General features: G+C 51.8%; 55 protein-coding genes, 2 rRNA genes and 1 riboswitch (2 of these 58 only partly in view). Of the genes, 3 read left to right on the top strand and 54 right to left on the bottom strand.

What is annotated here, in order from left to right:
* The 28 genes from pabA to pth form a co-directional block, all read right to left on the bottom strand.
* Window positions 1-248 carry the start of an aminodeoxychorismate/anthranilate synthase component II gene (gene pabA, locus GYMC10_RS00340; protein ID WP_009591892.1) on the bottom strand. 334 nt of this gene lie to the left of the window's left edge, so only the first 248 of its 582 coding nucleotides appear in the window; its start codon is at window positions 246-248; the stop codon falls past the left edge of the window.
* A gap of 1 nt (window position 249) precedes the next feature.
* A complete protein-coding gene (locus GYMC10_RS00335) occupies window positions 250-1914 on the bottom strand; it encodes an anthranilate synthase component I family protein (RefSeq protein WP_012818330.1) in 1665 nt (554 codons plus the stop codon).
* Between the two features lie 261 nt (window positions 1915-2175).
* Window positions 2176-3111 carry a cysteine synthase A gene (cysK, locus tag GYMC10_RS00330; protein ID WP_012818329.1) on the bottom strand — a complete coding sequence of 312 codons (936 nt, stop codon included), beginning with the start codon at window positions 3109-3111 and terminating at the stop codon, window positions 2176-2178.
* Window positions 3112-3535: 424 nt separating this feature from the next.
* On the bottom strand, window positions 3536-4471 hold the full coding sequence (locus GYMC10_RS00325) for a peptidyl-prolyl cis-trans isomerase (RefSeq protein ID WP_012818328.1): 936 nt from the start codon (window positions 4469-4471) through the stop codon (window positions 3536-3538).
* Between the two features lie 20 nt (window positions 4472-4491).
* Window positions 4492-5376 carry an Hsp33 family molecular chaperone HslO gene (gene hslO / locus GYMC10_RS00320; RefSeq protein WP_012818327.1) on the bottom strand — a complete coding sequence of 295 codons (885 nt, stop codon included), beginning with the start codon at window positions 5374-5376 and terminating at the stop codon, window positions 4492-4494.
* A gap of 57 nt (window positions 5377-5433) precedes the next feature.
* Complete coding sequence (locus GYMC10_RS00315; RefSeq protein WP_009591942.1) at window positions 5434-6198, bottom strand: type III pantothenate kinase; 765 nt, start codon at window positions 6196-6198, stop codon at window positions 5434-5436.
* Window positions 6195-7070 (bottom strand): carboxylating nicotinate-nucleotide diphosphorylase, encoded by an 876-nt coding sequence (nadC, locus tag GYMC10_RS00310; protein WP_012818326.1) that lies wholly within the window; start codon window positions 7068-7070, stop codon window positions 6195-6197. The genes GYMC10_RS00315 and nadC overlap by 4 nt, the downstream gene beginning before the upstream one ends.
* The gene (gene nadB, locus GYMC10_RS00305; protein ID WP_012818325.1) at window positions 7060-8676 is read right to left on the bottom strand and encodes an L-aspartate oxidase; all 1617 of its coding nucleotides are present in this window, start codon (window positions 8674-8676) and stop codon (window positions 7060-7062) included. The genes nadC and nadB overlap by 11 nt, the downstream gene beginning before the upstream one ends.
* Before the next feature lie 38 nt (window positions 8677-8714).
* The gene (gene nadA / locus GYMC10_RS00300) at window positions 8715-9653 is read right to left on the bottom strand and encodes a quinolinate synthase NadA (protein ID WP_012818324.1); all 939 of its coding nucleotides are present in this window, start codon (window positions 9651-9653) and stop codon (window positions 8715-8717) included.
* Between the two features lie 229 nt (window positions 9654-9882).
* Window positions 9883-11952 (bottom strand): ATP-dependent zinc metalloprotease FtsH, encoded by a 2070-nt coding sequence (ftsH, locus tag GYMC10_RS00295; protein WP_009591914.1) that lies wholly within the window; start codon window positions 11950-11952, stop codon window positions 9883-9885.
* Between the two features lie 99 nt (window positions 11953-12051).
* On the bottom strand, window positions 12052-12591 hold the full coding sequence (gene hpt, locus GYMC10_RS00290; protein ID WP_012818323.1) for a hypoxanthine phosphoribosyltransferase: 540 nt from the start codon (window positions 12589-12591) through the stop codon (window positions 12052-12054).
* A 68-nt stretch (window positions 12592-12659) separates the two neighbouring features.
* Window positions 12660-14090 (bottom strand): tRNA lysidine(34) synthetase TilS, encoded by a 1431-nt coding sequence (gene tilS / locus GYMC10_RS00285; RefSeq protein ID WP_012818322.1) that lies wholly within the window; start codon window positions 14088-14090, stop codon window positions 12660-12662.
* A gap of 419 nt (window positions 14091-14509) precedes the next feature.
* Window positions 14510-15430 carry a serine/threonine protein kinase gene (locus GYMC10_RS00280; RefSeq protein ID WP_012818321.1) on the bottom strand — a complete coding sequence of 307 codons (921 nt, stop codon included), beginning with the start codon at window positions 15428-15430 and terminating at the stop codon, window positions 14510-14512.
* Window positions 15414-16154, bottom strand: a complete 741-nt coding sequence (locus GYMC10_RS00275) for a VWA domain-containing protein (protein WP_009591933.1) — start codon at window positions 16152-16154, stop codon at window positions 15414-15416. The genes GYMC10_RS00280 and GYMC10_RS00275 overlap by 17 nt, the downstream gene beginning before the upstream one ends.
* A gap of 164 nt (window positions 16155-16318) precedes the next feature.
* Window positions 16319-18829 (bottom strand): stage II sporulation protein E, encoded by a 2511-nt coding sequence (spoIIE, locus tag GYMC10_RS00270; protein ID WP_012818320.1) that lies wholly within the window; start codon window positions 18827-18829, stop codon window positions 16319-16321.
* A 345-nt stretch (window positions 18830-19174) separates the two neighbouring features.
* On the bottom strand, window positions 19175-19663 hold the full coding sequence (locus tag GYMC10_RS00265; protein WP_009591896.1) for a S1 domain-containing RNA-binding protein: 489 nt from the start codon (window positions 19661-19663) through the stop codon (window positions 19175-19177).
* Window positions 19664-19777: 114 nt separating this feature from the next.
* Window positions 19778-20128 carry an FtsB family cell division protein gene (locus GYMC10_RS00260; RefSeq protein WP_009591911.1) on the bottom strand — a complete coding sequence of 117 codons (351 nt, stop codon included), beginning with the start codon at window positions 20126-20128 and terminating at the stop codon, window positions 19778-19780.
* A gap of 11 nt (window positions 20129-20139) precedes the next feature.
* On the bottom strand, window positions 20140-20709 hold the full coding sequence (gene yabQ, locus GYMC10_RS00255) for a spore cortex biosynthesis protein YabQ (protein WP_012818319.1): 570 nt from the start codon (window positions 20707-20709) through the stop codon (window positions 20140-20142).
* Window positions 20706-20987 (bottom strand): sporulation protein YabP, encoded by a 282-nt coding sequence (gene yabP / locus GYMC10_RS00250; protein ID WP_009591926.1) that lies wholly within the window; start codon window positions 20985-20987, stop codon window positions 20706-20708. The genes yabQ and yabP overlap by 4 nt, the downstream gene beginning before the upstream one ends.
* Window positions 20988-21206: 219 nt before the next feature.
* Window positions 21207-21485, bottom strand: a complete 279-nt coding sequence (locus tag GYMC10_RS00245; protein ID WP_009591909.1) for an RNA-binding S4 domain-containing protein — start codon at window positions 21483-21485, stop codon at window positions 21207-21209.
* The gene (locus GYMC10_RS00240; RefSeq protein ID WP_009591918.1) at window positions 21485-21757 is read right to left on the bottom strand and encodes an HU family DNA-binding protein; all 273 of its coding nucleotides are present in this window, start codon (window positions 21755-21757) and stop codon (window positions 21485-21487) included. The genes GYMC10_RS00245 and GYMC10_RS00240 overlap by 1 nt, the downstream gene beginning before the upstream one ends.
* 166 nt (window positions 21758-21923) lie before the next feature.
* Window positions 21924-23441, bottom strand: a complete 1518-nt coding sequence (gene mazG, locus GYMC10_RS00235) for a nucleoside triphosphate pyrophosphohydrolase (RefSeq protein ID WP_012818318.1) — start codon at window positions 23439-23441, stop codon at window positions 21924-21926.
* Window positions 23442-23534: 93 nt separating this feature from the next.
* Window positions 23535-25214 (bottom strand): polysaccharide biosynthesis protein, encoded by a 1680-nt coding sequence (locus tag GYMC10_RS00230; RefSeq protein ID WP_012818317.1) that lies wholly within the window; start codon window positions 25212-25214, stop codon window positions 23535-23537.
* Window positions 25215-25413: 199 nt separating this feature from the next.
* Entirely contained in the window at window positions 25414-25956 is a 543-nt protein-coding gene (spoVT, locus tag GYMC10_RS00225) for a stage V sporulation protein T (RefSeq protein WP_009591908.1), read from the bottom strand.
* Window positions 25957-26289: 333 nt separating this feature from the next.
* Window positions 26290-27375, bottom strand: a complete 1086-nt coding sequence (locus GYMC10_RS00220) for a peptidylprolyl isomerase (protein ID WP_012818316.1) — start codon at window positions 27373-27375, stop codon at window positions 26290-26292.
* Window positions 27359-30886, bottom strand: a complete 3528-nt coding sequence (mfd, locus tag GYMC10_RS00215) for a transcription-repair coupling factor (protein ID WP_012818315.1) — start codon at window positions 30884-30886, stop codon at window positions 27359-27361. The genes GYMC10_RS00220 and mfd overlap by 17 nt, the downstream gene beginning before the upstream one ends.
* A gap of 185 nt (window positions 30887-31071) precedes the next feature.
* Window positions 31072-31302 carry an anti-sigma-F factor Fin family protein gene (locus tag GYMC10_RS00210; RefSeq protein WP_009591947.1) on the bottom strand — a complete coding sequence of 77 codons (231 nt, stop codon included), beginning with the start codon at window positions 31300-31302 and terminating at the stop codon, window positions 31072-31074.
* 148 nt (window positions 31303-31450) lie between these two features.
* Complete coding sequence (pth, locus tag GYMC10_RS00205) at window positions 31451-32014, bottom strand: aminoacyl-tRNA hydrolase (protein WP_012818314.1); 564 nt, start codon at window positions 32012-32014, stop codon at window positions 31451-31453.
* 107 nt (window positions 32015-32121) lie between these two features.
* Here pth and GYMC10_RS00200 point away from each other — a divergent pair, with 107 nt between their 5' ends.
* On the top strand, window positions 32122-32322 hold the full coding sequence (locus GYMC10_RS00200) for a hypothetical protein (protein ID WP_006207422.1): 201 nt from the start codon (window positions 32122-32124) through the stop codon (window positions 32320-32322).
* A gap of 162 nt (window positions 32323-32484) precedes the next feature.
* Here the strand turns inward: GYMC10_RS00200 and GYMC10_RS00195 are convergent, their stop codons facing one another.
* The 13 genes from GYMC10_RS00195 to GYMC10_RS00135 form a co-directional block, all read right to left on the bottom strand.
* Complete coding sequence (locus GYMC10_RS00195; protein WP_006207421.1) at window positions 32485-33438, bottom strand: ribose-phosphate diphosphokinase; 954 nt, start codon at window positions 33436-33438, stop codon at window positions 32485-32487.
* An 83-nt stretch (window positions 33439-33521) separates the two neighbouring features.
* The gene (gene glmU, locus GYMC10_RS00190; protein ID WP_009591944.1) at window positions 33522-34916 is read right to left on the bottom strand and encodes a bifunctional UDP-N-acetylglucosamine diphosphorylase/glucosamine-1-phosphate N-acetyltransferase GlmU; all 1395 of its coding nucleotides are present in this window, start codon (window positions 34914-34916) and stop codon (window positions 33522-33524) included.
* Between the two features lie 110 nt (window positions 34917-35026).
* On the bottom strand, window positions 35027-35311 hold the full coding sequence (gene spoVG / locus GYMC10_RS00185) for a septation regulator SpoVG (RefSeq protein ID WP_006207419.1): 285 nt from the start codon (window positions 35309-35311) through the stop codon (window positions 35027-35029).
* A 183-nt stretch (window positions 35312-35494) separates the two neighbouring features.
* Window positions 35495-36322 carry a pur operon repressor gene (purR, locus tag GYMC10_RS00180; protein WP_012818313.1) on the bottom strand — a complete coding sequence of 276 codons (828 nt, stop codon included), beginning with the start codon at window positions 36320-36322 and terminating at the stop codon, window positions 35495-35497.
* A gap of 109 nt (window positions 36323-36431) precedes the next feature.
* Window positions 36432-37286: a 4-(cytidine 5'-diphospho)-2-C-methyl-D-erythritol kinase gene (gene ispE, locus GYMC10_RS00175; RefSeq protein WP_012818312.1), complete on the bottom strand. Its 855-nt coding sequence runs from the start codon at window positions 37284-37286 to the stop codon at window positions 36432-36434.
* A gap of 258 nt (window positions 37287-37544) precedes the next feature.
* Window positions 37545-37727, bottom strand: coding sequence for a small, acid-soluble spore protein, alpha/beta type (locus GYMC10_RS00170; RefSeq protein WP_009591920.1), 183 nt, complete (start codon window positions 37725-37727; stop codon window positions 37545-37547).
* Window positions 37728-37960: 233 nt separating this feature from the next.
* The gene (gene veg, locus GYMC10_RS00165) at window positions 37961-38236 is read right to left on the bottom strand and encodes a biofilm formation stimulator Veg (protein ID WP_006207415.1); all 276 of its coding nucleotides are present in this window, start codon (window positions 38234-38236) and stop codon (window positions 37961-37963) included.
* A 290-nt stretch (window positions 38237-38526) separates the two neighbouring features.
* Window positions 38527-39429, bottom strand: coding sequence for a sporulation peptidase YabG (gene yabG, locus GYMC10_RS00160; RefSeq protein ID WP_012818311.1), 903 nt, complete (start codon window positions 39427-39429; stop codon window positions 38527-38529).
* A 115-nt stretch (window positions 39430-39544) separates the two neighbouring features.
* On the bottom strand, window positions 39545-40429 hold the full coding sequence (gene rsmA / locus GYMC10_RS00155; protein ID WP_012818310.1) for a 16S rRNA (adenine(1518)-N(6)/adenine(1519)-N(6))-dimethyltransferase RsmA: 885 nt from the start codon (window positions 40427-40429) through the stop codon (window positions 39545-39547).
* A 3-nt stretch (window positions 40430-40432) separates the two neighbouring features.
* The gene (gene rnmV, locus GYMC10_RS00150) at window positions 40433-40978 is read right to left on the bottom strand and encodes a ribonuclease M5 (protein WP_036661712.1); all 546 of its coding nucleotides are present in this window, start codon (window positions 40976-40978) and stop codon (window positions 40433-40435) included.
* A 186-nt stretch (window positions 40979-41164) separates the two neighbouring features.
* Window positions 41165-42352: a 3D domain-containing protein gene (locus tag GYMC10_RS00145; protein WP_012818308.1), complete on the bottom strand. Its 1188-nt coding sequence runs from the start codon at window positions 42350-42352 to the stop codon at window positions 41165-41167.
* Between the two features lie 269 nt (window positions 42353-42621).
* Window positions 42622-42836, bottom strand: a riboswitch (cyclic di-AMP (ydaO/yuaA leader).
* A gap of 205 nt (window positions 42837-43041) precedes the next feature.
* Window positions 43042-43806, bottom strand: a complete 765-nt coding sequence (locus GYMC10_RS00140; protein WP_012818307.1) for a TatD family hydrolase — start codon at window positions 43804-43806, stop codon at window positions 43042-43044.
* A 96-nt stretch (window positions 43807-43902) separates the two neighbouring features.
* The gene (locus GYMC10_RS00135) at window positions 43903-45192 is read right to left on the bottom strand and encodes an HD domain-containing protein (RefSeq protein WP_012818306.1); all 1290 of its coding nucleotides are present in this window, start codon (window positions 45190-45192) and stop codon (window positions 43903-43905) included.
* 323 nt (window positions 45193-45515) lie between these two features.
* Here GYMC10_RS00135 and GYMC10_RS00130 point away from each other — a divergent pair, with 323 nt between their 5' ends.
* Entirely contained in the window at window positions 45516-45770 is a 255-nt protein-coding gene (locus GYMC10_RS00130; protein ID WP_006207408.1) for an AbrB/MazE/SpoVT family DNA-binding domain-containing protein, read from the top strand.
* A gap of 265 nt (window positions 45771-46035) precedes the next feature.
* Here GYMC10_RS00130 and rsmI read toward each other — a convergent pair whose 3' ends face one another.
* From rsmI to GYMC10_RS00080, 10 genes are all read right to left on the bottom strand, one after another.
* Complete coding sequence (rsmI, locus tag GYMC10_RS00125; protein ID WP_012818305.1) at window positions 46036-46929, bottom strand: 16S rRNA (cytidine(1402)-2'-O)-methyltransferase; 894 nt, start codon at window positions 46927-46929, stop codon at window positions 46036-46038.
* The gene (locus GYMC10_RS00120; RefSeq protein WP_012818304.1) at window positions 46926-47693 is read right to left on the bottom strand and encodes a tRNA1(Val) (adenine(37)-N6)-methyltransferase; all 768 of its coding nucleotides are present in this window, start codon (window positions 47691-47693) and stop codon (window positions 46926-46928) included. The genes rsmI and GYMC10_RS00120 overlap by 4 nt, the downstream gene beginning before the upstream one ends.
* A gap of 203 nt (window positions 47694-47896) precedes the next feature.
* Window positions 47897-48265: a DNA replication initiation control protein YabA gene (gene yabA / locus GYMC10_RS00115; RefSeq protein WP_012818303.1), complete on the bottom strand. Its 369-nt coding sequence runs from the start codon at window positions 48263-48265 to the stop codon at window positions 47897-47899.
* A 32-nt stretch (window positions 48266-48297) separates the two neighbouring features.
* Window positions 48298-49098 carry a stage 0 sporulation family protein gene (locus GYMC10_RS00110; protein WP_009591910.1) on the bottom strand — a complete coding sequence of 267 codons (801 nt, stop codon included), beginning with the start codon at window positions 49096-49098 and terminating at the stop codon, window positions 48298-48300.
* Between the two features lie 56 nt (window positions 49099-49154).
* Entirely contained in the window at window positions 49155-50141 is a 987-nt protein-coding gene (gene holB / locus GYMC10_RS00105; protein WP_012818302.1) for a DNA polymerase III subunit delta', read from the bottom strand.
* 83 nt (window positions 50142-50224) lie between these two features.
* A complete protein-coding gene (locus GYMC10_RS00100) occupies window positions 50225-50668 on the bottom strand; it encodes a YaaR family protein (RefSeq protein ID WP_009591907.1) in 444 nt (147 codons plus the stop codon).
* A 338-nt stretch (window positions 50669-51006) separates the two neighbouring features.
* Window positions 51007-51336: a cyclic-di-AMP receptor gene (locus GYMC10_RS00095; protein ID WP_006207400.1), complete on the bottom strand. Its 330-nt coding sequence runs from the start codon at window positions 51334-51336 to the stop codon at window positions 51007-51009.
* Between the two features lie 65 nt (window positions 51337-51401).
* Window positions 51402-52046, bottom strand: coding sequence for a dTMP kinase (gene tmk / locus GYMC10_RS00090; RefSeq protein ID WP_012818301.1), 645 nt, complete (start codon window positions 52044-52046; stop codon window positions 51402-51404).
* 78 nt (window positions 52047-52124) lie between these two features.
* Window positions 52125-53792 carry an aminotransferase class I/II-fold pyridoxal phosphate-dependent enzyme gene (locus tag GYMC10_RS00085; protein WP_012818300.1) on the bottom strand — a complete coding sequence of 556 codons (1668 nt, stop codon included), beginning with the start codon at window positions 53790-53792 and terminating at the stop codon, window positions 52125-52127.
* Window positions 53793-53931: 139 nt separating this feature from the next.
* Complete coding sequence (locus GYMC10_RS00080; protein ID WP_006207397.1) at window positions 53932-54117, bottom strand: sigma factor G inhibitor Gin; 186 nt, start codon at window positions 54115-54117, stop codon at window positions 53932-53934.
* A gap of 232 nt (window positions 54118-54349) precedes the next feature.
* Between GYMC10_RS00080 and GYMC10_RS00075 the strand changes: the two genes are divergently transcribed.
* On the top strand, window positions 54350-54871 hold the full coding sequence (locus tag GYMC10_RS00075; protein WP_012818299.1) for a hypothetical protein: 522 nt from the start codon (window positions 54350-54352) through the stop codon (window positions 54869-54871).
* A gap of 98 nt (window positions 54872-54969) precedes the next feature.
* Here GYMC10_RS00075 and GYMC10_RS00070 read toward each other — a convergent pair whose 3' ends face one another.
* From GYMC10_RS00070 to GYMC10_RS00060, 3 genes are all read right to left on the bottom strand, one after another.
* Window positions 54970-55407 (bottom strand): hypothetical protein, encoded by a 438-nt coding sequence (locus GYMC10_RS00070; RefSeq protein WP_012818298.1) that lies wholly within the window; start codon window positions 55405-55407, stop codon window positions 54970-54972.
* 343 nt (window positions 55408-55750) lie between these two features.
* Window positions 55751-55867, bottom strand: a 5S ribosomal RNA gene (rrf, locus tag GYMC10_RS00065).
* Between the two features lie 66 nt (window positions 55868-55933).
* Window positions 55934-57671, bottom strand: a 23S ribosomal RNA gene (locus GYMC10_RS00060); it runs 1191 nt beyond the window's last position.

Genomic DNA, 57671 nt, shown 5'->3' with positions numbered 1-57671 from the left:
TGATGGCCGAGGCAGACGCCGAAGATGGGAATGATCCCTTTGAAATGCGAAATCACGTCCAGACTAATGCCCGCTTCATTCGGCGTGCACGGTCCCGGCGATATCAGGATATGGTCCGGCGCCAACGCTTCGATGCCGGCGATGTCGATCTCATCATTCCGATAAACCTTGACTTCCTCGCCGAGCTCCCCCAAATATTGAACCAGGTTATACGTAAACGAATCATAATTGTCGATGACAAGTATCATGTTATTTCCCCCCTATATAGGCAGCCGCCTCTGCGGCTTCTTCTTCACTGCACATCAGCGCCGCTATCAAAGCTTTGGCCTTGTTATGGCACTCCCGGTATTCCCGATATGGATCGGAATCAATGACGATCCCAGCACCTGTCTGAATGTAACCGACCCCATCCTTCACGGCGAGGGTCCGGATAATAATGTTAAGCTCCATATCGCCGTTATAATCGATCCAGCCCATCGAGCCGGTATAAGGCCCCCGCGTCACGGGCTCCAGCTCTTCGATGATTTCCATGGTCCTGATTTTGGGTGCGCCGGTAATGGTGCCGCCAGGGAACGCTGCCGCAATGACATCATATGCATTGTTGCCCTCAGCAATCCGCCCTTCCACTTGGGACACCAAATGCATGACGTGCGAGTACCTCTCCACGGTCATCAGCTCCGGAACATGCACCGTCCCGTATGCAGCAATGCGGCCAATGTCATTCCGCTCCAGGTCGACCAGCATAATATGCTCGGCCCGTTCCTTCTCGCTGCCAAGCAGCTCCGCTTCCATAGCCGCGTCCTCTTCCGGATTTCTCCCCCGGCGGCGGGTACCCGCGATCGGCCGGGCAGACACGATATCGCCATCCAGCTTCACCAGCAATTCCGGCGAGCCGCTGGCCAAACTGAAGCCTGGCGAGGATAAATATCCCATATAAGGTGAAGGGTTCAGAATGCGCAGCCACTCGTAAATATCGGAAGGTTCCGCATGGAGCTGCAGATGCCGGCGAAGAGACAAGTTGACCTGAAAAACATCGCCCTGCCGAATATATTCTTGGATCGAGAGAACCGCCTGCTCGAACGCTTCCTGCGAAAAATCAATCTCCAGCCGATCCCAGACCTCCACATTCGGCCCTGACAGCTCCTGCGCTTTCTTCCATCGTTCCTGCCGCACCCGTTCATCTTCGGATTTCGAATCGTTCTCTGACCCCGTTCCGTACATTTGATTCCATTGGGAGAGCATCGATTCGGCTCTTAAGCCGGCCTTCTCATATAATTCCTCCAAAATCTCTTCCTGCCCCAGTGAGAGCTCCGAACCTTCAGAAACATCCGCTGAATCCTCAAGCGCCGTCGCTTCCTTCGAATCTTCCCCGCTCCCGAAAGCCCAAGGCAGAGGAACATGCACCGAGCAGTATAGGCTCTCATCCGTATGATCGTAAATCCAGACTTCTTCCATGCGCATCCACAAATAATCCGGAAAGCCAGGCTCATCCTTAGCCATCACGGGCAGCTGCTCGATCGAGCGGATGACATCGTAGCTCAGAAAGCCTGCACAGCCTCCCCGAAAGTCCGGCCATCCCGGCACTCGGGGTGATTTCCACGCTTTCATCCACTGCTCCAACAGACGCAGCGGCTCTCCCGTTACCTGCGTTCGCAATCCGCCTGACATTTCGACAACTTCGCCCTGGCTTCCTTTTCCCTGCAAAATGGACACCGGTCGTAACCCAAGATACGTGTAGCGTCCACCTTTACCGCTCTCCAGCACAAAGGCATAAGGCGATGCTTCTTTCCAAGCATGTCTCCATGACAAGGGTAATCCTTGTGTTGCTCCTTTATATTGAACCAGATAGGGAACGACGGACCAGCCCTCTTTAGCCCATGACTGCCACTGGGCCAGCTCCACTCTTCTCTCCATGCCGATCCTCCCTTAGTCTGCAAAAGCCTTACTGTTGCCTGTCAGTATACTGTATCCCGCTTCTCTTGAAAACCCTAAATAGAGGCTTGTCCAACAATAATTTTTGAAGCGGTCAGCCCTTGAATCCATTAAAGCGTTATCTTAGGGAGTAGTATACGCAAAAAGCCCCCAATGCTATAAAAAACACATTGAGGGCTCCCTTCTCGCAGCACATTACCTCACTTGGGTGAGATGAAAATGCACAGCCTATTCCAGATCATTTTATTCGAAGTTATAGAGCGGCGTGCTCAGGTAACGCTCTCCGTTACTTGGAATGACAGCGACAACCCGCTTGCCTTTACCAAGCTCTTTGGCGACCTTCAAGGCAGCATATACAGCCGCACCGGAGGAAATACCGCCAAGAACCCCTTCTTCCTTCGCCACGCGGCGGGAAGTTTCAAAGGCATCGTCATTCTCTACATGAACGATTTCATCGTAGACTTCTTGGTTCAAAATTTCCGGGATGAAGTTTGCGCCAATGCCCTGGATTTTGTGAGGGCCTGGCTTGCCACCGGCAAGGATTGGCGATGCAGCAGGCTCCACCGCAATAATCTTGATGTCAGGGTATTGCTCTTTCAGCACTTCCCCAGCGCCTGTAATCGTACCGCCTGTTCCGATGCCAGCCACGAACGCATCCAGGGAACCGCCGATCGATTGGATCGCTTCAACGATTTCCGGACCAGTCGTTTCACGGTGGATCTTCACGTTCGCTTGGTTCTTGAACTGCTCGGCCATGAAGAATCCGGCATTTTCCTTCAGGATTTCTTCGGCCTTCTTAACGGCACCGTTCATTCCTTCCGATCCCGGTGTCAGGACCAGTTCCGCCCCGTAAGCACGCAGCAGGTTTCGGCGCTCCAAGCTCATGGTTTCAGGCATGACGATAACCGCTTTATAGCCTTTAGCCGCTGCCACCATAGCTAAGCCGATGCCGGTATTACCGCTGGTCGCTTCAATGATCGTATCGCCCGGCTTCAAACGTCCATCCTTCTCTGCCTCTTCCACGATGCTGATCGCGATCCGGTCTTTAACGCTGGCGCCCGGGTTCTGGTATTCCAGCTTCAGATAGATCTCTGCGCTATCCTCAGGTACGATCCGGTTCAAACGGACGAGCGGAGTTTCACCGATTAATTCTGTCACATTATTTACGACTTTTGCCATGAAAGAAGACCTCCTCTAAATATGGATCTGGATAAAAATAGTGAATACATAATGGTGTTATTCATTCGAATGTCGAATCATGAATTTGTAGGTTCTCGATGTTAAAAAAATGGGAGCCTGCAGATTAATAAAATTCCAGTTGTTCAATGGCTCTCCAATATCCGAGTAAAAAGGTAGGTTTTTGTACCTTCATCTTATCAACGTTACAGGCCATTGTCAATATCCCGCTGCTCGAAAATCAACATTTCTAGGTGAATTTTCCTGCGACTCACGAACGAGCCGAACGCGAAATCCTCCGGAGGACTTCATGCCGGATAACCGCCGATTTTCCGCAGTCATCCTTAGGCATTAACTACAGCGAAAAAAGCTCCTGCGGCCAGATCTTTCTCCGCCACAGCGAGCTTTCCTCATGTTGTTGCTCTATTTACAGCGTAACCGTACCCGCACTGATCCGTGCCTCGTATTTCTCGCGAAGCTGTCGCTCCAATTCCGTTAAGGACACCGACTGCTCCAGGGCCAGCTGCTTGCGAACCGCCTTCCGGATACTTTCCTCGCTAGGAGCTTGAGGCTCAATAATATCCCTCACATATACTATGGCATATGTGTCCGTGAGCGATATAGGTCCCGCAATATCTCCGGGCTCGAGCGATAAAGCTGCTTCAAGCAGCTCTGGCGGCAAAAAGGGGTCATCCTCTTCTACCAAGCCGATCTGTCCGCCGTCTTCCCGAGTGTACTCGTCAAGGGATACCTGAGCTGCGAGATCTGCAAAATCCTCCCCATTTTCCAGCCGATCCATGACGCGTTCCGCCTCATCTTCCGAAGCGACTTCAATCATGGATAAATTCAGCTGTTTCTTGGGCCGAAATTGATCAGGGTACTGTTCCAGATACGAATCGATTTGCTGCTCCTCGATGTGAACATCGGAAGTCGCAATTTTCTCAAGCAGGAGCCGATAAGTCGTCTCCGTCTTTAACTCACTCTCCGTAATGCCAAGCTGATCTTCCATTTCCGATAAGAACCGTTCCTTAGAGCCATAGCTTCGGCTCATGACTTCGATTTCCGTTTCGACTTCCGCGGTCGTCACATCAATGCCCTTCGCTTTCGCTTCCAGCGCCACGGCGTGCCGATTCAGCATGGTCATCAGCATTTCGCGCCCATATCGCTTCTTCAGCTCGTCAACCCACTCGTCTTCGGTAATCGCCCTGTCCTGGATGGATGCAACGGGCTGGGAGCCTGTTTTCCACGGCGGTGAAGCCTCCTGCGAAAAGCCTCCGGAAAACAGCATCCAGCCCCCCATACCCAATACGCATGCTGTCAAGACAATGACGGTCGCCCACAATCCCTTCTCTTGTCTCGTCATCACGGTCGCTCATCCCAACATTAAGAATTAGCCCGCTCTAGCACGGATTTAAGCTGTTCTCGGTCAAACGTATATCGTTCATTGCAAAAATGGCAGGAAACCTCTGCTTTGCCGTCCTCTTCGATCATCTGCTCAAGCTCTTCCCGTCCCAAGCTGATCAGTGCGCGCTCCACCCGCTCATGCGAGCAGTCGCAGCTGAAGTAGACTTCCGTTTCCTCCAGAATCGTCACATCCGGAAGGACGCGTTTCAGGATATCCTCGAGATCCAGCCCTTCCTCCAGCATCTCGGTGATCGGAGGAATCTTGCTTAACGCAAGCTCGATCTCCGTAATCTCTTCATCGCTAACGCCGGGGAGAAGCTGAATGATGAAGCCGCCGGCATTGGCCACGGAATAATCCGGCGAAACCAGCACGCCCAAGCTTACCGCCGAGTTGGTCTGTTCGGATACGGCAAAATAATACGTGAAATCTTCGGCCAGCTCGCCCGAGATAATCGGCACGCTGCCACGGTAAGGCTCCTTCAATCCGAAATCCTTGACCACATCAATCTGACCGGTGGTCCCTACCGCAGCGGCTACGTCCATCTTGCCCGGACGTATATTCGTCAGCTCCACATGCGGATTTTTGACATAACCGCGTACCTCGCCCTTGGCATTGCTCTCCGCCGCAATCAGACCGATCGGTCCATCGCCGCGAACCTGAATGCTTAGACGCTCATCTCCCTTCAGCATAGCTCCCATCATCGCTGCTGCTGACACGGTGCGGCCCAAAGCGGCTGTGACGACAGGGAACGTATCGTGTCTTCGGCGAAGCTCTTCCACCAGATCGGTTGTCCGAACGGCAAATGCCCGCACTTTCCCGTTTAACGCCGTTCCCCGCAGCATACGGTCTTTTTGATTACCCATCTTGAGGCCTCCTTGTCTTTCTGGTTGTTTGTAATATCTAACGGTTTTATATCGGTTCTAGTTACGCTCGTAAATAATACGCAAGCCTTCCAGCGTCAAGAGGGGAGAAATCTCTTCGATGGATTCCGTTTCGCCGGCAATCAGCTCAGCCATTCCCCCCGTGGCGATAACCTTAACATTGTCCGTTCCCATCTCGGCTTTTATGCGTTTAACCAGGCCATCGACCTGTCCTGCATAACCGAATACGATGCCGGCCTGCATGGCATGAACGGTGTTGCGCCCAATCACCTTTTTCGGCTTTTCGAGCTCTACGCGAGGAAGCTTGGAAGCACGCTGTACAAGGGCTTCCGTGGCAATGCCAATGCCCGGCACAATTACGCCACCCAGATAGTTGCCTGCTTCATCAATGCAATCAAACGTCGTCGCCGTACCGAAATCCACTACGATCAGCGGCCCCCCGTACTGCTCGACGGCTGCTACTGCATTCACGATCCGGTCAGCCCCCACCTCGCGCGGATTCTCATACCGCAGATTGAGTCCGGTTTTGATTCCCGGCCCAACGATAAGGGGCGCCTTGCCAATATATTTATTGCACATTTCCTCGACCACGCGCACAAGCGGAGGAACTACGGAAGAGACAATAACGCCTTCTATTTGGCTTACCAATATATTGGACATTTGAAACAAATTGTGGATCAATACACCGTATTCGTCCACGGTAGACTGACGCGATGTACTGATCCGAAAATCATGCAGCAGTTTCTTTCCCTGGTACACACCCAGCACAATATTGGTATTCCCTACGTCCACAACGAGAATCAACCCTCTGCTCCTCCTTTCTTTGCATTCAGATCCAAACTAATATCGAGACTATGGAATGAATACGTCAGCCGTCCAACCGAAATGACATCGACCCCGGTCTCCGCAATCCCGCGCACGGTCTCCAGCGTCACGTTCCCCGACGCTTCGACGCGAACGTGGGGCGACTTGGCCTTGATTCTCCGCACGGCCTCCGTCATCATGTCATGACTCATGTTGTCCAGCATGATAATATCCGCGCCTGCAGCCAAGGCTTCTTCCACTTGTGCCAGGCTCTCGGTTTCAACTTCGATCGTCATGGTGTGCGGAATATGGGCTCTGGCCCGGCTGACCGCCTGGGCGATGCCGCCCGCACCCTTGATGTGATTATCCTTGATCATGACGGCATCGTACAGGCCGAAGCGATGATTCGCGCCGCCGCCGACCCGCACGGCATATTTCTCAAGCATCCGGTGGCCTGGCGTCGTTTTGCGGGTATCCACCAGCCTTGTCGGCAATCCCTCAAGCACATCAACAAAAGAACGTGTTTTGGTTGCAATGCCCGATAGACGCTGAAGCAAATTTAACGCGAGCCGCTCGCCTGTCAAAATACGATGGGTGCTTCCTTCCACCTCAGCGAGAACCGTCCCTTTTTCCACCACGTCTCCGTCACGGACCAATGCCGTAAACATAAGCGTTGGATCTACCGTTTCGAATACCAGCTCTGCCACTGGCATGCCTGCCACGATGCCTGCCTCTTTGGCATGGATAACCCCTTTGGATTCGTGACCCGGCTCGATCGTGGTGAGGGTCGTAATATCCCCCGACCCAATATCCTCCTGAAGCCAAGTCCGTATGCTCTGGAGAAGGCCATCGTTATATCCGTTAAACATCATCGCTCAATTCCTCCGTCATTTCTTGGTCCCGTATAAACACAATATGCTTGCGCCATTCGCTGTCATTTCGCTCCGGATAATCCTCACGGTAGTGAGCTCCCCGGCTTTCTTCCCGACCCAACGCGCCTTGAACCACCAGCAGGGATGCAGTCAGCATATTCGCAAATTCGTATTCTTCACGCTTGGAGAGCATCGATTGGAACAAGGGCAGCTGACGGCCAAGCTCTTCCGCTGCTCTTATTAGAGTATCCCGATTTCTCCGAAGTCCTGCATAACGCACCATGACCTTCTGAAGCTTCAAGCGTTTTTCCACCATCGCTTGCGACGGAGCGTCCTTGCGGCCCAGATGGAATGATACCCCAAGAGGATCCCCAGAGGGTTCCGGGAGGCTCTTAATGCGCTCGACAATCCGACTGCCGTACACGACCGCCTCCGAAAGCGAATTGCTGGCTAACCGGTTCGCTCCGTGAACACCGGTAGACGAGACTTCTCCGCAAGCAAATAATCGCTTCACGCTGCTCTCGCCGTGCAGGTTGGTCTTGATGCCCCCCATCATATAATGCGCAGCCGGGGAGACCGGAATCCAATCGGACGATAAATCCAGCCCGTACTGCATGCATGTTTCATAAATCGTTGGGAATCGATGTTTGACCATTTCCGGCGACTCATGGGTAATATCCAGGTATACGAAGGTCGATCCCGTCGCTTCCATTTCACTGACAATGGCCCGTGCCACGATATCCCGGGGTGCCAGCTCCTGTAACTCATGGTATTTCGGCATGAACCGTTCCCCTCTTATATTACGAAGCACGGCGCCTTCTCCGCGAACCGCCTCTGATATCAGGAAACGGGGAGCACCCGGATAGCTTAGCGCCGTCGGATGAAACTGGATAAACTCCATATCCCGAATTTCCGCGCCTGCCCGATAAGCCATGGCGATGCCATCCGCGGTCGCAACCTCCGGATTGGTCGTGTACCGGTACAACTGACCGGCCCCGCCGGAACACATAATCGTCGCACGGCCGCGCACGAATACCCGCTTGCCATCCGGCATCTGTACCAATGCGCCGTGACACTCTCCCTGCTCGGTAATCAGGTCAATGACAAAATGATCGTCCCATACCTCTATATTGTGAAGCATTTCGACCTGAATGGAAAGAGCGCGCACAATTTCATAACCGGTAGCATCCCCGTTGGCATGAAGGATCCGTCGGTGGCTGTGCGCACCTTCTTTGGTCAAAGCAAGCTCGCCGTTCTCCACATCAAACGTCGTGCCGAGGCGAATCAGCTCTTGAACCCCGACGGGACCCTCGTTTACAAGCACATCCACCGCGGCAGATGAACATAAACCGGCCCCTGCAAGGAGGGTATCCTGACGGTGATATGCTGGCGAGTCATCCTCCGCCGTTACGGCCGCGATCCCGCCTTGAGCATAACGGGTGTTGCTCTCGAGGAGCGATTTTTTCGTAATCAAAAGCACATTCTGAGTCGCACTTGCCATGATCGCCGTATATAAACCCGCAATGCCTGAACCGATCACGATGACATCCGTCTCTACAACCGGGAGATCGTTCAGCTCAAAATCAACCAAATACTGCGGTATCACGTTGCTTCACCTGTCTTTTCACGAAAGAGTAGCGCATGCTACTTAACCTGTAACATGCGCTCTAATGAAGTTCTGGCTTTCTCTGCAACGACCGGCGGCACATAGATCTGCGGCTTCATCGTTTCCAGTGCTTTCACCAGCTTTTTGAGATTATTCACTTTCATATTCGGACATACCAGGAATTTCGTCGCGAAGTGGAACGATTTATCCGGGCTATCCAGTCGAAGCTGATAACCGGTACCGTCCTCAGTGCCCACGATAAACTCCTTGGCCGATGACTGTTTGCAATATTCCAGGATGGCGGTTGTGCTTCCCACAAAGTCCCCCATGGCAACAACCTCCGGACGGCATTCCGGATGCACCACAAATTCAGCTTGAGGATATTTGGCCTTCATCTCGACGACATCCTTAACGGTCAGCATGTCATGCGTGTTGCAGTATCCTTCCCAAATAATGAGTTTCTTGTCGGTGTGCTGCTGAACATAGTGCCCCAGGTTCTTATCGGGAACCCATATAATTTCGTCCGAATCCACCGACTGAATCACTTTCACCGCGTTGGAGGAAGTGCAGCAGATATCCGTTTCGGCCTTGATTTCAGCGGATGAATTGATGTACGTAACCACCTTCGCATTCGGATGCTGCGCTTTCAATTTCCGCAGTCCGTCCACGTTCACCATGTCGGCCATAGGACAGCCAGCCCGTTCATCCGGAATCAGAACCGTTTTGTTTGGTGCCAGGATTTTGGCGCTCTCGCCCATAAAATGCACGCCGCAGAATACGATGACCTCGGCGTCGGTTTGTGCCGCCTTCTGCGCGAGCAAGAAGGAATCCCCACGGAAATCAGCAACCTCCTGAATTTCGTCCCGTTGATAATAATGAGCCAAAATAATTGCATTACGTTCCTTCTTCAACTGCATTAACCGCTCACGCAGTTCACGGTTCTGTTCTGCCTTGCGCTCCAGTGCCAAAGCTTCCATGATCGACCCTCTCCCTTTATGTTGTCCGGCTGTTCGCCGCTGATGACCATGTGACTTTCAGGATGGTTCCCACCTTTGTGAAAGGAAGCGCATCCTTATTTAACAACTAATGTACACGTTCGTTCTGTCCCCTGTCAATGTGATAGAAAGCACAAAAAGAACCGGAAAACGAATTATCGTTCTCCGGTTCTTCTTTTTTATTCGGTATTCGATGTTTTATCAGCGAATATTACGTTAAACTGCTGTTACCGTTGTCCGATCCGCCTGGAGGATCCTTGCGTTCGGAATCTTTGGTTTCCGGTGCTGGATCATTCGAATCCATCGGGTTGTTCGGAATCTCTTCCGTGGAAGTCGGCTGCCCGCCGTCTTCTTTCCCTTGAATGCGAACTTTCACGTCGCCAATGTTATCGATAATCGGCTCGCCGTTCTCGGAAGAACCTTCACCTTCGCCACTGCCATCGCCTTCAGCCGATCCGGTCTCAATGAGGTTCTTGATTTGCTCAAGCTCCAGTGTTTCCTTCTCCAGAAGCGTGTTGGCAATCAGATGAACCTCTTTGGAATGCTTGGTCAGAAGCTCTCTACACTTCTCATAACATTCGTTAATGAACCGCTGCATTTCCTGATCGATTTCATAAGCGATTGCATCACTATAGTTCTGCTCGTGTCCGATGTCACGTCCCAGGAACACTTGTCCTTGGGATGTACCGAACTGCATCGGTCCGAGCTTCTCACTCATACCGTATTCCACAATCATGCTGCGGATGATGCCCGTTGCTTGCTGGAAGTCGCTGTAGGCTCCGGTTCCGATTTCGCCGATGAACAGCTCCTCGGCGACACGGCCGCCAAGCAAACCGGTTACGCGGTCCAGCAATTCCTGCTTCGTTACGAGCATCCGATCTTCCTTCGGCATCATGATGACATATCCGCCGGCACGGCCGCGAGGAATAATCGTTACCTTGTGCACCGTATCCGCATGCTCAAGGAAGTAACCCACAATGGTATGACCGGCTTCATGGTAAGCTACGATGCGTTTCTCGCGGTCACTGATCACGCGGCTGCGCTTCTCGGTACCCACGATAACGCGGTCAATCGCTTCATCCACTTCTCGCATGGAGATATCTTTACGGTTGCGGCGAGCCGCAAGCAAGGCAGCCTCGTTCAGGAGATTCTCCAGATCGGCGCCCGTAAAACCGGTTGTACGTTTGGCGATGATGTCAAGCTTGACATCCTTCGTCAACGGTTTGTTGCGTGCATGAACCTTCAGTACGGCTTCACGGCCCTTCACATCCGGGCGATCGACGGTAATCTGACGGTCAAAACGTCCCGGGCGAAGAAGCGCCGGGTCCAAAATATCCGGTCGGTTGGTCGCAGCGACGATGATAATGCCTTCGTTCGCTCCGAAACCGTCCATCTCAACCAGCAATTGGTTGAGCGTCTGCTCGCGCTCGTCATGACCGCCGCCGAGACCGGCGCCGCGCTGACGACCTACAGCATCAATCTCATCAATGAAGATGATACATGGTGCATTCTTCTTTGCGTTTTCGAACAAGTCGCGTACGCGAGAAGCACCGACGCCGACAAACATCTCTACGAAGTCGGAACCGGAAATACTGAAGAACGGCACTCCCGCTTCGCCGGCAACGGCGCGTGCAAGGAGCGTCTTACCGGTTCCCGGAGGACCGACAAGCAGGACGCCCTTCGGAATGCGAGCGCCAACCGTGTTAAATTTGCGCGGATCCTTCAAGAAGTCAACAACCTCGACAAGCTCCTGCTTCTCTTCATCTGCTCCGGCTACATCTTCAAATGTAATCCGTTTCTTCTCTTCATTATATAAGCGGGCTTTGCTCTTACCAAAGTTCATCACTTTGCCGCCGCCGCCCTGAGCCTGATTGAACAGGAAGAAGAACAGAACAAACATAATGATGAGCGGAATAAAGGATGAAAGCAATGTCAGCCAAATGCTTTGGCCTTCCATTGGCACCACGGACAGTTTGACATTGTTGCTATCACTGGCTGCAGTCAGCTCTTGCATCGCTGCATCCGTGGCAGGAATATAGGTCGAGAAATTCTCCGATTTTTTCTCTTCGGATATCTCCCTATACTTACCGGTCACCAGATAAGCGTAACCGTCAAATTGTACCGTCATTTCCTCTATGTTGTTAGCTTTGACTTCCTGCCGCAGTTGATTATAACTAGGGGCATCGGCTTGCTCGCCGCCATTGGTGACGAATTGTACTATGCCCACCACGACTAAAAATAGAATCAAATAAAAACCAGAATTCCGGATGAACCGACTCATCCCCTACCTCCTCTCAAGACACATAAGATATTTTACCACAGCCTGTCTGGCCATCTCAACAAAGGCCCCCGATCTGTGGCAGCAGCCCATTGGCGCGGTTTAACTGCTGTAGATTTCCGGTTTCAGAATCCCGATGTAGGGGAGGTTCCGGTAATGCTCGGCGTAATCGAGCCCGTATCCGACAACAAAAGCATCCGGCAGCACGAATCCGGTATAATCAGCCTGCAAATCCACCGTACGGCGTGCCGGCTTGTCGAACAGGGTGACAACACGCACCGAGTTTGCCTTGCGGCTTTTAAGAAGCTCAATCAAATGGCTGAGCGTAAGACCGCTGTCGATAATATCCTCCACAATCAGAACATCCCTTCCTTCAACGGAAGCGTCCAGATCTTTAATGATCTTGACCACGCCAGAGGATTTGGTTGATGCTCCATAGCTGGATACAGCCATGAAATCCAACTCTAGAGGTACTGATATGGATTTAACCAAGTCGGCCATAAAAATAAACGCACCTTTAAGAACGCAAATAACGAGCGGATTGCGTCCCTCATATTCGGCGCTGAGCTTGGAACCGAGTTCCTTAATTTTTGCGCGAATCTCTTCTTCACTGATGAGTATTTCCTGAATGTCATTCTGCAACTTAAGTGGACCTCCTACGTTTATACTATGAAAGCGTGAAACGGGCCATTCTTCGTTTTACACTTGCCTTAAACATCCGACAGCTCCATTCGGAGAACTCGTGATGTGTGCCGCCCGCAAGCGGCGTGAACGGAACGTCGTACACCTGGAATCCATACGATGCTGCCGGAACCGTCACAAAGAATAGGAATCCGGGCACGGACAGACGGCGGGATTTTCTCATCAATGAGAATATCTTTCACCTTTTTGCTTCCGTTTAATCCCATGATCTTCATCTTGTCTCCCGGCTGTCTGTTGCGCACGGTTAAAGGAAACTGCAGCTCATCCGCATCAAAATCCGCCACAAAGGCCGATGGTCTGGAGCCGCTCCGGCTTTCGCTTCCTGTCTTTAACGACAATGTCAGCATTTTTCCGATTTCCTTAACATAAAGCTCTGACGCATCAGGAGAATCAAGAATGTATATGTACTGTCCCTGTTCTTCCGGAGGTTTTGGCCAAAACTGGATCACTCCGTACTCACGAACACAGGTAATGCCGTCACCCAGATCCAGACGCCAGTTGCTTCGCTGATCGTTAAGAATGCCGTGGCGCACCGTTTCAATCTTGACAAAATCGGTGTTTTCCTGATCTGAGGGCAGGTAATTTAATATTAGTTTAATCAAACGCCGTTGTAAAGCGACATGTAAGCCCAAAAAGGAAGGCGCGTCGAAAGCGAGCCTCCCATCGTTCTCCTGTACCAAACTCCGAAATTGCTTCGCAGCTTCAAGCTCCACAAAATCATCCTCCTGCTGGACAATTTCGGCCAGCTGATTGAGTGAGGAGGAGAACTGCCCGTTGTATCGCTCCAAAAAGGGAAATACTTCCAGGCGAATCGCATTACGGCGGTACTTCGTCTGCAGATTGCTGTGATCCACCGCATACTGGAATCCGCATACGCGGCACAGCTCCACGATATCCGCCTTGTACATACGAAGGAACGGGCGGATAAGTTCCACTTTTTTTTCCGTGCGCTTAAATTTGATGCCGCCCAGGCCCGACAAACCGCTTCCGCGCAGTAGCCTCATGAATACCGTCTCGGCTTGATCGTCGGCATGATGAGCCAGAGCCACGGAGCGCGCATTGTGTTTCCGGGCCGTTTGCAGCAGAAATTCGTAACGCTTCTCTCTTGCCGCCTCCTGTCCACCCTTGCCGCTCTCTTCCATATAAGCGGGAATATCGATGAACGCCGTTTCCAATGGAAGTCCGAGCGACTCCGCCAGCTCGCGCACCATCTCCGCCTCCTGATCCGACTCTTTTCGAAAACCATGATGCACATGAGCGCAGATCAATCGGAGCGGCGTACGGTGCTGTGAGATTTCATGCAGAACGTGAAGAAGCGCAACGGAATCCGGTCCGCCGGAAACGGCAACCACGATACCGTCGCCTTCCGACCACAAATCAAACTCTGCGGCGGTACGCTCGATATGTTGGACGAATGTTCGTAAATAATCCTGTTTCACTTCCAGATCCCCTTTAGAGGTTGTTCAAAAAGTCCGCTTTTGATAAGAAACCCCCTATCGAGGCCACTTCAAAGGATGAACGACCGCGATGCATAGGTAGGTTTTCTGGCGATATAGAATTTCACCAGTTCCACTGATAACTCATAAATTCTATATCTAACACGAAGAGAATCCGGAAGCCACTCGGCATCGAATCTTGAATTCAGCCGGGCCTAAGCAGATGCTTTCGAAGTATGTTTCCTGCGGAAACATTTCAGGTGCTCACGTACCAAAGCGTACGCTCCATTCCTGGCGTCCCTAGTTTCATCCAATCTGAAGCGTCTTGAAAAAACGCACATCGGGAGCATAACCTTCTCGGTGCTGAAAACCGACCTTTTTGAACTCGCACCTTTATGAACTTCCAGTAACAAGGCAACAACTCATGAGCGGAAGAAGAAATAAACGGCGCAGGCCATAATGACCAAGGACAACCCAAACGCGTTCCTTAGCCAGCGCGGCGTACGTCCCGGAACGGGGCGACCGCCTCGGCTCGAGCCTTCATATATCCGTTTTCTCCACTCGTTCAGCGCTTCCCGTGAATCCGCGAATTCTCCCGACAATGCCTTGTTCAGCCAGACGGCGTACGGCTTGAATACGGGGTTTCTTCGCAGCACCAGCTGCAGGTCGGCAACGCTCCGGGTTTGGGGAAGCTGACAAGACGCCTCCTTAAGCGATTTCTCATCCAGCAGGCCGATGCACATCACGGCAAACGAGAACAAATCATAGGATACGTCGCCGGTCCGGCTCCCGGCATTCCAGTATCCCCGGTCGTACCATTCCGTAAACTGCTTTACGCTGCGCCCGAAGGAGCTGACGCCGCCGTAATCGATCAGTTCCACCCTTCCGTAGGCCGAAACCATCACATTATTCGGCTTCAAATCTCCGAACGCATAACCGGATGCATGCAGAACGGACAGCTTCTCAAGCAGCTTCAGCCCGATCAGGCCGACCCACTCGGTGCCGCGTTTGCGAATAAAATGATGCAGCGGGCTCCCCTCGATGTAACGCATGACATAGAAGGACACTTCGCCGCTGCCGTCATGATGATCGTCCGCCTCCACGAGGTAAGGGTCCGTCATTTGTTCTTTGAGTGCATTCAGCACATTAATTTCGGATTGTAGATCCAGAGCGTCATAGCCTACTTTTAAAGCATAACGCTCGCGCACTCCTGCCCGGTGGACCAGATACACCTTGCCGTTAGCCCCTTTACCGAGCATACGTTCCACGATGTACCGGCTGTTCCGCCATTTGCCCTTAATTACGGTTCCTGGCGGATAACCCGGGTTAGACAACGTAGTCACCGAGCATCCCTTCCTCTTGGCTGGAACGACCCTGCCATGATTGATTACCTTCTAGTGTACCATATCGGTAAAATTCAATCACCTTTAACAAGGCAGGTCCTGTCGGCGTCGCCCCCTTCATCTGCAGCCTGCTGAACATGCCGCGGGCACCGTCAAGATCCGAGGTCCAATCCACGTCCATGACGATATCCTCGCCGCTATGTTTTCCGGGAAAATGGAATACCGACAATTCGCTTGAGCCTGCGCGCGCTTTCAAGCTCAGCATCAGGTCGCGTATCGCTTCCTCAACGGCTGCCAGCTTAGGCTTCATGCTTGCACTTGCATCGATTAACAGCGCAACCTGAAGGGATGACGTCTCGGCGAGCTCATCCACCACTTCGACGACTTGCGAACGCTTGTCCGGCGGAAGTTCCTCCAGCGTCCCGCCTCCCAAAATATGCTGTATCTCCTTATTTACCGCTTGTTGGATCGTCTGAACCACCGTTTTCCGAGTCATCATCTGCATCGTCTGCGCAAGCTGCGGCGTACCTACGATCCGGTGTATGCCTCCTCCCGCTTTGGCTATCTCCTGTATTTCCAATCCCCCAAGTTCACCGATCGTCCCGTAATCAAGGACCCCCACCACGTTGACGACAATACCATCCTGCAGCGCATGCGCCGCGGCCAGAACCGGGCTGGCACCGACATTCGAACACCCATCTGTAATCAGCAAGATTTGTTTCATAATAAATTGCCTCCCGTCTGATCCATCCTATCGATTGGATTTCTATCTCTATCATTTCCACATTCAAGAGAGTTCAAACGACAATCAGGAAGAATAGACGGAAAAGAATTGATCGGCTCCGGGCCTCCATTCCCCGGGTAATCGCTTTGTTATATTGTAAATCCTCAGCTAACCGTTCGAGGCCGCTCCATGCGGGCGAATCCCGGAACATGCACATTCGACCATTCCGGATGGAAGTGATCCACGCGCCCGACCACCACCGTCATATCATCATGGATTTGATTCTGTTGATAGCGTATCACCTTCTCAAGCAGGCAATCGGCTATTTCCTGCGGGTCTTCACTGTTCACTTCCTGGATCATTCGTTTCATCCATAACTCCTTGTTCACCGCGTAACCCGGCGCATCATAAATGCCGTCCGTCATCATAATGAGAACATCGCCCGCCTGCAGCTGCAGGGATACCAAATCCACCTCGATATCCTGGATAATGCCGATGGGAAGATTGCTGGCCGAGACCGGTATGACATCATTGCCCCTTTTGATAAAGCTTGGCGTCGAACCGATCTTCATAAAAGTGGTCTGAGCCGTGTATTGATCGATGAGAGCCATATCGACGGTAGCATAGATTTCATCCGGCGAGCGCAGCATCAGGATCGAGTTGACCGATTTAATTGCCAGCTTCTCATCCATGCCGGATTGCAGCAGCTGCTCTAATATATTCAGGGCCGAGCTGCTCTCGAGCCTTGCCCTTTCCCCGTTCCCCATTCCATCGCTGAGCGCTACCGCAAACGTGCCGTTGCCCAGCTCAACCGTACTGAAACTATCCCCTGATAAAATATCTCCTCCTTTGGCCGCTGCCGCTACGCCCGTCATAATTTCAAATGTTTTGGCCGAACCGAAACGCACCGTCGCCAATCCGTCCCTTGGATGGGTCAGGGTTTCTTCCATCACGGCGATATGCTCCCCGAGAATGTCGGACAGCAGCGGTCCGATAATCTTCCTGCATTCGTCATATCCGCGGGTATACGCATGAACGATCTCAATCTCGACCTGACCCGAATCCAGGCTAATAATATCGATGCCTTGAATCGATAACCCCAACTGCTGCAGCGCTTCCCTGATCTGCTCCTCCTGAATGTGCATCGTCTGGCTTTCCCGTTTAATCTCCCGAGCCAAATCCTCCATGACCTGCGACACGCCGGATAATTGTTCCGCTACCAGGTGGCGGCTATCGTATATTTGGCGTTTCCACTGCATATCATGTTGGTAAAGATGATACTGCTGCTTCAGGATGCCGAGCACCTCCTCCTTCTTGGCGCAGATCCGGCTCCACTCCGGCGGCAGATCGTCTGCTTCCATCTCGGGATTCTCCTCGATCGAGGTCATCATATCGGTCATATATTTATAAGTCTGGTAGAATTTCATGTCCCAGCACTGATTCCGTTTATAGCAGGTGGCGCAGCTTCCTTCCGCCACGGCATTCATGAAATGATTCATCTCCTCCGCCTGTTTGCCTGGAGGCTGTATGACCCCTGACGTTTGTCCGAAACTTTGCGAGAGCTGGCGGAACACCTTGGAGAATTGGGTCACGCGATCGGCTGTGAGGTCCCGGACCCGCTTGGCATACTCATGCTGAGAACGAGTATGATCCTGCGTCCCCGGCACATATCTGCCGATGGCCTGCATCACGCTTTTCGGTGTAATGAGGAACAGCACGATGGCCGCGCAGGTTTCCCATGTGGAGATCATGACTTCTCCGGGATTGCTGAAATAGATAGAAAGAATGGTTGCCCCGAGCAGCATGCCCAGCGAAACGCCGCCCTTCTTCCCTTCCTTCAGCATACCGGCGAGCATCCCGGAAAAGGCGAGCAGGCTCATCTGCGAGAAGGCCGATATATTGGCCAAACTGAGGATTAGGCCCGTCACTACGCCAACCGAAGCGCCCAGCGGCGCACCCCCTACCAACGCAAACAGCAGAATCAGATACCGGGATAAGACATGCTCCACCGACAGGGATTGAACGGTCCAGCCGACGGCACCTGTCATGACCGACGCCAGCAGAATGATGATGCATAGAATTTCTTCATTACGAAGAACATGCGTTTTTTTACGAAGCGTCAGCACCGGAATCGCCTGGATAAAGACCAGCGTCAACACGAAACTGAGTACGGCATTTAAGGTGAGCATCATCATGGAGTACCAGGTAATGCTTGGTCCGATGAGGACGCTGAACAGGTTCACAAAAAAGGTGGAGACAAATACCATCAAAGGTGCATAAGACAATTCCGCCCGATCATATGTCTCCAATCCCCGCATCATAAAATAAAAGATCAAAATCTCTGCCGGCACCATCCATGCCACCGGAAAGGAAGCAAATAAACTTCCTGCAACGATCGCTGCGCCTACCCGCAGCAAAACATCGCGTCGCATAAAGGCGATGACTGCGAAATAGGCGACTGCAAATGGAGAAAGTTCCCCCAGAATCATAGCTCGTCCGAGCAGAAAACCCATGAAGGTTAGCAGGATCATCCACTTCTTTGCGGCCAGGAAGTGGATGGGACGCTGCAGGAAAGGCAGCTGCCCTAACCGTTCCGCCACGCGGGCACGAATAGAACCCGCTCCCCCTTTAACTGCCTCAGTACCCGGAAACATCACCAGATTTCTTTTATCCATTACGCTGGCACCCCATTCTTCACGAATTTGTTGGTCCCATTATAAAACCCCCGTTTCGGAAAGTTTGTCAGAACACCGGACAAGCCCCAAAGAAATTTCCGACAAAATCAACGTGCCCTGCGAACGTTCGGGAAACGACCGCTCATCCCCCGCGCCCAGCCGGGTTTCCGCAGGTCTAGCCTGGGGCGTTCGGGCGGATCATTTCCCGAATTGAGGCGGCCATCCCGCGTTCATTCCGCAGATTGGCGCCGTAAAATGCGTAGGAACCTGTCGTACCCTTGGATGCAACGACAAAAAAACCGCAGAAGGCAATTTCCCTCTGCGGTCAGTTTATATTTTATCGAATTACATACGTTTGGCTCCGCGTCCGCCGCGTTTGCCTTCCGTATTCTTCTTGAGCGAAGAGATTCGTTCTTCACTGTCTTTCAGGAAGCGTGACATTTTATCCTCAAATGAAGGCTTGTTGGCCGCAGGCTTAAACGGGCGTCCACCGCGTTCGCGGTTGAATCCTCCTCCACCGCCACCTCCGAATCGTTCTCCGCCGCCTCCACTGCGTTCCGGTCTCGGTGCGCGGGGTGGACGACTTTCGGAAGCCGGCTTGTCGACAGCCTGCTTGATCGAAAGACCGATCTTGCCGTCCTTGTCGACATTAATCACCTTCACGGTAACGACATCGTTGATCTTCAAATGATCGTTGACATCCTTAACGTAGTTGTCGGCGATTTCCGAGATGTGAACGAGACCCGTGACACCTCCTGACAGATCCACAAATGCTCCAAAATGCGTTATGCCTGTCACCTTGCCCTCTAACTTGGTGCCCACTTCAATTGCCATAGAATAAAATGATCCTCCCTTAAAAATATACAGTCCGATTTAGAAATCGCGCTGCGGTGATTTGATTATACGATAATGACCTAAACAAGGTCAACAGACGTCTGTCATGCCTAATTACGGCGATTCGCCCGAATTTTGGGGCTGAATGATCGGCGTTTCATTCGGCAGATACAATCCGAACTTCTTGCGGGCAATCTGCCCGATATATTCTGGGTCCTTCAATCGCTCCACTTCGTGAGTAATCTGGATGAGCGACTGTTCAACGGACTTATAATCCTCTTGCTTCTGAGCTAGCGCTTCGTTCTGATTACGGATGCGGTCATTCTGGGACCAGAGCGTTGATCCTGCCCAGATCAAAAACAGCGCCATCATCGCCACAAACATTCTCTTACGCCGGCGGGCGCCTTTGTTCTTTGTCTTGGTTTGTTGGGGAGCCTGCTTCGATGGATCAGCAAATCTTCCCATGACCATACCTCCTAAAACCAGCGCTTCCACGCCTTGATAACCTTGTCCGCTAATTGCCTGCTCCATGCCGGCAGCCTGACCCTGGATGTGATCGGTCTCAGCATCCATTTCAGGAGTCGCCAAAAAGGCATGAGGCATTTAAGGATTAAACGCAACAGCGACAGGAGAAACTTCCATAGAAACCTTAACAGCCCTAAGCCCAGCATCAGGATTCCTTTGATCGGATTCCATAATAGCATACGGAACAGCTTGTACAAAAAGGACAGCAAGCCTTTTGTCACTTGAATTAACATTACCACAAAACGCTGGGTTATGACACTCCATAATAAAAAATAGCTCCAAACCCCTATAAATAGCCCAACAAACACATAAAAGCGTAGCTGCCCGTCATTGGTCATGTATAACATGCGAAAAATGAAGAAGGCTGCCGCAATCCAGTAAAGGAAGTCCAGGGCATGCTTGGACCATTGCGGGAAACGGAGCTGCCCTGCCAGCACCCGGTAGCTGTCGAAGGCGACTCCCATCGCTGCTCCGGAGAAGAGCATCCAGAGCAGCGTGATCCATTGTACGCTGGGATTCATTTAAACAGCTTGCCCAGCAGACTCTTGTTCTTGGTCTGCGAACCGGGATTCAAATATATCAGGGAGTGCACCTGACCTTCAATCGACAAAAGCCCCTCTTCCAGGCTGAGATTTTTAATATGTAAATTTTGCCCCCGAATGGTCAGATGCCCAAGCTCGGTCTGAAGCAGGAATTCTTCGCTGTCAAAGCTCTCCACGTTTTGGACACCCGTAATGTCCAGCAGCTTCCGGTTCTGCATCCGCAGATCATGAAACTTGCCCTTCCCTTGGTCGATCATGGCATGTACCCCTCCTTTTAACAATAGCTTATGGGGAGGTGCCTGTCTTTAGAACCGGAAGCGGCGCACACCTTCATGAAAGATCGGAAAGCAGCCGGGATGCTTCATAAACGAACGGGAGCCCGGATCTCCCGTACATATATACACGCCAGGATGAAAACAGAAACGTCCCCCCCACCTTATGGTGAGAGGGACGTTTCATGGAACGGCTCGGGCTGTTTACCAGTCCAATCCGCGATCTTTAACGATCGGTTCTTCCTTGACCAAGGTATAGAGGCTGGTCGCCTCATCTTTACGGGTTGTCTCGGTAAGACGCTCGACCCGGACGGTCACCAGCTTCTGGCCAAACTGGACGGTGATCTCATCGCCCACTTTAACCGTGCTGCTCGGCTTGGCCTCGCGGCCGTTGATCAGCACCCGGCCTTGATCCGATACATCTTTCGCTACGGTACGCCGCTTGATTAACCTCGATACTTTCAGGAATTTATCGACGCGCATTATTTTACAGCTTCTTTAAGCTTGTTCCCTGCCTTGAACGCAGGAACGTTGGATTCTGGAATTTCGATCGTGTTGCCTGTTTGCGGGTTGCGGCCTGTGCGTCCAGCGCGCTTGCGAGTTTCGAATGTACCGAAGCCGATCAATTGAACTTTATCGCCATTAGCCAAAGCTTCCGTGATTTCGCCAAGGAAGCCGTTCAGGACGTTCTCTACGTCTTTTTTAGTCAATCCACTTTTACCGGAAATGTTGTTGATCAGATCTGTTTTGTTCATGAATTAAATCCTCCCAATTATCAGAAAAATATAAGATTTACGGTTATTCGGTTATACCGCCTTGCACTCTGCAAGATTTCACCATTAATGATTATTCTGGATGCCTTGCGGAATTCCTGCCGCATATCCCTATTTTTTTATTTTTTACGTGAAAAGATGCGTTTTTTCACTCTTCGATACCGCCGTGATGCGCCGATCCCGTTTTGGCGGACTGCCACAGGGCTTCCATCTCGTCCAAGGTGCTTTCCTGCAGGGTTTTGCCCTGGGCGGCAAGCTGCTCCTCTATGTAGCTGAAGCGATGGATAAACTTCCGGTTCGTTCTCGAAAGCGCCTCTTCCGGATCCGCGCCGATGAATCTTGCCGCATTGGAAACCGCGAACAACAGATCGCCGAGCTCGAGCGCCGTATCCTCGTCGGATTGACCCTCCGTCACCGCTTGCCGCAGCTCACCGAGCTCCTCCTCAATCTTCTGGAATACGCCGTCGATGTTATCCCAATCGAAGCCCACCTTGGACGCCTTCTTCTGGAGCTTGTACGCCTTCATCAAGGCGGGAAGGTCCCGCGGGATGCCGTCCAGCGCCGAGGCCTTCTCCGGGGAGAGCCCCTTGCGCCGTTTCTCTTCCGCCTTCATCTGCTCCCAGTTCTGCAGGGCCGATTCCGCGTCTTTGGCGCTGCTCTCGCCAAAAACATGCGGGTGGCGGAAGATCAGCTTGTCATTCAGGGCTTGAATGACGTCGTACACCGTGAAGGTGCCCAGCTCTTCTTCCATCTGGGAATGCAGCATAATTTGCAGGAGCAGGTCGCCGAGTTCCTCCTGCATATGCTCGGGATCATCCTCGTCAATCGTCTCCAATACCTCGTAGGTTTCTTCGATCAGATTTTTGCGGATGGATTCGTGGGTCTGCTCACGGTCCCACGGACAGCCTTCGGGACTGCGGAGAATGCCAACGATCTCATGAAGCCTCGCAAACGTCCGCTGCCTCAGATTGCTGTCATCGCTTCGGGGTACATAGATCAGCGACAAATTGCCGTATCCGTCGATGCGATCGAGCTCGAAGAGCGGCACTTGCCGGATCGCTTCCTCGCCCTCAACGCCCAGCGCATGGCCGACAATGACGGGATAATCGTCCGGATACAGCTCCATCAGCGCCAGTTTCACTTCCGAAGCTGTAAACATGTCATACACCTGGCCGATCAGGGTATGCAGCTGCGGCTGGATGACGCTTGCTCGAAGCTCAGCGGCATCGAGCAGCTGGAAGCCCTCAATGGGATCGAAACCAAGGCGGACGAAGGCCTCGTCCAGAAAGCTCTCGCCGCCGAGCACCGTAAGCGTCACATTCTCTCCGGGGCAGCGCTCGCGCAATAGCCGGACCGTTGCCTCCGCTACCATCGGATGCCCGGGTACCGCGTAGACGATCTCGCGCTCGTCGTCCTTCGCGGCCTTGGCCAAGTTGATTAGAGCGGCTGCAATGGATTCGTACACCTCGGGAAAGGTGTCGTGCGCTTCATACACATGGTCAAACGATTCCGGCTGAACCTGGAACTCTTTCAACGCAGCCATGACGGGATGGGATAATGTGCGCACATACACCTTCGATGCCCGCTGCATGGTTTTGATGATGCCTATCGTCAATCGATCCGGATTGCCAGAACCCAAGCCGACCACCGTAATGGATGCACTCATAAGCTACTTCCTTTCGTCTTCGTCCGCCTTGTCGACGTCGTTATCGTACACTACTATATCACAGAAGATCAAATATCTGCACGTCTGCCCGGTTCAGCGCAGCACGCGCAGGGCCCGCAAGAAGGCTGCCAGCGGTCTTCCGACCTTCGGCAGCATCCGAAGCTCCTCCTCGGTGAGGAGCTTCGTGAGCGCGGCGCCGATGAGGAAGGCGCCGCAGCCGGCCGCGACGCCGCTCAGGCTCGCGAACACGTGGGTCAGGCGGCCTGGTGCGAAGCCGGCCGCCCCCAGAAGGCCGCCGGACGCGGCACTTGCGCCCCAGGCGGCCAGCGCCACCGCAGCGAGGACCGGCAGCGTCCTCGCGAGCATCCCGCCGGCGTCAAGACGGGCGCCGGCCCTTCGCGAGAGCAGCGCGAGGTTGAGCGCGGCTGCGGTCAGATGCGCAGCCACGCCAGCGATGGCCGCGCCGGTAATGCCGAACTGCGGCACCAACAGCAGGTTGAGCAGCAGTTTCAAACCGGCCGCAGCCAGCAGGTGAATCGCCGGCCCCTTGACCATGCCGATGCCCTGGAGCAATGCTGCCGTAATCGTGCTCAGCGTCCCCCCGGCAGCTGTAAAGGCAATCACCTGCATCGTGCCCGTACCTGCGGCATCTTCATACAGCATGATATTGATCGGCTCAGCCAGCACAGCCAGGCCTACGGAGGCCGTCATGCCGATCAGCCAGAACCAGCGAAGGGCCATGCGGCTTTGGCTTGCGACCCGGTCCGATTCTCCCTTGAACTTGGCTTCCGCCAACGCAGGGATGAACAGCACCGACAAGGAAGCGGCCAGCATCGTAACCAGCTGGACCAGCGGCAGGCCGCGGTTATAGACCCCAAACTCCGCCATGGCCAGCGATTCGCCAAGTCCGCCGGACGCCAATAACCGGGGCACGGTGAAAGTGTCCACCAGTCCGATTAGCGGAACCGCCAGCAAACTGAGGCAGACCGGGATGCCATAAGCGAGCAGGCGGCCAAGCAGAACACCTGCTCCCTCTTTAGTTACATCGGCACGCATCTCCGTTTTGTTCATACCGGACTCTCCGGATTCGTGCCTTGCTGCTCCCCACGAGGTGCTCCGAGATGCCCGGATATGCTTGCGCCAGTAGATCCCCATCACCAAAAGCCCGGCGGCACCGCCGGCAGCAGATCCAAGCAGCGCCCCCGCCGCAATCACGTCGGCATCGGCGCCGACACGGATCAGGTAGAGCAGCAGCACGATCATGACCCCGACGCGGACCATCTGCTCCGTAATCTGGGAAATGGCCGTCGGCACCATATTATGCAGTCCCTGAAAATAACCGCGCAGAACCGACATCCAGGGCACGAAGGCCAGCGCCAAAGCTCCTGCGCGGAGAGCCGGTATTACCTGGCTGCTGCCGATCCACTTCCCGATCCACGGAGCGCAGGCGTACATCAGGAAACCGAGAATCAGACCGAACAGCACCAGCGCGGCGGAGGACAAGCGCAGCAGCCGATGACCGTCCCGAGTGCGCCCTTCCGCCTCATACTCTGCCACATACTTGGATACGGCCGCGGGGAAGCCGATCGCCGCGATCGTAATGATCATCATATAGAACGGATAAACCGTGTTGTAGATACCAAAGACGGCATCGCCGCCCATGTTTTGCAGCGGTATTTTTTGCAGCGTGCCAATCAGCTTGGACAGAATGGCGGCTGCGCTGAGGATAAACGCTCCCTGCAGCAGCCTTGCCCCGGTTTGATCTGGTTTCATATCCTCTTCCAATCCCCTAGTCTCTTCTTTCGCATCACCAGCCGATCCTCATGCAGACGCTGCCATGCGTACCTCCATTATAACCAAGGGTGGGAGAGTGTCACAAAATTCGACCGGACAAAACAAAAACTCCCTGCTGCCGATTGACCTAGTGATCAACGTTCAGCGGGAGTCTCCATCCAAGGAACGATGTCCTCGTCTACTGTTCCATTTGCTTGCCGAGGAAACCTGCGGCAGTTTCAGCCATTTTCACTTCCATCTCGCCCATGTTCACGGATTCGTCCTTGTTCAGCAGCACGACGCTGCCAATCGGGTCTCCTCCTGCAATGATAGGCGCGGCGACAAAAGCGGACAACGCTTCCGGATTGTCTTTGCTGATCTCATACGTACCGTTGTTGCTTTCCAGTACCGTCTTGCGATTTTCCATGCAGTTTTCCAGAAGGTTGCCGATCGGCTTGTCCAAATACTCCTTCTTGGAGCCGCCTGCAACGGCGATAAACGTATCACGGTCCGATATGATCGTGATGTGGCCTGTACTCTCATAAAGGGACTCTGCATATTCCTTCGCAAAATCGCCCAATTCACCGATCGGTGAATATTTCTTCAGAATGACTTCGCCATCCCGGTCCACGAAGATTTCGAGCGGGTCGCCTTCGCGAATCCGCAGTGTGCGTCTAATTTCTTTTGGAATGACCACGCGCCCGAGGTCATCAATACGGCGGACGATACCAGTAGCTTTCATGTCACTTGTTGCCCCACTTTCATAAGAAGATTTTTCAACTACTGTTCCATTCGGGAAGAGGATGTCCCCAGGTATATAAGAGTTAATGTCTGACCATAGTATTCATCCATTCCCAATTCCTTATACATCATCTACCCTCTGTTGGTTGCGAAATCCAAAAATAAATCTCGTCAGGAGCGACTTCACCGCCCGGGGGGAGAAAAAATCCATAACGCGCGCATCGCACGTTATGGATTCAAAGGATCACGCCATTTCATCATCACGCTGGCCGTCGATTTGGCATCACTCGCAGCACCATATCCTTGTGCCGATGCCGATCCACGGGCCACGGGCTTATTTACCCGTATCTTCCTTGCCTGCATCCGGTGTTTGGTCGCCCTCTGCCGGTTTGTCGGTCGTGCCGTCCGTCTTCTGGTCACCCGTGCCTTCGGCAGGCTTGTCCGCATTCTCGCTCTTCGGAAGGTTCATGCTCTCAATCAGGTTGTTGAGTTCATTCTGCATAAAGTTGTCGATCTTCGCCGAAGCCAGTTCGCTCCGAATGCCTTCCTTCTGATCGGCTGGAAGCTTGTCATACGTCACTTCCTCGCGCTTCTCCACTTTCATGACATGGTAGCCGTAATCGGTTTCTACCGGATCGCTGATTTTGTTTAGTTCCAGCGTTAAGGCCTTTTCCTTAAATTGAGGCACCCAGCTGCCTGCCGGCTTGTTCTCATACAGGCCTCCGCTGTTCTTGGAACCAGGGTCCTGGGAATATTCCTTCGCCAAAGCAGCAAAATCCTCCCCTTTATTCAGCTTGGACTGTACTTCCTTGGCAATTTTGAGCGCCTCGCCCTCCGGTCTCTCCTTGCCTTCGGCATCTTGAAAAGCAATCAGGACATGACGAACGCTAATGTTGGTGTAGTCCTTCTTGTTCGCATCGAATTCCTTCTTGATATCCTCTTCGGTTACCTGATTCTTCTCATGCTCCATGACGGTCATGACGCGAAGCATATAATTCTTCAGGTCGTCCTCCGTCAATTTTTGAGATTCCAGGGCGGCTTTAAACTGTTCCTCGCCCATTCCGGCTTTTTGCTGCTTTAACAAATCATCCGTTTGCTTCTCGGCAGCTTCCTTGGCTTTATCGTCAGCTTTGGCGTACAGGTACTCATATGCTACCCCCTGTTTCGCCAAATACTCCTTAAATTCATCCATTTGCAAAAATTGGGCATATTCCGGGGACATGAACTGAATCATGCGCTGTTCCAGATCAAATTCCTTCTCGGTAATTTCTCCACCCTTATATTTGACAATGACTTTGCTGTTATCTTCTTCGGCACCTTTAGTCTTGTCGTTTCCGCACGCAGCGATCATCGACATGGATAGTACTGCTGTGATCGATACAATAAACGTCTTCCATGCCTTATTATTTCTTGACGGCATTTTGTAGTTCTCCCTTCAGGTTGAATGGCCCTTGTGCAGCCTCCAGGAATTGCTCAAGCAATTCTAACAGTTGTTGATCGGATAGTCCCTTGCCTTTGATTCGAATGGCCATAGCCGGCCCTTGTTCAAATTGTACACGTCTTTCGAACTTATTTCCAATTTGCGCAAGCCCTGCGGTGTCCACCGCTTTATCCTGCCCTTCATAAAACTGCAGCAGAACGTCGTCCCCGCGCTGGGTAATGGAATCGATCCCGTACGTACGGCCATATACCTTCAAGCGGGATACGGCAAGCAGGTTGCTTACCGCCAGCGGCAGCTCGCCAAAGCGGTCAAGCAGCTCGTCCTCAAGCTCAGCCGATTCGTCGATCGAGGAAACAACGGCCACTTTTTTATAAATTTCGATCTTCTGAATGCTGTCATAGATGTAATCGGACGGCAGGTAAGCGTCAATCCCCAAATCGATGGACGTGTTCCAGTCCTTCGACGGCAATGACGGCTCGCCCAGCATGCTGACTTTGCGTTTCTGAATCTCCTCTGCCAGCATCTGTGAATACAGGTCAAACCCGACCGAAGCGATGAAGCCATGCTGCTCCGCCCCGAGCAAGTTGCCCGCTCCGCGGATCGACAAGTCCCGCATCGCAATCTTGAATCCGGAGCCCAGCTCCGTAAACTCTTTAATCGACTGCAGCCGCTTCTCGGCTACTTCGGTCAGCACCTTATCCCGCTGGTACGTGAAATAGGCATACGCGATCCGGTTGGAACGTCCGACGCGCCCACGCAGCTGGTACAGCTGGGAGAGGCCCATTTTGTCGGCGTCGTGCACGATAAGCGTGTTGACATTCGGAATGTCGACACCCGTCTCGATAATGCTTGTGCTCACCAATACGTCGTATTCGCCGTCCAGGAAATCGAGAATGGTCTTCTCCAGCTCCGTTTCCGACATTTGGCCATGCCCTACGCCTACGCGGGCCTCCGGCACCAGCATCGATATCTGGGCTGCCATCTCTTGGATCCCTTGAACCCGATTGTAGAGATAGTATACCTGGCCACCTCGGGCCAGCTCCCGTTCAATGGCTTCCCGCACCAAGGTCTGGCTATGCTCCACAACATACGTCTGCACCGGAAAACGGTTCTCCGGCGGCGTCTCGATTACGGACAAGTCCCGAACGCCGAGCATCGACATATGCAGCGTGCGCGGAATCGGCGTTGCCGTCAGCGTCAGCACGTCGATATTGGTCTTCAGCTTTTTCAATTTTTCCTTATGCGTAACGCCAAAGCGCTGCTCCTCATCCACGATCAGCAGCCCCAGGTCCTTGAACACAATATCCTGGGACAGGAGTCGGTGTGTGCCGATCAGAATATCGACCGAGCCCTGCTTCACTTTTTTGATCGTCTCATTCTGTTCCTTCCGGCTGCGGAAACGGCTCAACACCTGGATATTGATCGGGTAATTGGCGAAGCGCTCCCGGAACGTCTCGTAATGCTGCTGGGCCAGAATCGTGGTCGGTACCAGCACCGCAACCTGCTTGCCTTCGATCGCCGCCTTGAATGCAGCGCGAACCGCCACTTCCGTTTTCCCGTAACCGACGTCACCGCACAAGAGCCGGTCCATCGGACGGTTCTGCTCCATGTCTTTTTTGATTTCGGTAATGGCCCGAAGCTGATCGGGGGTTTCATCATAAGGGAACATGTCCTCGAATTCCTGCTGTTCGGACGTATCCTTCTCAAATCCGTACCCCGGCGCAGACTGACGCTCGGCATACAGCTTGATCAGATCGTCGGCGATATCCTGAACGGAGGAACGAACCTTGTTCTTGACCCGCGTCCATTCATTTCCGCCCAGCTTGTAAACCTTCGGCTCCTTATCCTCGGAACCGACATATTTCTGGATGAGATCGATCTGCTCGATCGGAACGGACAGCTTATCGCCCCCAGCGTAGAGAATATGCATGTAGTCCTTATGGATCCCGTTGATTTCGAGCGTCCCGATCCCCATATATTTCCCGATGCCATGGTTTTGATGCACTACATAATCGCCGACCTTGAGCTCCGTATAACTCTTGATGCGCTCGGCGTTGTCCATATTCTTCGTGGTTTTGCGTGTTTTTCGCTGCTTTGAGGAGAACATCTCGCTCTCCGTAATAATGGCCGCGTGAACCGAGGGCATCTCGAAGCCGTTCTGGAGATGGCCTTCCAGCATAACCGGTTCTTCGATGCCGTAGTCCTGCAGAACCCGCCGCATCCGGTCCATCCGCTCCGCATCGCCGGCAAGCATCATGACCTGGACGCCTGACTTCTTCCAGCGTTCCATCTCGGCCTTGAGCACGTTCATCTGGCCATGGAAATCCTGCATGCCGCGCGTAATGACATTGACGATATTCTGCGGCTGCATTCTCGGCACCTGGCGCAGGAAGATGGAGATCATCAGACTCTGGTAAGGATGCTGATAGATCAGCTCCTCCGTATCCAGGGACAACGGCAGATCCGGCAGCGATTTGCCGTTTTGCATCAGATGCAAATTCCATTCCGCTTCATCCCGCTCCAACTGCTTGGCTGTTTCCAGCAGACGGGCAGGCTCATCCATGATCAGAATCGTATCCTTCGGCATGTAATCGTACAGATTGGTCTTCTCCGGATACAACAAGGAGATATATTTATAGATTTCAGGGAAGTAGATCCGCTCGCGCAGCATTTCGACTTCCCGGTGTATTTCATCCCGCAGCCGGAGCTTGGCCTGACGGTCGCTCATGCGTTCAAGCTGCGCCTCCAGCAGGCGGACCACCGTTTCCGCCGTGCGGCTGAGCCGCTCCGCATCTGCAATGATTTCCTTGCACGGTGTGATCATGACCTCCCGGACCTTATCGATGGAGCGCTGATCCGTCGGATCAAAGGTTCGGATCGAGTCGATATCCTCATCAAACAGCTCGACGCGGTACGCCATGGCTGTTGTCATCGGGTAGAAGTCGATGATCCCCCCGCGGACGCTCATCTCGCCGCGGCGCTCTACCCGTTCCACGCGTTCGTACCCCATCTCGATCATCCGGTTGAGGAAGGCGTCCAACACGAGGGTCCCGCCGTCGTGAAGCACGATTCGGGCATCGGACATCACCTCGGGGGCGGGGAGAAGGCGGCGCACGCCGGAAAATGGCGCAACGACAATACCCCGGAAGCCTCTTGCACAACGGACGAGCACATCGATCCGCTGCGCCAGAGTCTCGGGGCTTGAAACGGCCGACTCCGCCGCCACCAGTTCATTCGCAGGGTATAACAGCACTTGATCCGATGACAGCGCTTCCTGTAAATCATCTGCGATTTTCTGGGCTGAAAACATATTATGAGTGACCACGAGCAGCGGGCGCTGCTGGTCCTGGTGCAGGGCAGCCATTAAGATCTGCCTGGACGACCCGGAAAGACCGGAGATCAATTGCTCCCTCATGCCGGCATGAACGCCAGACGTTATGGATTTGAAGTCCGAATCCTTCGAAAATACATCAATAAGTGCTTGTAACAAAAGGGGCACCTCTCTTATGCAAAAGAAATGAATTTCCTAGACTCTATTTCTCATGGAATTTTAGACGATTGCCGAAAAATTATAACCGAAAAGAAGCCTTGAGCAAAACTGCCAAGGCTAAAGCAGCGGCAGGCTCTGCCGCTGTATGTCATCTACGAAAAAACGTCGTGTACCCCATTATACTCTCATTGCAGGGGGTTTGCCAAAAGGCTGAGTTCCGGATGGGCCTCGAGCGCTTCCCTGCAATGATCGCAGGTTACCCGAACCATCACTTCTCCGTTAAAATCATACGCTATTATATCCCTGCGTTCCTCAGGGGTCAAGGAATCAAATCCGAGACGGGCTTCGGATACATCATGGGAATCGATGCGGCCCTGGAACGCTCGACAATGTCTGCAAACATAGGTTATCGCCATCATATGCCTCCTGAAGGTCGTATATTACCTTCAGTATGCCCGGATTTCCCTTGTTTAAGACCCGGATGTCCCCATTATCGAATACCTCGGAGTCATCTTACGGGGATACTTCATCTATGTTCCTCTGTTCCTCATCTATGTTGCTCTTCTACGACTTGTTAAACTTCGCCATAGTCTGCTCAAAGGTATGACCCAAACTGAATTCCAGTGCGTCACAGGTCTCTTCCACCATGTGCTGCAGCTGTTCGCGCTCCTTCTTCGGGAACGTCCCGAGCACGTAGTCGACAATCGCATAACCCGGCTCGGGTCTCGAAATGCCCATTCGGACCCGGTTGAAGCTCTGGGTTCCGGTATGCTGAATGATGGACTTGATGCCGTTATGTCCTCCGGCGCTGCCCTGATACCGCAGGCGGATTTTACCGACGACGGTATCCAAATCATCATAAACCACAATCATGTCTTCCAGGCTCACCTTATAATAATCCATATAAGCACGCACAGCCTCGCCCGAGAGATTCATGAACGTCATCGGTTTGATCAGGACGGTTTTGGTGCCGCCAATCATTCCTTCGGCGATGACCGATTTGCATTTATTCTGATTGAACTTCAGGCCATGGCGCTCTGCGAGGGCATCCAATGCCATGAATCCAACATTGTGGCGTGTCTTCTCATAATTGGGACCGGGGTTGCCCAGTCCGACAATCCATTTCATCACAGGTTGATTCCTTTCACGATTTATACTTTCTTCTTTGCGCATTTCTGAGTACAATATGAACAAAACCTATTGGCGTTATGCCCTCATAAGAAGGTGAATCGGCATTGAAAGCTTTCGAACAGAAATTAACGCATCACAGCCATTTTCAATACCATATGAAGCATGGCATCCCTGTTCAGGTCTATGAACTCGGTTGTCACATCGACGTGGGTCTGATCACTGCGGTCGACGCCTATTTTGTCGAGCTTGAGGGAACGCTGTACAACCGGAGTACGTTCACTTTCATCTCCAGGCCCGGATACTGACAGGGGATGGACGCCGCCCTGACATTGGCAGGTCATGAATTTTGAAAACGTTTTCTTGATGGCTGTCCATCTGCATCTGCTAAAGGGCCGTAATGCCGTCATAGCCGACAAGGGCTACATTTCCCTCATGAGGAGATGTAACCCTGCCTTTTACACGGTTTATTATTCTATTTCAAACAACTTGCTGATCGACAATTCCTCGTGAACCCGGATGATGGCTTCACCCATCAACGGAGCAACCGACAGTACCGTCAGTTTGCTGCTAGGGTTCGGATTGGTGATCGGAATGGTATCCGTTACGACAACTTCCTTCAGCGGGGAGTTTTCCAGACGCTCATGGGCAGGGCCCGAGAGAACCGGATGCGTACAGCACGCATAGACTTCCTTCACGCCGCCTTCCATCAACGCATTGGCACCCAGCACAATCGTTCCGGCGGTATCGATAATGTCATCGATCAGAATGGCGGTCTTGCCTTCGATATTCCCGATAATGTTCATGACTTCACTGACATTCGGCTCCGGCCGGCGTTTATCGATAATCGCCAGCGGGGCATTCAGGAAATCAGCAAGCTTTCTCGCGCGAACCACGCCGCCGTGATCCGGAGATACAACGACCGGGTTCTCGATCTGCTTCGAACGGAAATATTGGGCGAGGATCGGCACGCCAAGCAAATGATCCACCGGAATATCGAAAAATCCTTGAATCTGCATCGCATGCAGGTCCATCGTAATGACGCGATGAGCCCCTGCCTTTTCGATCAGGTTGGCAACCAGCTTAGCGGTGATCGGATCCCGCGAACGCGCTTTACGGTCTTGACGGGCATATCCGTAATACGGAATAACCACGTTGATGCTCTTCGCGGATGCCCGCTTGAGCGCATCCACCATAACCAGCAGCTCCATCAGGTTATCATTCACCGGCAAGCAAGTGGACTGCACAATATAGACATGACAACCCCGTACGCTCTCGGAGAGCTTAACTTGAATCTCGCCGTCACTGAAGCTGGTTGTATGCGACTCTCCCATCGGAATGCCGATGTAATCAGCGATTTGATGGGCAAGTTTAGGATTGGAATTACACGTGAATATTTTTAATTTAGAATCAAGATAAGTCATAGAATAAAAACCCTCCGTGCTGGTTCGTTGAATTAGGCTATCCGATCACCGCTTCTTATCTTGGAAAAGAGAAGCAGGGATAATTACGATTTCTTGTTCTTCTTGGCGATGGCGCGTGCCCGGATCTTCTCTGCGTACCCTGGCTTGTTCTCCTGACGCTGCCTAGCGATGGCCAGATCATTGTCCGAGACGGAATGCGTAATGGTCGAGCCTGCAACAACGAATGCGCCCTTACCCACCTTCACCGGCGCAATCAAATTCACGTTGCTGCCGATAAATGCATCGTCTTCTATTTCGGTAATGGATTTATTATAACCATCATAGTTGACTGTAATCGCACCGCAGCCGATATTGACGTTTTTGCCGACTTTGGCATCGCCAACATAACTGAGATGGGATACTTTAGAACCGTCGTCAATCGTCGCGTTCTTCACTTCGACGAAGTCGCCCACCTTCACGTCAGCTCCGAGTTTTGCCCCCGGACGGAGATAAGCAAAAGGCCCTACCGAGGTCCGAGAGCCGACTTCAGCGCTGCTGAGCACCGAATGTTTGACGCTGGCACCATCCGCGATAACGGAGTCCTCGATATCGGTATCCGGCCCGATGACGCAGTCTTCGCCGATCACCGTGTTCCCTTTCAGAACGGTGCCGGGATAAAGCACGGTATCCGAACCAATCTGAACGTCGGCTCCGATATACGTAGAAGCCGGGTCAATGATGGTAACACCGTTCAACATGTGCGAGCGGTTGATGCGCTCTCTCATGAAGCCTTCGGCTTCCGACAACGCCAGACGGTCGTTGACGCCAATCGATTCGGCGTAGTCATCCGTCTGATAAGCAAGCACGGTCTCGCCGGCTTGTTTCAGGATGCCGATGCAATCGGTCAAGTAATATTCCTGCTGCGCATTCTGGTTGGTTACGTTATCCAGTGCAGCAAATAGCTTTTTATTGTCAAAGCAATAGGTACCGGTATTAATTTCAGTGACGGCGTCCTCTTCCGGACTGCAATCTTTCTGTTCGACGATCCGAAGCGCGCTTCCATCCTCGCCTCGAATGACCCGGCCGTAGCCTTTCGGGTTATCCATATGCGCGGTGAGCACCGTGGCGGCCGCGTTGCTGCTTTCATGAAGCTTCAGAAGATTCTCCAGCGTCTCAGACGTCACCAGCGGAGTGTCCCCGCAAATGACGATCGTGGATCCCTCTTCACCGCCAAGCAGTTCCTTGGCTTGCTTCACGGCGTGACCCGTTCCGAGCTGCTGCTCCTGCAGGACATACTCGGCTGCGTCTTGCAGATAGGTGCGAACCGCTTCCGCGCCGTGGCCAACGACCACAACACTGCGTTCGCAGTTCACCTGCTGTACCGTTTGGACCACATGTCCGACCATCGGCTTGCCACAAACAGGATGCAGCACTTTATATAGTTTGGATTTCATACGTTTGCCCTGCCCAGCGGCGAGCACAATAGCAAATCTTTTCAAGGGCCATGCCTCCTCCTCTTGAACTCACTACTGAATATATATCATTCTACAAAAAAAGAAAAGAGAGCCATAGGTATGGCTCTCTTTTCCTTGAACCCCAATTATAAAACTTAAGCGCCTTCTTCAATCACTTCTTCTTCAGTAGCCGCTCGCTCATACTCGGCCAATACAGCCGATTGAATCTTCTCGCGGGTACCGGAAGAAATGGGATGGGCAATGTCGCGGAACTCTCCGTCAGGAGTGCGTTTGCTCGGCATTGCAACAAACATTCCATTGTTTCCGTCGATGACGCGAATGTCGTGAACGACAAATTCATTATCGATGGTAATGGATGCGATTGCCTTCATTCTCCCCTCAGAGTTAACACGGCGGAGTCTGACATCCGTAATTTGCATATGTGTTCACCACCTTTTTCCATCAGAGACTTGGTGTATAATTCCACACAGCAAACCCGAAATCCTTCTTTTTTCTACTACAAAATGTCCTAAAAACAGGAATTTTTTTTAGAATGTGATATTTTCGACAGACTTCGTGCCGATTCGAATGAAAACGCTATTATATCGACAAAAACCGCGTGCCTAGTTTTCGAAATAATTACCAGGTTTGACGGTAATTCTCTTGGTTTTGGAGTCTACGTCGCTCAAAACCGCGAGTGAAATATAGTCCTCCAGGAGTCTTTCCTCGGTTTCTACCGATCCCGATTCCACGAGGACCCCGACGCCTGCGACTTCGGCATTAAATTCACCCAGCAGATCGACCATCCCCTGAATGGTGCCTCCTGCCTTCATGAAATCGTCCACGATCAGCACCCGGGAGCGTTCCTTGAGCGCCCGGCGGGATAAAGACATCGTATGGATGCTCTTGTGCGAGCCCGACACATAATTGATGCTTACGGCCGACCCCTCCGTCACTTGATGGTCCCGGCGAACTAGTACGACCGGCAGGTTCAATTGCGCCGCCGTCGCATAGGCCAACGGAATTCCTTTGGTCTCCACGGTCATGACCACATCGATCTCCCGGTCGGAGAATGCCGTCGCAATGATCTTGCCCGCTTCGTTCATGAGCGTAGGTTGTCCGAGCAGATCGGACATGTATAGGTAGCCGCCCGGCAGAATCCGATCCGATTGCTGAAGCTGCTGGCACAGCTCCTCCGCAAAGCGCAGGGCATGGTCTCTGCGCAGCTTCGGAATGTACCTTACCCCTCCGGCCGCTCCGGCCAGCGTCTGAAGCTCTCCGAGCCCCTCGCTCTCAAATACGTCCTTAATGATCGCCAAATCCTCGCTAATGGACGACTTGGCTGCTCCATATCGCTCGGCGAACGTTGTCAGCGGAATCAGCGTATGCGGTTTGGATAGTAAATATTGGGTCATATCGACCAATCGTTCGCTTCGTTTTAATTTTTTCACCTAGGGTTCCTCGCTAAATCCGAATATTATATGTTAAATATAACACTTTTGTACGTATTTATACAACTTTGATTGCAATTCGCCCCCGAAATGTCAATTCCAACCGTTTCTAAGTGAGCAGGCGAACGGCATACACTTCCTTGCAGAAGCCCCGAAGGCCATTGTAAATCCGGGCCACCTTGGATTCCTTGGAGACCAGTCCGAAGACGGTAGGACCGCTGCCGGACATCAGCGCGCCGTCAGCGCCCAATTTCAGCATACCTTCCTTCAGCTGCTGAACTTCCGGGTGCATCTTCAAGGTCACTTCTTCCAGCACGTTGCCCAGCGACTGGCACATCTGCTGGAAGCTGCCCTGCGCCAGCGCGTCCATCATCCGCTCAGCCGATGGGTGGGACTGAATTTGCTCGCTGCGCAAGCGGCCATACACCTCCGCCGTCGACACATTGATCGGCGGCTTCGCCACGATCACCCAGCATTGCGGCGGATTCTGGATCGGCGTGAGCACTTCGCCGCGCCCCGTAGCCAATGCCGTGCCGCCGGTCACGCAGAACGGCACATCGGAGCCGAGCTCGGCACCGAGCGCGAGCAGCTCCTGCTGGGGGATGCCGAGCCCCCAGAGGCGGTTCAAGCCGCGCAGCGTGGCCGCCGCATCGCTGCTGCCTCCTGCGAGTCCCGCGGCAACGGGAATTTTTTTGTCCAGGTGGATATGTACACCCTTCCTCACGTCGTAGCGCTCTTTGATTAGTCTTGCTGCCTGAAAGGCCAAATTCTTCTCGTCCAGCGGTATGTATCCTGCCTGCGAGGTGATGATGATGGTGTCCCGCTTTTGTTCGGACATTTCGAGCCGATCGGCGAGGTCGATCATCGTCATGACCATCTCTACCTCATGAAAGCCGTCAGGACGTTTATGGAGTACATCCAGCATCAAATTGATTTTGGCCGGTGCTTTTTCGTATATTTTCAAGAACGTTCACCTATCCTTAGCTTTTCCCATATGCTTGAACTTAACATATTCGAGGAAAAACATCTAATGCCTCTATATTAACAAACTCAGGCTTTGAAGTCATGGGACCGTTTGATGACGTTCACGATGCACCGGCTTTAAGAAAAACGCCTATCGACGCGCATAACGTAAGCTTTTCCTGCGAGTCAGGAAGCTAAAGATGAAACAAACAGGGCCTTCCGCTTAATCGGAAGACCCTGCTGCGATGCGGCCATACTCTTACAGGTCGGATTTGCGGGCTGCCCGCTCGGCGAGCTCAATCGCCCGTTTTACCATGTTGCCGGCATCCTTGGCCTTAATGCCTCCCCAGCCCTCTTTTTCCACGGTGTCGTAGAATCCCAATTCTTTAGCCAATTCGGTCTTCAATTGATCGGACATGATGCTTCGTCTTCTTCTGCTCATCAATCCCGCCTCCTTGGAAAATGTATTGAGTATGGCATGAACAGCATCCTGCGCGACGCAGCGGCCTTCCATGGGCCTTACGCATGCTTAAGTCTCCGTCACCGCGTATAGAACGGCTGGGATAAGCTTCGCGCAGCTTTAGTATGCGTTCAACCCGTCCTTGTCATCCCTCCGGAAGGATGGCAACAAAAAACAGCCTCCCTGTAAGCGGAGACTGCTCTCATGACGTATCGTTATGACTTGATATAGGTGATTCGCATCTCGTTGTCGTCACCGGTGACCATGATCTCCACGGTTTCGGTCAAAATATCCGCATAACTGTAAGACACACGTTTAAAAGTTTGCTGGTCTTGGTCCAGCTTCACAATGAAAACAGAAGGGTACGTTTCTTCCAAAACACCAGTACGCTCGACGGTCTTCCGACGGCCACCGTTTGCCCGAAGCGTAATTTTTTGCCCTAAATGGGCATCGAGACTGCGTTTGATTTCCAACAGCGCATTTTTAGCCATTGTCGACGACCACCTCTTTCCTTGTCCATTATACCGAAGATTGCATCATTTGTCAATTCAAAAACATTAATTATATCAGCATCAAAAATATATTGTCAATGTATTTTTTTTGACCCTGCCATTCTCGCGCTCATTTGCTTTAATATGTGCTAAATTGACAAGCTTTATGTATTTTTTTTGACAACTTTCTTAACGAATGGAAACGAAAAATAAAAAAACCCCAGCGAGTGGGGTTCTTCTTGGTTCATTCTCCAGCGGTTATTGGACCTCTGATCGCACGGATTAGGCGCCTAGCTGACTGAAGGCGTAACCTTCAACGTAGACAAATCCTGCAGCTTGGGCAGACCGATCCGGTAGCTGCCTCTCGTCTCAATTCCGCCTACGCCCTGGCTGCCGCTGATCGTATGATGGACCACGTCATGGATGTTCACGGTATCCCGGACCGACGTATAGGCCGCTTTAGCGGCGACGTAGACGGGATCCAGCGCATGGATGAGGATTCGCCCCGGCGAGCTGGCAAAATTGGCTCCAGCCTGCAGCAGCGCCTCAAAATGCGATTGGCACGCTCCGGCCACGATGACCAGGGAATCCAGGTTCCGCTCATATTGACGCGCCACCTGAATCGCCGTGACGAAGTTGTGGGAATTCTTATAGCTGTCCAGGCTATATAAATCGTATGGCTGACGTCTCTTCAGAACCCCATCATGTCCCGTGATCACAACGATATCAGGTCTTACCCGCGGAAGAAGACGATATAATGAATCGGCCATCCCCGACTCATTGATATAATGGCCTTCCGCTGGGACCCGAAGCTGGTTGTACAAGGTCATGCTCTTCTTCAGATATTGGGGATCTCCATCCAAATGCAGCACCTTGCCCGGCACGTCAAAGTATCCTTTATCCGCAAGCTGGCCGCCTTCAGTATGCCGCAGGCTGGCCAGTTGACGCTCGCTCTGCTCCTGTCTTTGCTTCTGCAGGCGGTCCAGCGATTCATTGGCTTTGATCTGCGCCTGCTTTGTTCGTTCGCTTAAGGTGGGATGCGGGACCGTAACCAGATCATCAACGGGAGCATCGGCCAGTAACCGGAATTCCGTCCCTTTGATGACGATATTGTTATTTTGCCGCATGCCTTCTACCCGGAACGTTACATCGCCGCCGTAGGATTTACGAACGACCAAGTCTCCCAAGTTCATCACAACATCACCCCTACCCTATGGTATGGGCTACTGTGACTATTGGTTCTTGTTCAGCGCCAATTTATCGCGCGGAGGCCATGAGTAAGCTCCAGAGACTCCCTGAACGGCTGCGTCAACGGATATTGGCGCCGAACAGCACGTTGCTAAGCCGCGCATACTCCTCAATGCTAAGCGTCTCTCCGCGCCGTGAAGGCTCGATCCCTGCTTCCTGCAGCAGCTGCTCCAGCCGTTCACGTCCCTCACCCGGGAAGAACCGGCTCTTCAGATTGTTGGCAATCGTCTTCCGTCGCTGTGCAAATGAAGCCTGGACCACCTCGAAGAAGAATCGTTCATCTTCCACGCGGACCGGCGGCTGTTCCCGGACCGCCAGGCGAATCACGGCCGACTCGACGTTCGGCTGCGGAATGAACACCGTGTGCGGCACGATGCAGACCAGCTTAGGCTCGCTGTAGTATTGAACGGCGATGCTGAGACTTCCGTAATCCTTGCTTCCCGGTGCAGCGGCCATCCGTTCGGCCACTTCCTTCTGAATCATCACCACGATGTTCTCCAGCGGCAGCTTCTCCTCCAGCAGCTTCATGAGAATCGGCGTCGTCACGTAATACGGCAGATTGGCAACCACGCTTACCTTCGATACGTCCGCGAAATCTTGACGGAACAGCTCATGAAGATCCACCTTCAGCACATCCCCATGATGAACCCTCACGTTCCCGTAGGGCTCCAGGACTTCCCTTAGGATGGGAATCAGGCGCTGATCGATTTCGACCGCGGTGACGGTTCCTGCCGTCTGCGCCAGCTTCTCCGTCAGTGCACCGATGCCAGGCCCGATCTCGAGCGCGCCCTTATCTTCATCCAGTCCTGCAGCTTCCACGATTTTATACAAAATATTCTGATCGATGAGAAAGTTCTGGCCCAGACTCTTCTTGAAGGAGAATCCATGGCGCGAGATGATCTCCTTCGTCCGTCTTGGTGTTGATATATCCTCGATCCGATTCATTAGCTAAACGCCCCCTTCTTCCAGCTGTGCAAGTGCTGCCAGAAATTCTTCCCGCGATATTTGAAACATGGCCAATCGTTTATGGAACTGCTTGCTGTTGCAGTATCCGATGCCCAGCAGATTACCCATCGCCATTCGTCTTGCCGCAGCCTCCGGGTGAGCCGATAATCCTGCCTCCAGCATATCCTCCAAACTGATCAGGCTCTCTCCACCCTCAAAAGACGTGTGAACCCGCTCCAGCGCGCGCCGTATCGCCTCTGGCGAGGCATTCTCCACGCCAATATCCCCTTTCCGGGTAGCATCCGCTTCCGGAATGAAGGCGTGCTTGCAGCCGGGTACGCCCTGATCCACGATTTTGCGGATTCGTTCACCCGCATGGTCAGGATCCGTCAATATGATAACGCCTCTGCGCTCCTGGGCAAGCGCTATGCGCTTCAGGATTTGTTTGTTGATCGCTGAACCGCCGGTTTCGATCGTGTCGGCTTCTACGGCCCGTTTAATGGCAACGGTATCGTCCCTGCCTTCCACGACAATCACTTCTTTAATCATGCGTTCGTTCTCTTCCTTCCCAAGCAGAGCAGGCCTGTACAACGTTAAGGCTCAACCCGTTTAGCCTTGATTACTGCGGTCTTAACAAAACAAAAGAAGAGGAAATATTCCCTCTTCTTGATCATCATATATTATAAGCTAAATAGTATAGCATTAGAATGGCAAAGTAAATTGGAATTCATGCGTCTAGTTCAATTCAGGTTTAACCGGACCGATCACGTAAACGGTGCGGCCGCTCTTCCGGCCGAAATTCATGGCCGATTTCAACGAATCGTAATAGACATCGATTTTGTTGCCTTTGATGGCGCCGCCCGTATCTTCAGCACGGCGGAAGCCGATGCCTTCGATGTAAACCCACCATCCGATCGGGATGATATTAGGATCAACGGCGATGGTGCGACCTTCCGTAACGCGTGTGCCGGATGCGGTACGCGTACCGATTCCTTGCTGTTCGGCGGAATACGCGGTCATCGACACGTTGTTCAATACCTTCTTGTATTTAAAATCAACGCCTGCGCGGGAAACCACGTTGTTCTCCACAGCCTTGGCGGTCGTTACTTTTTTCGTGCCGGACAATTTAGCCGGTGTAGCTTTTACATCGGTGGCTGCCGCCTGGACGATAACAGGCTTCTCCACTTTTTTCGTGCCTACGGCAATGATTTTATCCTTCGTTCTGCGTTCGATTTGTTGGGAGACCTTCGTCTTGGAAACCAGCTTGCCATTGTGGTAGACCTTCTCGTAATGGTTCACCATAAGACCAGACTCGCCCCGCTGAATGACTCGGTTATCGCCCTTTTCAAGCGATGGATCGGCCGTCTTGATCACGCGGAATTCGCGGTCTTCCGTTTCCTTAACTTTTTGCTTCGTGACGCGAACGACATTGATATTCATATTGCTGGTCAGCTTCGTGTCTTGCGACGGTTGTACTATATCTTCACCCTGGATCGTAACGCCAGCCTCTTTGAGTACATGATCAACTGTATCCTGGGATGTAAATATGGTTTTGGTTTTGCTGCCTACCGTAACGTTGACTGGAATAGCTCTGTCAATAATAATTCGGTCTCCGTCCCGGATTGCGCCGTTCAGGGGCATCGAAATTTGATCTTGGGGACTCAACGTGATCGCTTGCTCATCCAGCAATTCCTGCAGCAACGATCCACGTGTTTCCACCGTAGTGACCCGGCCGTCGACGACAAGCTGAACTTCCTTGCCTGCCTGGTCATGTACAACCAACGATATGAGAAGTGATACCGTAACGGCACCCATGGCGCCGAGCAACATCAGTTGACGCAAATTGTCATGCTTCCATCTCAATGCGTAAGACATGCTGGATGATTGTGATTCATGGGTTTCTTCAGGTTGAAAAATGCCCACTATTCCATCCTCCTTCATAGTCCCGCCGTCTAGGTAAACGCATGAATGCATTTGACGTGACTATAGCAATTTTTCTCACAGGGCGCCCTGCTATCTATCTACACCCTGCGTCAATTCCCGTCTTCCGTCCATTTGCCATCACCTCCTGTTTACCAAGAGTATGATGGACCCGTCTCCATTATTCAAAAATAAAAGAAGCCATTGAAAGAGTACTAGAGGCTCTAACGTGGCTTCCTGATGAATGAAATCATGGAAATGGTATGCACGAGATTTCCCCTCTTATTTCGCTTACGGAGTTAGCTGTCGGGTTCGGACGTAAGAGAGACGCCCTATATCCGGATGCCCGCTCATGGCGAGATCCTTCAAATTCACCCCAAAGACCCGAAAAAGAAATCAAATACAGCTTCGTGCATCCAGACCAGTATGCACCGCAGTATCGGTTCCCCCGTTCTCCAGAATTTCGGAGATTAAGCGAGACGGTTCATGAAATATTCGGCTGCGATCTGCACATCGCAGCTTCTTATCACTGAAAAGATGATATCCTGTTTGTATGCAGGTTGTAAAGCGACATTCAACCACATTTTCTCAAGTAAAAGGTTAAAATATTGTAATATCAACGCCTTTTCTGATTAAAAAACTTTAATTAATCGAAAATGCTCCCTTTTTCATGGCTTTTGCTCTTGTTTTCGTTAAATACCAAATCGTTCCAGCGCATTTTTGGTGGTAATTTGGGCCAATTCCTCATAGGACAACCCTCTAATTTCGGCCGCCGCCTCCGCCACCAATTTTACATATGCGGTCTCATTTCGTTTCCCGCGGAAGGGATGAGGTGTCAGGTAAGGCGCGTCCGTTTCGATCAATAATCGATCAAGCGGAACCTTTGCCAAAACCTCTTTGGGCTGCTTCGCATTCTTGAACGTTATCGGCCCCCCAAACGAGATATGGAATCCCATATCCAGGCACATTTTGGCCGTTTCCCAGCTTCCGGAGAAGGAATGCATGACACCGCCGACCTCAGAGGCTTTTTCCTCACGCAAAATGTTAACGATATCTTCATGCGCATCCCGGTTATGAATGACAATGGGCATGTTCAATTCCCGGGCAAGCCCGATCTGGCGCCGAAGCACGCGGTGCTGCACTTCCCTGGGGGACGTATCCCAATGATAGTCCAAGCCGATCTCCCCGATTGCCACCACTTTATCGTGACTGCATAAAGAGGCGATCCAATCCAGGTCCTGATCCTCCATGGTGATCGCATCTACAGGATGCCATCCTACCGCTGCATATATAAAATCATAAGTCTCAGCCAGCTTCATCGTGGTCGGGATCGTCTCCCGGTTAAATCCGATATTGATCATCCGCGTAACGCCGGCTTCAAGCGCCCGATGAATTGCAGCTTCCCGGTCTTCGTCGAATTGGGGAGCGTCCATATGAGTGTGCGTGTCGAACAGCATACTATCCACACTCTCCTTCCTGTCGTTTCTATGTCGTCTATTTTCCATTAGTTGGTTGAATGCAAGGGGATTAACGGTTGTCCTGTTTTGCTTGATTTAATGCTGTTGTTTGAAAACGTCGGCTATCGTCTCCGGCATTTGACCCAGGAGCGGGTCCACCTTCTCCTCCGGATAATAAAGATGGTACCGCCCTTTATGAATGCCGCTGATCGAGCGTACGATATCGGATACCTCCGAGATTTCCCTCAGCTCGTCATGCCGGTCCAGAAGGAGAATCTGTTTCTCGTTAAGCGGCATATCGGAATGAACCTTATCATAAGGAAGATCCGTTGGAAAATCAATCTCCAGGTCATATTCCGGATGCAGCCCCACGGCGCGGAACGCTTGGCGGATCCCGTCGATGGTTTCCAGATCGATGTTGTCGATTTCTACATATTTGTAGAGCTTTCGGTGCATGAAACGGCCGCATAATTCGCTAAGAAGCGGGTCTTCCTCCTCCGTCCATTGCAGAAAGGCCGTTTGAATCAAGGCTTCATCAAGACGCAAGTATTGGTGTACGCCAATGTTCCCCGAAAACAACGCAGGCAGCGGTTCGATCATGAAACGGAAAGCATATCCACGGTCATGCAGCTCCTTGGCCCGGCGAAAGATTTGGCGCAGGATGATTTCGGAGCTTCGGGTGACGGGATGAAAATACACCTGCCAGTACATCTGATACCGCGACATGAGATAATCCTCCACCGCGTGCATGCCCGATTCCTTCACGACGACCCGATCGCGGTACGGCCGCAGCATCCGCAAGATTCGGTCGATATCAATCGTTCCATAATTGACTCCCGTATAGTAAGCATCCCTTAGCAAATAATCCATCCGGTCTGCATCCAGCGGACTAGTGACCAGATTCATGACAATTGGCTTATCGTAGGTTTTGTTAATAACGGAGGCGACCTTCTCGGGAAAATCGGCACCGAGCTCCTGCAGTACCCGATTGACGCAAGTATCTCCGAGCAGGATCCGGCATGTCCAATCCTCGTGGTTCATATGAAAAGCTTCTTCTATGGAATGGGAAAAAGGCCCGTGCCCTACATCATGCAGCAGCGCCGCGCAGAGCGCAACTTGCCGTTCCTCGGCAGGCCAATCGGAATACCCTCTCCGTTCGAATTGAGAGATGATTCTTCTCGTAATTTCATAGACTCCAAGAGAATGGGAGAATCGGCTGTGCTCTGCTCCATGAAAGGTCAGGAAAGAAGTGCCGAGCTGCCTGACCCGGCGAAGCCGCTGAAATTCCGGGGTATCGATTAACCGCCAGATAATATCGTCCTGCACATGAATATAATTGTGGACGGGGTCCTTAAACACTTTTTCTTCCGAAATGGGTGAATGCATTTCATCTCAACTCCTTCTCGTTAACTCTTTAGTTTTAGCCGATAAACACTTCTTTTGACATCTAATGTCGAACTTTGTCGAATAACGTAAAATCACGCTTTCCAAATCGACAAATCCAAAATCGCCGCAAAAATTGGTTCGATTATGGTAATTCCGTTGCTATATAAGGCTTTTGTTCACTATACTTTCGTAAACAGGTTCCGATTTTTCAAAAATATAGGTTGACTGTTTTGGGAATCGTTGGTACTATAAATAACATAAAAACTAGAACTATGTCGAATTATGACTTTTTTAAATTATGGCGAGAGGGGCATTTATAAGTTATGATGAAATCAACAGGAATTGTAAGGAAAGTCGATGAGCTTGGACGGGTCGTCATTCCGATTGAGTTGCGCCGCACGCTCGGAATTGGTGAGAAAGATGCATTGGAGATTTATGTAGACGGCGAACGCATCATGCTTAAGAAATATGAGCCTGCCTGCATCTTCTGTGGTAACGCTGAGAACGTCACTTACTTCAAAGGTAAAATTGTTTGCCATGAATGTATCTCGGAAATCCCTACACCTGTGACAAATTAAGATTTTTAGTATATAATAGCATTATTACATTTTGTTAATTCTAACCTTTTTCATATCTCCTTGGTGCCTTCCTCGGCTATGAACCCGGCCGCAGGAGGGTCTTTTTTTGGGATTAAAGAATTATACGTTTTCAGTGAAGCGTATCCTTTCTTTAATCCCATTTATATGTTTTGGGGTCCCCGTAAAGTATTTGGAATAAGCATCGAAGCTTGGGTCCACTTTGTGGGGCTTTTTGTTTATCCCCCTTGGGCCAGGCAAGCCATATTCACGACTCCGTCAGGAGTGCGTTATAGATGTCCCTTTTCGATACGCCGCGATCACCCGCGGTTTTTTTCATGGCATCCTTGCGGCTTAGTCCTTCCCGCTCATAGTGCCCCACATGCTCCTCCAGCGAGAGCTCCTGCCACCAGGCATTTTTCTCTTTCTGCTCCTCTTCTGCACTGCCGGCCTCCACCACCAAACAATATTCTCCCAGCGGCGGATGCTCCGTGAGCCAGTCCAGGCATTCGGAAATGCTGCCTCGCACAAATTCCTCGTAGCGCTTGGTGAGCTCCCGTGCCAAGGTCACCTTCCGATTTCCCAGTACCTCCTGCAGGATCTCCAGCGTCTTCTTCACGCGATGCGGAGATTCATAAAATAATAACGTTCCCTGCGCCGATTGCAAAGCTTGCAGCTGTTGGACGATATCTTTGCGCTCCCGCGGCAAAAAGCCGATAAACGTAAACCGTTCGGTCGGCAAACCCGACACGATTAAGGCGGATAACGCCGCATTGGCTCCCGGGATCGGAATGACCGAAATTCCTGCCTCAATCGCAAGCGAAACCAGATCACTGCCAGGGTCTGAAATCGCCGGCAGACCGGCATCGCTGACAAGTGCCACATTTTTTCCTTCTATTATATAACGTATGATTTCAGGACCGCTTGCCGCCTTGTTATGCTCGTGATAACTAAACAGCGGTTTAGCCGGAATTTCGAAATGGGTCAGCAACTTGCGTGACTGCCTCGTATCCTCTGCCGCGATAATATCGCATTCCTGTAGGATGCGTACGGCGCGGTACGTTATATCCTCTAAATTCCCGATCGGCGTTGCCACCAAATACAGCGAACCCGGACTTCCCGCTCCCCGGTCGGCATAACTCTGTTGCACAAGATTTCTCATTCTTTTGTCTCATCCTCATGTGTTCCATAGTAAATTTCCATAAAATCCGGTCCGTAATTCCCCTGCTCATCATACACAATCAGCGGTGGCTTTAGCCGAACCTCGGGCTTTCCGTCCCGAATGCCCTCGATCAGGACCATGTTGGCTTCCATCTTCACGCGCGGATGCACAAATCGGATGACCTTGGGCTCAATCCGGTATTTGCTCATCAGGGTGATAATCTCCGCCAGCCGCAGAGGCTTGTGAACCATGCTCATCTTCCCGCCTTGTTTGAGCAGCCTTGCACAGGACTCAATGACTTCTTCAAGCGTACAGTGAATTTCATGCCTCGCAATCGCCTGATGCTCATTCAGCTTCAAGTCGCTGCCATTCATCGGCATATAAGGCGGGTTGACCGTAATCAGGTCATACGCTCCATATCCCTTTTCCTTGTACAGTTCCCGCAGATCGCCTTCATGGATCGTGATCTGGTCCTGAAGGTCATTCATCACTACGCTCCGTCTGGCCATATCCGCAAGTCTGGGCTGAATTTCAATCCCCTCGATCGGCGCGCCTGTACGTGTCGACAGCAGAATGGGAATTACCCCGTTACCCGTGCACATATCCAGAATCCGGCCCCTGCGCGGTATGCTGGCAAACCTGGCAAGCAGGACCGCGTCCATGGAGAAGCTGAATACCTCTTCGCTTTGAATGATGCCGAGCTCATGGGTGAGCAGATCATCGATCCGCTCGGATGGTTGCAATAACACTTCTTTCAATTTCATGGTTTCAACCCTTTATCTCTATAATTCGTTATATCCCCGCTACTTTGGTGTGTAACTCTTTCCACCCTTGCCTGATGATATGAAATACGTAAAAAGCTGCTCTTCACATTGCATGACAAGCAGCCATATGTTTCACTCGCGATCCTTACAGTATAACCTTTCGATTCTAGAAAAAAACCGTAGGCAGTTTCCCCTACGGCTTCTTATTTATTCAGAAAAGACAAGCAGAACAGGCAATCCCCTTCCGTCCGCAGATGTCCATAATAGACATTGCAAATATGGAAGCCTTCATGATACAGCCGTGCCAGGTTATCATACCCCTCACCGACCACATCTTCATGTTCCTCATCCTTCACATGAGGCTGAGGTTGTAAAGCAACTGGGCTTTCCAATTCTGCCGGATTGACTTCCCTCTTTAAAATTTTCCGGAGCTGTTCATTTTCAAGACTGAGGCGATGGTTCTCTTCCAGCAGTTCCTTGATGACCAGCTTAAGTCCACCCAGTTCACTGTGTATATGTCCCATCTGTGTTTCCAACTCTTGAATGAGCACAAAAATGTTTTTCTTCTCCAAGTCTACACCCCGAAAATAAACATTCTATTGGACTATTTGATGACAACGTCATCCATTGGAAGTTCCTTGACCTTTCCAATTTCAAACAGCTGAACATGAACCGTCCGCTTATCCGCATTGAGCCCGACTACTTTGCCTTCTCCAAGCGAAGTAACGACCAGTTTCCCAGCGGATGGAAGCTCTTCTTTCACGCTTTCATAATTATCATGCTCAAACTTCAGGCAGCACATCAATCTTCCGCATAGCCCGGAAATTTTAGTCGGATTGAGCGATAGGCTTTGATCCTTTGCCATCTTGATCGATACCGGCTCAAAATCACCAAGCCATGAGGAACAGCACAGTACGCGTCCACAAGGTCCAAGACCGCCGAGCATTTTGGCTTCATCGCGAACTCCAATCTGGCGAAGTTCGATTCTTGTTCGGAATATGCTGGCCAGATCCTTAACCAGTTCACGGAAATCCACACGGCCTTCCGCCGTGAAGTAGAAAATGATTTTGTTTCGGTCAAAGGTAAATTCCACATCGACCAGCTTCATTTTCAGTTCGTGATCCCGAATTTTATTTAAACAGGTGGTGAATGCATCCTTCGCCGCTTGTTTGTTCTCTTCAACCACACGGGCATCGGAGTCACCAGCGATACGAATGACCTTCTTGAGGGGAAGGACAACGTCGGATTCACCTACCTCCTTCTTTCCTATCACAACTTGACCATACTCGATCCCTCTCGCGGTTTCCACAATTACGGATTGTTCCTTCTCCACGGGGAGGTCGAGCGGATCAAAGTAATATATTTTGCCCGCTTTCTTAAAGCGGACACCTACTACACTGTACAAAAATAAACCCCCTTGTGCCTGTACATATTGGCCATTCTTCGGGCCTGGGGGTGTGCTCACGCCGGAGTGTTACCGCCCAAACCCATCAATAACTGCTCTAAACTGAGCTGTCCATTGACATTATAGCGTAACTTCTTCTGACACTCTGCGGCCAAATCCATGTATGACACCCACTGTGCTGTGCTGCGGGCTGATGCATGACCAGAGATATACTCTGCCTGATCTATGAAAACGAGAGACTCTTTCCTTCCATACTGGACATGGATCATGTCCTTAAACCATAAATGAAACATACTGAACAATAAGTCCAGATGATCGGAGAGTTCGGTTTTGAACACTTTTTGACTCGCGGTGATCATCGCAGAGCCACTGCGGGTCAAAGACTCCTTCCCTAATTGTAACACTACGTTTCTAATTTCTGCAAACCAATTCTCATTCAATATTTTCCTGCACTCGTCAAGTCCGGACGCCAGATGAACAGCGCAGCGTACAAGCGCGGCAGGATAGCCCTCACCTACAAGGACCTTTTCCATCATCTGCGGATCAAGGGCCCGGAACGGGACTAGCTGTGATCGTGATTGAACGGTGGGCAGAAGGGCTTGTCCATTCTCGGCAATCAGTATGGCGACGGCAGGCGCCTGCGGCTCCTCAAGAAATTTCAGCAGGCTGTTGGCTGCCTGCGTGGTCATCTTCTCCGCACGGTCAATAATATATACCTTGGGATTCCGGTTCTCCGATCGATAGGAGAATATCCGCTGAAGATCGCGGATCTGATCGATCTTGATGCTGGCCCCATCCGGCTCGACCATCGTCAGATCCGGATGGTTGCCGTGCTCCACCTTGCGGCATTCCAAACATTGCCCGCAAGCATCGTCTTCCCGTTCCGTACAAAACAATGCCTTGGCAAACGTAAGCGCCGTCTGCATCTGTCCTGCACCGTTCGGGCCGCTAAACAGATAGGCATGACTGACAGCATTACGGCGCAAGGCATTTTGCAGCAGTTGCTTCGCAGTCTCTTGACCTACGATATCGTTAAAAGACATATGTCCTCACCTTCTACCAATCCTTCATGATCCTCTATGACGGAACACTCCATCATTTCAAGTAACTTCCTTACTGCTTGCGGCTAGAATACAAGATTGATCAACATGCCTCGGATTTCCCCTACCTTGTTCAGCAGATCAATTCTCCCCTGCTCTGTATCCAGCAGCTCATCCGCCATCTCGAGCAGCGCCGAATCGACCTCATCGATTACGTTATAGCGCTTGCCGCGCCCCCGGCGGTCCCAGCCTCGTGTTTCCTTCATTTTTACCCCGCGACGAACTGTTTCCTCCAAGAATCGGCGAACCATCAATTTATATGCCTTTAGCTCTCGAACGGTCATCGCTTTGGCCAAACGATCCCCTTGCATTGCAATTTCACGCATTTGACGACTCAGCTCTTCATGGGTCGCACGTTCTCCCTGCTGCTGCATCATATCCGAGAACGATCGCTTCTGAATCGGTCTGGCGTTGCCATCCGGCACCGTGATTTCGCTTTTCATGGGCCGAAAGCCCGGATTGATCTTCACCTGAATCCACCGCCTATTGCGTTATTTGTTGCATCTAATAAAACGGAGGCATCTGGTACGTTCATATCGAACAACCTATGCCTCACGTGAACGTACCTTGAAATGGTTATCTTGTCAAGCGATTCGCCGACATTGATCGAAATATGGGGTGCTTTATCCGGAGTCCATCTACAATATCCATTTATGAAAGATCATCTCCCGATTGCAGCGATCTACGGTAACTATTTTTATTATGATACAGAAGTGGTTCAGAAGACTTTCAATACAGGAGAACACAGCCGTCAAATATCCCAATAAAAACATCCGTTACGTATCTATCGCAGATCTAGAGAATGAATTTAGAAATGCTCGAAACGTTCTACAGGGAGTACAAATACCGTTGCGCCGCCAACCTGCACTTCAACCGGAAGCGGCAAATAGGAATCGGTTGTACCGCTCATAGGGGTTACCGGAGTGACCAGCTGTTCGCGGACCTTACAGCTTGTGCGAATGACGCTGAGCACACTTTCAACCTGTGAATCGTCTACCCCAATCATAAAGGTGGTGTTCCCCGCCTTCAGAAAGCCGCCCGTACTTGCAAGCTTTGTCGCCCGAAAGTTAGCTTTGACCAATGCGGCGGAGAGACGGTTGCTATCTTTATCCTGGACAATCGCAACAATCAATTTCATGGTAAACCCTCCTTGTTTATTTTGGGCATCATATGCCCTTAACACTACTTATTTGACAAACAACCTCAAAAATCCTTTAATATCGCGTCTTCCAAGTGACGATTCATTTCCCTTTCGACCTGCGCGGGTGTCTTGGAAGCATCCACGATGCGAATTCGATCCGGATTACGCTCTGCTACCAATAGATAGCCTTCCCTAACTTTCTCGTGAAATGTCAGGTTCTCCATATCCAGTCGATTCCATTCCCGTTCTGCATTCGCCGCGATCCTTGACAGGCCGATCCTCGGCTCGATATCGAATAACAGCGTCAGATCCGGCATCCGGGTATCAATGGCGAACTGATTGATGCTCCATACCTCTTCCATGCCCAATCCGCGCGCATAGCCCTGGTAAACCAGGCTGCTGTCCACGAATCGGTCGCATAGGACGGTCAATCCCTGCCTTAATGCCGGCTCCACCTTCTCCACAAGATGCTGGCGGCGGGCTGCCGCGTATAACAATGCTTCTGTGCGTGCATCCATCGCGGTGTGCTCCGGATCCAGAATAATGGAGCGGATCTTCTCAGCGATGTCTATGCCTCCGGGCTCGCGGGTAATCAGATACGGGATCGAATGATTCTGCATAAAGGCGGCGAGTCTGCCCATCATGGTCGTTTTACCGGAACCTTCTCCTCCTTCTACGGTAATAAATAGTGGTCTGCGATTATTCATAGCGTATCCTGCTTTCATCATTTGTTGATCATATGCCCCAAGTTTTACGTACCGGCGCATTACGGAGGTTTCTATCCTTTACGTTTCCTTGTAAACGACAATGGTTTGCAGCGTGGGATCGGTTATTCCTTGACACTTAGCCCCGGCCATCCTCAATGCCAGCATTCTCTGTTCCATTTCTGCTGTTATGTCTTCGCCGGGGTATAATATCGGAATGCCTGGCGGATACGGAATAACCATCTCGGCCGCCTTTCGCCCGGCGCTCTTTGCTAACGGCACCGATTCCAATCGCTCCTTGTCAATCGGCTTGAGCGAGAAAGGGACTGGAGCTGAATATGGAGCCTGTCGCAGCAAATTGTTCCACGTGGAAACATCGGAGACCGAACTTTCTTCAGTTAACAAGTTAGCATCGACATTGAAGTGAGAAGAACCCTCATTCAAGTGGATCCCCGGCCGCTCGTACTTCGCGAAATCCCCCTGTTCCCGCAATTTCCGGATCAGTAATTCCGTATCTTCCACAGCAGTACCTGGTTCCATTCCGGTCTCATCTGTCTTCTCCCCCTGCTCTACAATATGCACAAGAGCCCATAAGACGTGATTCGCATCTTCGCGGGTCGATCCCAATGTAAACAATAAGACGACGCGCAGCTCGTCGCTCATCTCCGGCACACAGCCGCGCGCCTCCAGTGCGCGCTGGAGTGCATACCCGCTAAGGGCCCCGGTGCGGTCATAAATGACCGCCTTGAACGGGTCCTGGCGGGTATACGCCGCGGCGGCTGTGCCCGCGGCGCCATCCTCGGGCTGCGGCGGCTGTAGCAGCCCGAAGCGCGGCAGCTTCGCGAGGCCGCGCCGGAAGGCATCCACGGCGGCCAGGCCAGCCGTGAAGGCGCCTGCGCCCTGCGTGTGCAGCAGGCGCCGTGCCAGATCCAGCGAAGCCATGAGCGGGTACGAGGGGCTGGAGCTTTGCACCATCGCCAGCCGCTGGCGCAGCAGGCTCCGGTCGAGCAGCCCGCCCTGTACATGCAGCATGGCTCCCATCGTCATTGCGGCTAGCATCTTGTGCGTGGATTGGACCACGCCGTCCGCGCCGCATGACAAAGCATTCATCGGCAGCTGTGGATGCTGCCCGTAATGCGCTCCGTGCGCTTCGTCCACCAGCAGCGGCACTCCGCGCTTATGGCAGGCCTCCGCCAGCGGCCTTAAGTCGCTCCCCATCCCGTAATAGTTCGGCATCGTGATGATCGCTCCCTTGGCCTCAGGGAAGGCCTCAAGAGCCGCTCTCAGCGTAGCTTCTGATGGGGCAACGGCTAAACCGCTCTGCTTGTCCAGCTCCGGCTGAAGAAACACCGCCCTTGCACCGGCAAGCATCAATCCGTTCAACACGGACTTATGTACGTTCCGCTGCACCAGCACGAGATCGCCCGGCTCACGGCATACCGTCAGGATCAGCGCCAGATTGCCGGCCGTGCTTCCGCCCACCAGGAAAAAGCTTTCTTCGGCGCCAAAACAATCGGCAGCCAGCTCCTGCGCTTCCTGAATCACGCCTTCCGGATGAAATAAATCATCGGTTCCGGTAATTTCCGTCACATCGATGCGCATCGCCTCTCGCAGCATCTCCGCTGCGCCACCTTCTAACCCGTATGCCCTGCCGTTCTTATGGCCGGGTACATGAAAAGATGAAGCCCCGCGTTCCCGGTATAACCTTAAAGCTTCAGTAAGTGGGGCACGCTCTCTATGTGTAGTCATCGACATATCCCTTCGGATTACATTCTCTAACCTATTTTAACGCAAATTGAAACCTACGCCTACGTTTCCATGCCCTGAAAATCCTCTCTAAACAAAAAAAGGCCCTTACTTCAGGCCCATTTAACACGCGTACCCGCGCCTATGCATTCTTCGGCATCGCAATCTGTTTTAATTGACGGATAAAAAAATGATATTTGGCATCTTCCGCACTGGTATGGACGATTTCCGATTCACATTCCTCGCATACGAATTGCGATACAATGGTGATTCCATCGGTCTTCGACTGATTGCATATGATACACACGTGTTCGGTCAATTCTTCCATAACCATCCCACCTTGATCCTTTTCCTATTAGTATGACACAGTTTCTATTATTTTAAACCTTTTCATAGGATATCTTTCTACGCTTTATTTATATGTACCCCTTGATGGCCTTGTGTCTGTACCTTTTTTTCAGCTTAATAAAAATATGATTTTGTCCGATAAAAACATAAAAGACTAAAACTTCTCGTCTATCGAAATTTATCTTCTATTTAAAGGGGGACGGCATAGCCCAATGGCAGATCCACACGGTCAAGCCACCTTTTATCACTACCGCTTAATCAAGAAAATCCAGTTTTCCAAAAGCTTGCTCATCCTCTACTTAAGTCTGCCTTGGCTTGCTGCAGCTGCAGGGACCCTATGGGTGTCTCCGTACATTCTGCTATATATGTTCATCGCTTTTCCGCTTATGTTATGGATCCAGTACGTTATCGGTCATACCGTGCTTGTCCTCCTGGGAACAGGCTATCGGAAGCGCTGGCGCTTCAGGCTGAGGCTGCCTTGGCTTGGTTATATCCCAGATCAACATGTCAGCCGTCGCGTATTCATGTTGGTGCAGTTCTATACCTGTTGGGTAGGGATAGTCTTAAGCGCTATCATGGCCTTCTGGTCATCGCTGCCGTTTGCCATTGCGATTGTGTTCTGGCATCTATGGCTGCTTCTTCCGCGAGGTTATACCATGCTGCGCCTGAGTGGTCAGCGCAAAGACGGGATGTTAAAAATGAATGAGCAGGATATCTCATACTACCAGCAATAAAGTAAAGGATTTTTCGTGTTTGAATTTACTACATAGCGTTGTAACCATATTCTCTTGTACATGAAATAAAGACCTCATTCCGAAGCCGGAAGAGGTCTTTATTCATTCGCTTTATTGCTTTCCAATCCTTGTATGACTTGTTTCTTAAGCTGAGTAGGAACCGTGATTATGAGAAAATCGTCTTGCACCGACAGGTGGACGATACTTTTACCTTTTTCAAACACTAACGAAGACCCGTTGTCTTCAACTTCCTTCTGCTTCCATCCCCAGGACTCGATTTCATCCAAGTAAGGCTCAGGAATACTGTCGTCTTCCTTCAAGCCTGGAAGCGCATAGCGTACATAATCCAAGTCACTATTGCCTGTCGTCTGCTCCGTTTTATTCGCTTCCTTCGGAACCGGGAATGATTTCACATTCGCTGCCCCGTCAAAGGATTTCCAGCTTGGTTCCGTGGATGCCCCGCATCCGGATCCGATTAACAGTATCGTACCCGCACAGATCATTCCTGCCACATGCAGACCACTTTTACGCAACATGTCATTGTCCTCCTTCCCCCACAATAACCGGTCTCCAGATGAGTATTCATAGTTGGTTGGTTAATGGAGAACCTTCCAATCAGGCCTTCATTCCTATAGCCTGCGTAAATCGGTAAACACTTACCCGATTATGCCTAATTCTATTATACTGATTTTCGGTGTGGTATCGGTAACAAAATCTTCATCTGTTTACGTCAATTTTATGATCATGTTATATAACAGAAAAGCCGCTAGCACTTACGTTTGGTGCTATTTTAAGCGTTGGACCTCTTAATACGGCAAAGCATCAAAAGTCCCATAAACAAATAAAAACCACCATCGATTACATCGACAGTGGTTTTTCGCTTGGCGACGTCCTACTCTCCCGGGACCCTTCGGTCCAAGTACCATCGGCGCTGGAAGGCTTAACGGTCGTGTTCGGTATGGGAACGCGTGGAACCCTTCCGCCATCGCCACCAAACGGTTCAGATGCTTGATCACCTGAAAACTAGATACGAAACGAATTTGCAGCACATTGAAATATATTTTGGATAAGCCCTCGACCGATTAGTATTGGTCAGCTCCATGCATTGCTGCACTTCCACCTCCAACCTATCTACCTCGTCGTCTTCAAGGGGTCTTACTAATTGGGAAATCTCATCTTGAGGGGGGCTTCACGCTTAGATGCTTTCAGCGCTTATCCCGTCCGTACGTAGCTACCCAGCCATGCTCCTGGCGGAACAACTGGTGCACCAGCGGTACGTCCATCCCGGTCCTCTCGTACTAAGGACAGCTCCTCTCAAATTTCCTACGCCCACGACAGATAGGGACCGAACTGTCTCACGACGTTCTGAACCCAGCTCGCGTACCGCTTTAATGGGCGAACAGCCCAACCCTTGGGACCTACTTCAGCCCCAGGATGCGATGAGCCGACATCGAGGTGCCAAACCTCCCCGTCGATGTGGACTCTTGGGGGAGATAAGCCTGTTATCCCCAGGGTAGCTTTTATCCGTTGAGCGATGGCCCTTCCATGCGGTACCACCGGATCACTAAGCCCGACTTTCGTCCCTGCTCGACTTGTAGGTCTCGCAGTCAAGCTCCCTTATGCCTTTGCACTCTTCGAATGATTTCCAACCATTCTGAGGGAACCTTGGGGCGCCTCCGTTACTCTTTAGGAGGCGACCGCCCCAGTCAAACTGCCCGCCTGACACTGTCCCCGTACCGGATTACGGTACCAGGTTAGAACCTAGATACGATCAGGGTGGTATCCCAACGTCGCCTCCACACAAGCTGGCGCTCATGCTTCAAAGGCTCCCACCTATCCTGTACAGATCGTACCCAAATCCAATATCAAGCTGCAGTAAAGCTCCATGGGGTCTTTCCGTCTTGTCGCGGGTAACCTGCATCTTCACAGGTATTAAAATTTCACCGGATCTCTCGTTGAGACAGCGCCCAAGTCGTTACGCCATTCGTGCGGGTCAGAATTTACCTGACAAGGAATTTCGCTACCTTAGGACCGTTATAGTTACGGCCGCCGTTTACTGGGGCTTCGGTTCACAGCTTCGGATTGCTCCTAACCGCTCCCCTTAACCTTCCAGCACCGGGCAGGCGTCAGCCCGTATACTTCGCCTTACGGCTTCGCACAGACCTGTGTTTTTGCTAAACAGTCGCTTGGGCCTTTTCACTGCGGCCCCCTCGGGCTATTCACCCTACCGAGGCACCCCTTCTCCCGAAGTTACGGGGTCATTTTGCCGAGTTCCTTAACGAGAGTTCTTCCGCGCGCCTTAGAATTCTCTTCTCGCCTACCTGTGTCGGTTTGCGGTACGGGCACCTTCACCTGACTAGAGGCTTTTCTTGGCAGTGTGAGATCATGACCTTCGCTACTGTAATTTTCACTCCCCATCACAGCCCAGCCTTATCGATGTGCGGATTTGCCTACACATCAGCCTCACTGCTTGGACGGACATCCATCAGTCCGCGTCACTACCCTCCTGCGTCACCCCATCGTTCATAACGGTTTACGGTGGTACAGGAATTTCAACCTGTTGTCCTTCGATTACGCCTTTCGGCCTCACCTTAGGTCCCGACTTACCCTGAGCGGACGAGCCTTCCTCAGGAAACCTTGGGCTTTCGGCGGATCAGATTCTCACTGATCTTTTCGTTACTCATACCGGCATTCTCACTTGTATGCTGTCCAGCGCTCCTTACGGTACACCTTCAACCTGCATACAACGCTCCCCTACCCCTGATGCATACGCATCAAGCCATAGCTTCGGTGGTGTGTT

Source organism: Paenibacillus sp. Y412MC10, from assembly GCF_000024685.1.
GTDB lineage: Bacteria > Bacillota > Bacilli > Paenibacillales > Paenibacillaceae > Paenibacillus_AQ > Paenibacillus_AQ lautus_A.
This window is presented reverse-complemented; position numbering and strand designations above follow the sequence as displayed.

Bases quoted from the DNA above. Each gene is read 5' to 3' on its own strand.
- GYMC10_RS00335 (WP_012818330.1), bottom strand. From the start codon at position 1,914: ATGGAGAGAAGAGTGGAGCTGGCCCAGTGGCAGTCATGGGCTAAAGAG.
- cysK (WP_012818329.1), bottom strand. From the start codon at position 3,111: ATGGCAAAAGTCGTAAATAATGTGACAGAATTAATCGGTGAAACTCCG.
- GYMC10_RS00325 (WP_012818328.1), bottom strand. From the start codon at position 4,471: ATGACGAGACAAGAGAAGGGATTGTGGGCGACCGTCATTGTCTTGACA.
- hslO (WP_012818327.1), bottom strand. From the start codon at position 5,376: ATGGGTAATCAAAAAGACCGTATGCTGCGGGGAACGGCGTTAAACGGG.
- nadC (WP_012818326.1), bottom strand. From the start codon at position 7,070: ATGATGTTTAACGGATATAACGATGGCCTTCTCCAGAGCATACGGACT.
- nadA (WP_012818324.1), bottom strand. From the start codon at position 9,653: ATGGAAGCTTTGGCACTGGAGCGCAAGGCAGAACAGAACCGTGAACTG.
- ftsH (WP_009591914.1), bottom strand. From the start codon at position 11,952: ATGAGTCGGTTCATCCGGAATTCTGGTTTTTATTTGATTCTATTTTTA.
- GYMC10_RS00275 (WP_009591933.1), bottom strand. From the start codon at position 16,154: ATGAAACAAATCTTGCTGATTACAGATGGGTGTTCGAATGTCGGTGCC.
- spoIIE (WP_012818320.1), bottom strand. From the start codon at position 18,829: ATGGATAAAAGAAATCTGGTGATGTTTCCGGGTACTGAGGCAGTTAAA.
- GYMC10_RS00265 (WP_009591896.1), bottom strand. From the start codon at position 19,663: ATGGCAATTGAAGTGGGCACCAAGTTAGAGGGCAAGGTGACAGGCATA.
- GYMC10_RS00260 (WP_009591911.1), bottom strand. From the start codon at position 20,128: ATGGGAAGATTTGCTGATCCATCGAAGCAGGCTCCCCAACAAACCAAG.
- yabQ (WP_012818319.1), bottom strand. From the start codon at position 20,709: ATGAATCCCAGCGTACAATGGATCACGCTGCTCTGGATGCTCTTCTCC.
- yabP (WP_009591926.1), bottom strand. From the start codon at position 20,987: ATGATCGACCAAGGGAAGGGCAAGTTTCATGATCTGCGGATGCAGAAC.
- GYMC10_RS00245 (WP_009591909.1), bottom strand. From the start codon at position 21,485: ATGCGCGTCGATAAATTCCTGAAAGTATCGAGGTTAATCAAGCGGCGT.
- GYMC10_RS00240 (WP_009591918.1), bottom strand. From the start codon at position 21,757: ATGAACAAAACAGATCTGATCAACAACATTTCCGGTAAAAGTGGATTG.
- mazG (WP_012818318.1), bottom strand. From the start codon at position 23,441: ATGAGTGCATCCATTACGGTGGTCGGCTTGGGTTCTGGCAATCCGGAT.
- GYMC10_RS00230 (WP_012818317.1), bottom strand. From the start codon at position 25,214: ATGAAACCAGATCAAACCGGGGCAAGGCTGCTGCAGGGAGCGTTTATC.
- spoVT (WP_009591908.1), bottom strand. From the start codon at position 25,956: ATGAAAGCTACTGGTATCGTCCGCCGTATTGATGACCTCGGGCGCGTG.
- GYMC10_RS00220 (WP_012818316.1), bottom strand. From the start codon at position 27,375: ATGCCGTCAAGAAATAATAAGGCATGGAAGACGTTTATTGTATCGATC.
- GYMC10_RS00210 (WP_009591947.1), bottom strand. From the start codon at position 31,302: ATGGCGATAACCTATGTTTGCAGACATTGTCGAGCGTTCCAGGGCCGC.
- pth (WP_012818314.1), bottom strand. From the start codon at position 32,014: ATGAAATGGATTGTCGGACTGGGCAACCCCGGTCCCAATTATGAGAAG.
- GYMC10_RS00195 (WP_006207421.1), bottom strand. From the start codon at position 33,438: ATGACTTATCTTGATTCTAAATTAAAAATATTCACGTGTAATTCCAAT.
- spoVG (WP_006207419.1), bottom strand. From the start codon at position 35,311: ATGCAAATTACGGATGTCAGACTCCGCCGTGTTAACTCTGAGGGGAGA.
- GYMC10_RS00170 (WP_009591920.1), bottom strand. From the start codon at position 37,727: ATGAGCAGAAGAAGACGAAGCATCATGTCCGATCAATTGAAGACCGAA.
- veg (WP_006207415.1), bottom strand. From the start codon at position 38,236: ATGGCTAAAAATGCGCTGTTGGAAATCAAACGCAGTCTCGATGCCCAT.
- yabG (WP_012818311.1), bottom strand. From the start codon at position 39,429: ATGAACTTGGGAGACTTGGTCGTTCGTAAATCCTACGGCGGCGATGTA.
- rsmA (WP_012818310.1), bottom strand. From the start codon at position 40,429: ATGAATCGGATCGAGGATATATCAACACCAAGACGGACGAAGGAGATC.
- rnmV (WP_036661712.1), bottom strand. From the start codon at position 40,978: ATGATTAAAGAAGTGATTGTCGTGGAAGGCAGGGACGATACCGTTGCC.
- GYMC10_RS00140 (WP_012818307.1), bottom strand. From the start codon at position 43,806: ATGCTGTTCGACACGCACACTCATATGGACGCTCCCCAATTCGACGAA.
- GYMC10_RS00135 (WP_012818306.1), bottom strand. From the start codon at position 45,192: ATGCATTCACCCATTTCGGAAGAAAAAGTGTTTAAGGACCCCGTCCAC.
- GYMC10_RS00130 (WP_006207408.1), top strand. From the start codon at position 45,516: ATGATGAAATCAACAGGAATTGTAAGGAAAGTCGATGAGCTTGGACGG.
- rsmI (WP_012818305.1), bottom strand. From the start codon at position 46,929: ATGAGAAATCTTGTGCAACAGAGTTATGCCGACCGGGGAGCGGGAAGT.
- GYMC10_RS00120 (WP_012818304.1), bottom strand. From the start codon at position 47,693: ATGAAATTGAAAGAAGTGTTATTGCAACCATCCGAGCGGATCGATGAT.
- holB (WP_012818302.1), bottom strand. From the start codon at position 50,141: ATGTCTTTTAACGATATCGTAGGTCAAGAGACTGCGAAGCAACTGCTG.
- GYMC10_RS00095 (WP_006207400.1), bottom strand. From the start codon at position 51,336: ATGAAATTGATTGTTGCGATTGTCCAGGATAAAGATAGCAACCGTCTC.
- tmk (WP_012818301.1), bottom strand. From the start codon at position 52,046: ATGAATAATCGCAGACCACTATTTATTACCGTAGAAGGAGGAGAAGGT.
- GYMC10_RS00085 (WP_012818300.1), bottom strand. From the start codon at position 53,792: ATGACTACACATAGAGAGCGTGCCCCACTTACTGAAGCTTTAAGGTTA.
- GYMC10_RS00080 (WP_006207397.1), bottom strand. From the start codon at position 54,117: ATGGAAGAATTGACCGAACACGTGTGTATCATATGCAATCAGTCGAAG.
- GYMC10_RS00075 (WP_012818299.1), top strand. From the start codon at position 54,350: ATGGCAGATCCACACGGTCAAGCCACCTTTTATCACTACCGCTTAATC.
- GYMC10_RS00070 (WP_012818298.1), bottom strand. From the start codon at position 55,407: ATGTTGCGTAAAAGTGGTCTGCATGTGGCAGGAATGATCTGTGCGGGT.